At 58.2% G+C, this 57,671-nt stretch carries 50 protein-coding genes and 2 pseudogenes (1 of these 52 running past the window's edge); 29 read left to right on the forward strand and 23 right to left on the reverse strand.

Going from position 1 to position 57,671, the window contains the following annotated elements:
- Positions 1-377 precede the first annotated feature (377 nt).
- Positions 378-965, reverse strand: a complete 588-nt coding sequence (locus VK574_RS08940) for a hypothetical protein (RefSeq protein ID WP_472799495.1) — start codon at positions 963-965, stop codon at positions 378-380.
- Positions 966-1,599: 634 nt separating this feature from the next.
- Here VK574_RS08940 and VK574_RS08945 point away from each other — a divergent pair.
- From VK574_RS08945 to VK574_RS08955, 3 genes are all read left to right on the forward strand, one after another.
- Entirely contained in the window at positions 1,600-1,944 is a 345-nt protein-coding gene (locus VK574_RS08945; RefSeq protein WP_472799496.1) for a PadR family transcriptional regulator, read from the forward strand.
- Positions 1,945-1,952: 8 nt separating this feature from the next.
- Complete coding sequence (locus tag VK574_RS08950; RefSeq protein ID WP_472799497.1) at positions 1,953-4,601, forward strand: ADOP family duplicated permease; 2,649 nt, start codon at positions 1,953-1,955, stop codon at positions 4,599-4,601.
- 136 nt (positions 4,602-4,737) lie between these two features.
- On the forward strand, positions 4,738-5,079 hold the full coding sequence (locus VK574_RS08955) for a hypothetical protein (protein ID WP_472799498.1): 342 nt from the start codon (positions 4,738-4,740) through the stop codon (positions 5,077-5,079).
- Here the strand turns inward: VK574_RS08955 and VK574_RS08960 are convergent.
- The gene (locus VK574_RS08960) at positions 5,070-6,296 is read right to left on the reverse strand and encodes a GGDEF domain-containing protein (protein WP_472799499.1); all 1,227 of its coding nucleotides are present in this window, start codon (positions 6,294-6,296) and stop codon (positions 5,070-5,072) included. The genes VK574_RS08955 and VK574_RS08960 overlap by 10 nt on opposite strands.
- A gap of 690 nt (positions 6,297-6,986) precedes the next feature.
- Between VK574_RS08960 and VK574_RS08965 the strand changes: the two genes are divergently transcribed.
- Complete coding sequence (locus VK574_RS08965; protein ID WP_472799500.1) at positions 6,987-7,436, forward strand: hypothetical protein; 450 nt, start codon at positions 6,987-6,989, stop codon at positions 7,434-7,436.
- Positions 7,437-7,564: 128 nt separating this feature from the next.
- On the opposite strand, the gene VK574_RS08970 is transcribed toward VK574_RS08965, so the two are convergent.
- From VK574_RS08970 to VK574_RS09005, 8 genes and pseudogenes are all read right to left on the reverse strand, one after another.
- The gene (locus tag VK574_RS08970; RefSeq protein ID WP_472799501.1) at positions 7,565-7,930 is read right to left on the reverse strand and encodes a hypothetical protein; all 366 of its coding nucleotides are present in this window, start codon (positions 7,928-7,930) and stop codon (positions 7,565-7,567) included.
- Between the two features lie 164 nt (positions 7,931-8,094).
- Entirely contained in the window at positions 8,095-8,517 is a 423-nt protein-coding gene (locus VK574_RS08975) for a hypothetical protein (RefSeq protein WP_472799502.1), read from the reverse strand.
- A 301-nt stretch (positions 8,518-8,818) separates the two neighbouring features.
- Complete coding sequence (locus tag VK574_RS08980) at positions 8,819-10,390, reverse strand: carboxylesterase/lipase family protein (protein WP_472799503.1); 1,572 nt, start codon at positions 10,388-10,390, stop codon at positions 8,819-8,821.
- Positions 10,391-10,618: 228 nt separating this feature from the next.
- Complete coding sequence (gene lysA, locus VK574_RS08985; protein ID WP_472799504.1) at positions 10,619-11,914, reverse strand: diaminopimelate decarboxylase; 1,296 nt, start codon at positions 11,912-11,914, stop codon at positions 10,619-10,621.
- Positions 11,915-12,030: 116 nt separating this feature from the next.
- Positions 12,031-12,864, reverse strand: coding sequence for an alpha/beta fold hydrolase (locus VK574_RS08990; RefSeq protein WP_472799505.1), 834 nt, complete (start codon positions 12,862-12,864; stop codon positions 12,031-12,033).
- Positions 12,861-13,166, reverse strand: coding sequence for a PspC domain-containing protein (locus VK574_RS08995; RefSeq protein ID WP_472799617.1), 306 nt, complete (start codon positions 13,164-13,166; stop codon positions 12,861-12,863). The genes VK574_RS08990 and VK574_RS08995 overlap by 4 nt, the downstream gene beginning before the upstream one ends.
- A 6-nt stretch (positions 13,167-13,172) precedes the next feature.
- Positions 13,173-13,241 (reverse strand): annotated as a pseudogene (locus VK574_RS09000) (zinc-ribbon domain-containing protein); the annotation flags it as partial.
- A gap of 113 nt (positions 13,242-13,354) precedes the next feature.
- Positions 13,355-14,581, reverse strand: coding sequence for a tetratricopeptide repeat protein (locus VK574_RS09005; RefSeq protein WP_472799506.1), 1,227 nt, complete (start codon positions 14,579-14,581; stop codon positions 13,355-13,357).
- 67 nt (positions 14,582-14,648) lie between these two features.
- On the opposite strand from VK574_RS09005, the gene VK574_RS09010 reads away from it, so the two are divergent.
- Together VK574_RS09010 and VK574_RS09015 are read left to right on the forward strand one after the other, a co-directional pair.
- The gene (locus VK574_RS09010) at positions 14,649-15,194 is read left to right on the forward strand and encodes a hypothetical protein (protein ID WP_472799621.1); all 546 of its coding nucleotides are present in this window, start codon (positions 14,649-14,651) and stop codon (positions 15,192-15,194) included.
- 63 nt (positions 15,195-15,257) lie between these two features.
- The gene (locus tag VK574_RS09015) at positions 15,258-15,548 is read left to right on the forward strand and encodes a hypothetical protein (RefSeq protein ID WP_472799622.1); all 291 of its coding nucleotides are present in this window, start codon (positions 15,258-15,260) and stop codon (positions 15,546-15,548) included.
- A 90-nt stretch (positions 15,549-15,638) separates the two neighbouring features.
- Here the strand turns inward: VK574_RS09015 and VK574_RS09020 are convergent, their stop codons facing one another.
- Together VK574_RS09020 and VK574_RS09025 are read right to left on the reverse strand one after the other, a co-directional pair.
- A complete protein-coding gene (locus tag VK574_RS09020) occupies positions 15,639-15,866 on the reverse strand; it encodes a hypothetical protein (protein WP_472799623.1) in 228 nt (75 codons plus the stop codon).
- 1 nt (position 15,867) lies between these two features.
- Positions 15,868-16,182, reverse strand: a pseudogene (locus tag VK574_RS09025) (hypothetical protein); the annotation flags it as partial.
- A 274-nt stretch (positions 16,183-16,456) separates the two neighbouring features.
- Here VK574_RS09025 and VK574_RS09030 point away from each other — a divergent pair.
- From VK574_RS09030 to VK574_RS09045, 4 genes are all read left to right on the forward strand, one after another.
- On the forward strand, positions 16,457-17,899 hold the full coding sequence (locus VK574_RS09030; protein WP_472799507.1) for a RapZ C-terminal domain-containing protein: 1,443 nt from the start codon (positions 16,457-16,459) through the stop codon (positions 17,897-17,899).
- A gap of 5 nt (positions 17,900-17,904) precedes the next feature.
- Positions 17,905-18,633 (forward strand): nucleotidyltransferase family protein, encoded by a 729-nt coding sequence (locus VK574_RS09035; RefSeq protein ID WP_472799618.1) that lies wholly within the window; start codon positions 17,905-17,907, stop codon positions 18,631-18,633.
- 249 nt (positions 18,634-18,882) lie between these two features.
- Positions 18,883-19,077, forward strand: coding sequence for a Flp family type IVb pilin (locus VK574_RS09040; protein ID WP_472799508.1), 195 nt, complete (start codon positions 18,883-18,885; stop codon positions 19,075-19,077).
- 332 nt (positions 19,078-19,409) lie between these two features.
- Positions 19,410-20,381 (forward strand): deoxyhypusine synthase family protein, encoded by a 972-nt coding sequence (locus VK574_RS09045; protein WP_472799509.1) that lies wholly within the window; start codon positions 19,410-19,412, stop codon positions 20,379-20,381.
- 487 nt (positions 20,382-20,868) lie between these two features.
- Here the strand turns inward: VK574_RS09045 and VK574_RS09050 are convergent, their stop codons facing one another.
- Positions 20,869-21,369 (reverse strand): GAF domain-containing protein, encoded by a 501-nt coding sequence (locus tag VK574_RS09050; protein ID WP_472799510.1) that lies wholly within the window; start codon positions 21,367-21,369, stop codon positions 20,869-20,871.
- A 235-nt stretch (positions 21,370-21,604) separates the two neighbouring features.
- Between VK574_RS09050 and VK574_RS09055 the strand changes: the two genes are divergently transcribed.
- From VK574_RS09055 to VK574_RS09075, 5 genes are all read left to right on the forward strand, one after another.
- Complete coding sequence (locus tag VK574_RS09055; protein ID WP_472799511.1) at positions 21,605-22,405, forward strand: SDR family NAD(P)-dependent oxidoreductase; 801 nt, start codon at positions 21,605-21,607, stop codon at positions 22,403-22,405.
- Positions 22,406-22,433: 28 nt separating this feature from the next.
- The gene (locus tag VK574_RS09060) at positions 22,434-23,030 is read left to right on the forward strand and encodes a TetR/AcrR family transcriptional regulator (protein ID WP_472799512.1); all 597 of its coding nucleotides are present in this window, start codon (positions 22,434-22,436) and stop codon (positions 23,028-23,030) included.
- A gap of 216 nt (positions 23,031-23,246) precedes the next feature.
- Positions 23,247-23,654 (forward strand): hypothetical protein, encoded by a 408-nt coding sequence (locus VK574_RS09065; protein WP_472799513.1) that lies wholly within the window; start codon positions 23,247-23,249, stop codon positions 23,652-23,654.
- Between the two features lie 386 nt (positions 23,655-24,040).
- Positions 24,041-26,473 carry an ABC transporter permease gene (locus tag VK574_RS09070; RefSeq protein ID WP_472799514.1) on the forward strand — a complete coding sequence of 811 codons (2,433 nt, stop codon included), beginning with the start codon at positions 24,041-24,043 and terminating at the stop codon, positions 26,471-26,473.
- A 226-nt stretch (positions 26,474-26,699) separates the two neighbouring features.
- Entirely contained in the window at positions 26,700-27,164 is a 465-nt protein-coding gene (locus VK574_RS09075) for a hypothetical protein (protein ID WP_472799515.1), read from the forward strand.
- A 282-nt stretch (positions 27,165-27,446) separates the two neighbouring features.
- On the opposite strand, the gene ribB is transcribed toward VK574_RS09075, so the two are convergent.
- Positions 27,447-28,748 (reverse strand): 3,4-dihydroxy-2-butanone-4-phosphate synthase, encoded by a 1,302-nt coding sequence (gene ribB, locus VK574_RS09080; protein ID WP_472799516.1) that lies wholly within the window; start codon positions 28,746-28,748, stop codon positions 27,447-27,449.
- Between the two features lie 116 nt (positions 28,749-28,864).
- Positions 28,865-29,092, reverse strand: a complete 228-nt coding sequence (locus tag VK574_RS09085) for a hypothetical protein (RefSeq protein WP_026447189.1) — start codon at positions 29,090-29,092, stop codon at positions 28,865-28,867.
- A gap of 306 nt (positions 29,093-29,398) precedes the next feature.
- On the opposite strand from VK574_RS09085, the gene VK574_RS09090 reads away from it, so the two are divergent.
- From VK574_RS09090 to VK574_RS09110, 5 genes are all read left to right on the forward strand, one after another.
- Positions 29,399-29,911 carry a hypothetical protein gene (locus tag VK574_RS09090; RefSeq protein WP_472799517.1) on the forward strand — a complete coding sequence of 171 codons (513 nt, stop codon included), beginning with the start codon at positions 29,399-29,401 and terminating at the stop codon, positions 29,909-29,911.
- A gap of 475 nt (positions 29,912-30,386) precedes the next feature.
- Positions 30,387-33,473: a hypothetical protein gene (locus tag VK574_RS09095; protein WP_472799518.1), complete on the forward strand. Its 3,087-nt coding sequence runs from the start codon at positions 30,387-30,389 to the stop codon at positions 33,471-33,473.
- A gap of 123 nt (positions 33,474-33,596) precedes the next feature.
- Positions 33,597-34,538, forward strand: coding sequence for a VWA domain-containing protein (locus VK574_RS09100; RefSeq protein WP_472799519.1), 942 nt, complete (start codon positions 33,597-33,599; stop codon positions 34,536-34,538).
- A 160-nt stretch (positions 34,539-34,698) separates the two neighbouring features.
- Positions 34,699-36,306, forward strand: coding sequence for a phytoene desaturase family protein (locus tag VK574_RS09105; RefSeq protein WP_472799520.1), 1,608 nt, complete (start codon positions 34,699-34,701; stop codon positions 36,304-36,306).
- Between the two features lie 355 nt (positions 36,307-36,661).
- Positions 36,662-38,071 carry an APC family permease gene (locus tag VK574_RS09110; RefSeq protein WP_472799521.1) on the forward strand — a complete coding sequence of 470 codons (1,410 nt, stop codon included), beginning with the start codon at positions 36,662-36,664 and terminating at the stop codon, positions 38,069-38,071.
- 111 nt (positions 38,072-38,182) lie between these two features.
- Here the strand turns inward: VK574_RS09110 and hutI are convergent, their stop codons facing one another.
- From hutI to VK574_RS09125, 3 genes are all read right to left on the reverse strand, one after another.
- Positions 38,183-39,424 (reverse strand): imidazolonepropionase, encoded by a 1,242-nt coding sequence (hutI, locus tag VK574_RS09115; RefSeq protein ID WP_472799522.1) that lies wholly within the window; start codon positions 39,422-39,424, stop codon positions 38,183-38,185.
- Positions 39,425-39,598: 174 nt separating this feature from the next.
- Positions 39,599-41,266, reverse strand: a complete 1,668-nt coding sequence (gene hutU / locus VK574_RS09120; protein WP_472799523.1) for a urocanate hydratase — start codon at positions 41,264-41,266, stop codon at positions 39,599-39,601.
- A gap of 162 nt (positions 41,267-41,428) precedes the next feature.
- On the reverse strand, positions 41,429-41,830 hold the full coding sequence (locus VK574_RS09125; protein ID WP_472799524.1) for an ester cyclase: 402 nt from the start codon (positions 41,828-41,830) through the stop codon (positions 41,429-41,431).
- Positions 41,831-42,033: 203 nt separating this feature from the next.
- Here VK574_RS09125 and ftcD point away from each other — a divergent pair, with 203 nt between their 5' ends.
- From ftcD to VK574_RS09150, 5 genes are all read left to right on the forward strand, one after another.
- Entirely contained in the window at positions 42,034-43,524 is a 1,491-nt protein-coding gene (gene ftcD, locus VK574_RS09130; protein ID WP_472799525.1) for a glutamate formimidoyltransferase, read from the forward strand.
- A gap of 263 nt (positions 43,525-43,787) precedes the next feature.
- Complete coding sequence (locus tag VK574_RS09135; protein WP_472799526.1) at positions 43,788-46,304, forward strand: glycoside hydrolase family 31 protein; 2,517 nt, start codon at positions 43,788-43,790, stop codon at positions 46,302-46,304.
- 4 nt (positions 46,305-46,308) lie between these two features.
- Positions 46,309-46,926 carry a DUF1990 domain-containing protein gene (locus VK574_RS09140; protein WP_472799527.1) on the forward strand — a complete coding sequence of 206 codons (618 nt, stop codon included), beginning with the start codon at positions 46,309-46,311 and terminating at the stop codon, positions 46,924-46,926.
- 155 nt (positions 46,927-47,081) lie between these two features.
- The gene (gene purQ / locus VK574_RS09145) at positions 47,082-47,777 is read left to right on the forward strand and encodes a phosphoribosylformylglycinamidine synthase subunit PurQ (protein WP_472799528.1); all 696 of its coding nucleotides are present in this window, start codon (positions 47,082-47,084) and stop codon (positions 47,775-47,777) included.
- 31 nt (positions 47,778-47,808) lie between these two features.
- Entirely contained in the window at positions 47,809-48,666 is an 858-nt protein-coding gene (locus VK574_RS09150) for a tyrosine-protein phosphatase (protein WP_472799529.1), read from the forward strand.
- 27 nt (positions 48,667-48,693) lie between these two features.
- On the opposite strand, the gene VK574_RS09155 is transcribed toward VK574_RS09150, so the two are convergent.
- Both VK574_RS09155 and VK574_RS09160 read right to left on the reverse strand, forming a co-directional pair.
- Complete coding sequence (locus VK574_RS09155) at positions 48,694-49,431, reverse strand: SDR family NAD(P)-dependent oxidoreductase (protein ID WP_472799530.1); 738 nt, start codon at positions 49,429-49,431, stop codon at positions 48,694-48,696.
- 46 nt (positions 49,432-49,477) lie between these two features.
- A complete protein-coding gene (locus tag VK574_RS09160; protein ID WP_472799531.1) occupies positions 49,478-49,948 on the reverse strand; it encodes a carboxypeptidase-like regulatory domain-containing protein in 471 nt (156 codons plus the stop codon).
- Between the two features lie 271 nt (positions 49,949-50,219).
- Between VK574_RS09160 and ispG the strand changes: the two genes are divergently transcribed.
- Entirely contained in the window at positions 50,220-51,470 is a 1,251-nt protein-coding gene (gene ispG / locus VK574_RS09165; RefSeq protein ID WP_472799532.1) for a flavodoxin-dependent (E)-4-hydroxy-3-methylbut-2-enyl-diphosphate synthase, read from the forward strand.
- A 91-nt stretch (positions 51,471-51,561) separates the two neighbouring features.
- Complete coding sequence (locus VK574_RS09170; protein WP_472799533.1) at positions 51,562-52,068, forward strand: hypothetical protein; 507 nt, start codon at positions 51,562-51,564, stop codon at positions 52,066-52,068.
- Between the two features lie 9 nt (positions 52,069-52,077).
- On the opposite strand, the gene VK574_RS09175 is transcribed toward VK574_RS09170, so the two are convergent.
- The 3 genes from VK574_RS09175 to queF form a co-directional block, all read right to left on the reverse strand.
- Positions 52,078-53,292 (reverse strand): glycosyltransferase family 2 protein, encoded by a 1,215-nt coding sequence (locus VK574_RS09175; RefSeq protein ID WP_472799534.1) that lies wholly within the window; start codon positions 53,290-53,292, stop codon positions 52,078-52,080.
- Positions 53,293-53,323: 31 nt separating this feature from the next.
- A complete protein-coding gene (locus tag VK574_RS09180; RefSeq protein ID WP_472799535.1) occupies positions 53,324-54,565 on the reverse strand; it encodes a spinster family MFS transporter in 1,242 nt (413 codons plus the stop codon).
- A 642-nt stretch (positions 54,566-55,207) separates the two neighbouring features.
- Positions 55,208-55,606 (reverse strand): preQ(1) synthase, encoded by a 399-nt coding sequence (queF, locus tag VK574_RS09185; protein WP_472799536.1) that lies wholly within the window; start codon positions 55,604-55,606, stop codon positions 55,208-55,210.
- Between the two features lie 145 nt (positions 55,607-55,751).
- On the opposite strand from queF, the gene VK574_RS09190 reads away from it, so the two are divergent.
- A complete protein-coding gene (locus VK574_RS09190) occupies positions 55,752-56,969 on the forward strand; it encodes an efflux RND transporter periplasmic adaptor subunit (RefSeq protein ID WP_472799537.1) in 1,218 nt (405 codons plus the stop codon).
- Positions 56,966-57,671 carry the 5' portion of a tetratricopeptide repeat protein gene (locus VK574_RS09195; protein ID WP_472799538.1) on the forward strand. 254 nt of this gene lie beyond the right edge of the window, so only the first 706 of its 960 coding nucleotides appear in the window; its start codon is at positions 56,966-56,968; its stop codon lies off the right edge, out of view. Before VK574_RS09190 ends, VK574_RS09195 begins: the two co-directional genes overlap by 4 nt.

The following is a 57,671-nucleotide window of genomic DNA, read 5'->3' on the forward strand; positions in this document are numbered from 1 at the left end:
GATGTGTGGTTCTGCTTGATGCAGGAATCATCGGCCGAGAGGCACCGTTGCGCTGAGGCAGATCCTGATCAGACAAATTGCGCGCCCTCCGGTGCGCGCCCAGGAATTCTGTGCTTTTCTCTTGACTTGGACTTACATAGATGTGGTTCTGCTTGATGCAGGAATCATCGGCCGAGAGGCACCGTTGCGCTGAGGCAGATCCTGATCAGACAAATTGCGCGCCCACCGGTGCGCACCCAGGAATTCTGTGCTTTTCTCTTGACTTGGACTTACATAGATGTGACCTACTCGGCAATTACCTTGAGGACAACAGTCGGCGTGAAACCCCAGCCCCTCCACCAAGGCATCTTAGGCCAACGAACAATTGCAACGGCGAGTCACTTCGCACCCTTGCGCATCCACGCAGGTGCCCTGCATAACGGATCGCCAATTACGACATCTTCCCAGCCCACAAATCGCCAAGCCGCATACAGGCTTTCCGCCAGCGTGAACCCCGACGTGTATCGCTCCATCGCCACCGAGGGTGACGCAACCGCCTGCAGAAGCGGTTCATCGGTATATCCCTTCACGCCAGTAATTCCATGCGCAATCAGATCCGCGATAAGGGACTGTCCTCCTGTCGTCGGTAGAAACGTCCGCGCACTCGTGGACACCGCAGTATCTCCGATAGATCCCGGCGCAAATCGCAGCGATTCATATGCTTTCTCGTTGGTTCGACTTTTTAGTTCATGCGTCAGTTCGTCCAACCATCGCTCTGCGCCGTACGCTTCGATGTCCTCGAACGTCTGATTGTCTACTCCTGCTGCGCCGCCATTGGCCTTGCAACACTTGTAGGCAAAACTCAGAACGTCTCTGCGGTACACCTTGTCGTAGAGAGCATAGAAGCGAAAGTCAGGCGATCTCTTCGCTTTGTCGTGCAACGCTGTCTGTAACTTCTGAACGCTTTCCGGAGTTGCTAGGCTCATCGCCAATCCCTCTGTCTTCGTCACTTCTTGCGTTTTGCTTCCAACTGAGGTCCCTTCCCTCCCCCGGCATTACCCGGCTTCATCGGTACTACGAACCTCCCCGCCACCCCAAACGGCCCGGCCTGGCTCTCGCGAGTTGCCAGTTGATCCCGTACTGCGGATCACCGCTGGGGCTTCCCGTGTTGCGTCTGGTCCACGTTTTCATGCATGCCGTCACCACTACCCCGGCAGGACTGATGTGATTGATTCGCTCGTGTTCTCCCATCAGCTTCGGCCTTCCCTCGATTACTGGCAGGTCGGCTCCTGCATCCCCGGTTTCGGGGCCTGCTCAGCGTTTACTCAAATTACGGCCTGCATGATCGCCAAGTCGCCTTCGCGACCCTCTACACCGAAGGCTCCAGCAGATTCGTTGCCTCCTCTGCCGCTTCGATTGCTACCGGGTGGAGCGATCCAGTTCCCGGGTGGAACTCGCACCCACTATGGTCCAGCGCCTTTCACGGCGCACAGTAAGGTCCGGTTAGACGGTCTAAAGCAAGGGCGGCCGTACTTCGACTGCGCCCACGCCAAGCGATAGGCAAGAGGCTAATTTTTAAATACTATTGTAAGAATAGTATATGAGAGCTACTATAGATTCATGGTTAAGAAGCCTGAATTTCGCGACCTCTTTCCCGGCGCACTGGAATTGATGATTCTCAAAACTCTGAGCCGGAAGCCGATGCACGGATACGCTCTCGCGCAGCGAATCAAGGAGACCTCAGACGATCTTCTTCAGATTGAAGAGGGGTCTCTATATCCGGCTTTACAGCGCATGTTGAAAACTGGCTGGCTGATTTCGGAGATGGGCTTATCAGCGAAGAACCGTCCTGTGCGCATCTTCAAGCTGACCCAGGCAGGTAGAAAGCACCTAGAGCAGGAAATCTCGAGTGTCGAGCAGATGTTCGCCGGAATCAGTCGCGTGCTTGCACTTGCAAGACAGTAGGAGGCTTTGTGAACTGGCTCCAACAGTTGTTCTCTCGCCGCCGTCACTACAACGAACTTTCAGAATCAATCCGCGAACACCTCGACGAAAAAATCACGGATTTGCAGGATCGGGGCATGTCGCGCGAGCAAGCAGAGCGATCAGCGCGCCGTGAGTTCGGTAATGTCACACTGATCGAGCAGCGCGGCCGTGAGATCTGGCAGTGGCCCAGCCTCGAGAGCATCATTGCCGATGTACGTTTTGCGCTGCGGCAATTGCTCAAGTCTCCCATGTTCACCGCAGCTGCAGTCACCACTCTGGCGCTCGGCATCGCCATCAATGCCACAATGTTCAGCCTGGTCAGCGCGTTCCTGATTCCGCATCTGCCTGGCGAAGACACGGAGCATATCGTTGCTGTCTCGTCCGTCAACCCCGACTCCCAATTCCAGCCGGAGGCTTACCCTTCATCCGCTCCCAATTACCTGGCGTGGAGCAGCAATACGCATGTCTTTGCCCTGATGGCAGCGGACAACGAGTTCCTTACCGGCAGTCTCTCCGAGCCTGGCCAGCAGGCCGAAGCGGTCTCGTATGCTGCCGTCTCACCCAACTTCTTCTCTGTCTTTGGCGTCTCTCCCTCGATTGGCCGCAGCTTCCGTTCCGGTGAAGATCGACCCGGGCAAGACCACCTGATAATCCTCAGTCACGGCCTATGGGAACGCCGCTATGGCTCCGATCCGTCGATCATCGGCCGCAGCGTGCGCCTCAACCGTGAAGACTACCTTGTCGTCGGCATCATGCCCGCCACCTTCCGCATGCTGGGCTTTATGCCAAAGCTGTGGACGCCCCTTACACTCTCTGCGGCCGATCGCATGGCCGGCGCCCGAACAAACCGCAATCTCTTTCTCTTCGCGAGGCTCGCGCCCGGAGTTACGCTCCAGCAGGCGCGCACGCAAATGAGCACGCTCGCCCAACTGGCGCAGAAAGACTTCCCTGCCGTCGAACAGCGATGGGGCGCCTCGGTCCGCACTCTCGGCGACTTTCTCATCTACAACTTCAGCATTCGTTCGGGCATATCGGTCATGATGACCGTCGTTGTCTTCATCCTTTTCATCGCCTGCGCCAACGTTGCCGCCCTCATGCTCACGCGAGCCGTGGGCCGCCAGAAAGAGCTTGCCATCCGCCAGTCTCTTGGGGCATCGCGAGCGCGCGTCGTTCGCCAACTCCTTACCGAAGGGATTGTCATTGCCATCTTCGGCGGCGCTTTAGGGCTGGGACTTTCCTACTTCGGCATTCAAGCATTGCGCGCCGGTCTCACTTTCAACGAATACATTGCCGACGTTCCCGTTCGGCTCGACTCAAACGTCCTGTTCTTTGCCCTTGCCATATCGCTTTTGGCCGCTGTGCTGTCAAGCGTGATTCCCGCTCTGAAAGCTTCGCGTTCCGATATCAACGTCAGTCTCAAGAGCGAGACGCGCGGCGCTAGCTCGGACCGATCGCACAACCGTATGCGTGCGGTCCTTGTCGGCGGAGAGACGGCTCTGGCGCTGTTTCTTCTGATCGGCACCTGCCTTCTTATTCGCAGCGTCTACCTGCTTGATCATCAAGAGCTCGGCTTCGCCCACGATCATCTGCTCACAGCGGGATTGGTTCTCGATCAAGCCCGCTACGCTGATTCCGTCAAGAAAGCTCAAGTCGTTCATCAGGCGGTGACGCAGCTCGAGCAGATCTCTGGCGTTCAGACTGTTGCCGTCGCCTCCGATTTGCCCGCCTCCGGCGCAAACAGCATTCCCATTCACATCAAGGGGCAGCCTGAAGCGCGGCCCAACGAAGAGAATAGAGCGATCGACGTTCTGATCACTCCGAACTACTTCAGCGCCATTGGGCTGCCCTTTCGGCGAGGCCGCAATTTCACTGCCAGCGATGACGCTTCCGGACCTCGCGTTGTCATCGTCAACCAGCAGTTTGTACACCAATACCTCCAGGACAGCGACCCGATCGGTAAACAGATCAAGCTCGACACAGATGGCGCCGCGCCATCCTGGAGCCAGATCGTCGGAGTGGTTGGAGACATCAAGACTTACTCGGAATTGCCGACGGTCGATCCCGAGGTCTACGAGTCTTTTTCGCAACGGCCTGTAGCCTCGTTCTCGATACTTCTCCGATCGAGCGTCGAACCGAACACCATCACACCCTCCGTTCGCCAGGTTCTCGCCGAGATCGATTCTGAGCTCCCCCTCCTGCGCATCATGAATATGGATCAGATGATCGAAGTCCAAAGAAACGGAAACCCGCTCTTCAGCAGGATTCTTGCCATCTTTGCCATTCTGGCCCTGGTGCTTGCCGCGATCGGCATCTACGGTCTGGTCGCCTACTCCGTCGGCCAACGCACGCAGGAGATCGGCATCCGCATTGCACTTGGGGCCAGAACCTCTGACATCTCAAACATGATCCTTCGCGAGGGCCTCAAAGTTGCCGCAATCGGTTCCTGCATTGGCTTGTTGATAGCCCTGCCCTTACCCAAAGTCTTTGGCTCGATCTTTCAAGGCTTGATCGTCAGCGCACCGCTGATCTATCCCATCGTTCTTGTGGCGATGCTCCTGGTGGCTTTCATCGCGATACAGGGTCCGGCGCGACGCGCTGCACGCGTTGACCCAAACGTCGCGCTTCGCAATGAGTAGTTCATGAACATTCAGCAATTGGCCTGACCCTGATCTCAACAATTAAATCAGTGAGGAAACTCATCCAACTCCGTCGACGCCAAATTCTGCGGTTCCAGTCGAATTGTTTGAATGCTAAGTCAGAGAGGAGCACGAGGTGTTGCAAAAGGCTGAACTCAGCTGTGAGGCTGATTCAGAGAACTACCTCGGAGGCTCCTCAGAGACTATGTATTACATCGGACTGGATGTTCACAAGAGGACGATCAGCTATTGTGTGAAGGATGCGGCTGGTCGTGTGCACATGGAGGGCAAGATCGGATCAACTCGCGCCCGTCAACCATTGCGTGGCCGACGAACTGGATCGACACAGGATGCATATTGTCCCGGAAGAATTCTGGCTTTGCTGGCGGAGACGCCTTGCGGCAATCCCTTGACCTCGATGTCGGTGTTCATGACATGCGGCAAGCACCAAATCTTCGACCAGGAGATTTACGGGTAAATATGCACGCAATTGCGCCCATTCTGCTTTGCCCGATAACAGGCGCGGTCGGCAGCGCTGAGCGCCTCCGCAACCTGAGTTACTTTCCGGTTCAAAGTCAACACACCAATGCTTACGCCGAGAGTAAAGGTGCGTTGTTGGCACACGAATCGATAGTGAAAGATCCCTTCGCGGATCTCTTCGGCCAGATGCACGCCGCCGTCGGCTTCGCAGTGCATAATCAGTACACCAAATTCGTCCCCGCCCAGTCGGGCAAGAGTATCGGTCTGGCGCAGTTTGGACCGCATGAGCGCGGCTATTTGGCGAATCAATTCGTCCCCGCCGGCGTGGCCGCAGGTGTCGTTGACCACTTTGAATTCATCCAGATCGAGGAACATTAGCGCATGTGTGCAGCCGTCCCGGTGCACCTCGTCGAGGGCGTTGGAAAGACGGTGCTCGAATTCGACGCGATTGCAAAGTCCAGTCAGCGCGTCGTGGCTTGCCAGGTGGGTGAGATGCAGCGTATGTCTCCGTTCCCTCCTTACGTCGCCGAGAGCAATCGCAACTCCGGGGAACAACAGAAAGGCCGCCACGGTAGCAATGCCAGGTATCAAGATTTCGCGCAACTGCCGCGAGATTTCGCCCAGTGTAAAAGAAAAGTCTTCCTCCAGCGGCGTTACCCGCGCATCTGTTTCTTGTATGCGCTGCAGCAAAAGCGCGACATCACCGGCGCCGCTTTTGCCATCCCGTACAGCAGCGTGTAGTTGCTCTGCGACTTTGTTCAGAGTTTCCACTTCATTATCCCCGCGTGCCCAGATTCCGACCGCGCGATCGATGGCTGGCAAGCGCCCGAAATAGCGAACAAGCCGGATCATGGCTGGAATATCGTCAGGATGATTGCCGCCTGCGAGCAGGCCAGCCGCCGCCTTGGCGTAATCAGCGTGTGCCCTTGTCAACGCGAGCCTCGCTTCGCGGTCGCCTAATGGCACCGCGATGGCACGCTCGTAAGCGCTAAACTCTTCCTCATCGTGGCCGTTGGCATAGCGCATCAGGTGGATCACGGCATCTTTCTGCCCTTTGCTCCAAAGGCTCTCGCCACCCACATATGCGCGCGCGGCGGAGAGAATATCTATGCTGAAGTCGCTGAGTAGCACGAGTGCCAAAAGAATCGCTACAAAGGGCAATATCAGGCGCAGCTCACGGTTGCCTCGGATTGAAAACCTGAGCTTGTGCTTCATGTTCGACCTGCTCTTTTCTATATAGGGGCGATTCCGCGCTGTACCGCCTACGTACCTTTATATACAGGTGGCATGGGTGGTATTGCTGATTTGGTGCGCCTACCAGGACTTGAACCTGGAACCAAACATTATGAGTACTCTCCTCTAACCGATTGAACTATAGGCCTTTACCGCCGTCAGATATCAAACGAGCGAAGTTTGGGGTAGGACCGTACCAAACGTAGTTGAGCGTAATTCAGAGATTATGAGTTTCCGGACATCTCTGTAAGTCTATGATAATGCAAGAAATACGAGCGCGATAAAGCGTAAGCCTAAGTAACTGAGCGACCATAACTTAGAGCAGTGCTGACGGGTGGACCGTTACCGTACCTTCAGTTGCATTTTTGCCGCGCCTCTCAGTGGAAGTATCGAGAATTCCCCAGTTGTTCTCTGGCGGCTATCTCCTCTTGACGAGGAATGCCTTCTTAAGAGTTTGCTCACGGCCGCGCCAACTCCGAAAACCGCAAGTCATCTACAAGTGGACGTAAAACCTGCTGTTCGAACACTTGCTTGCTGCCGACACATGGCAACATGCAACCGGAGTTCAAATATGGCTTGCAACTCCAGCATTTGGGTTTCTGCCAATTTCTCTGTGCTTGAGAGGGAATCCTCCCCCGACGAATCGAATCTAAAGAGGGGGAGGTTTAACCCGTGCGAACCGCATTCATAAAACCAATCATCGTGATCCTCGCACTCGCATTTGCTATCTGCGGCCAGAACGCTCGCGGGCAGGACAGCCAGGCCCAACCTCCGACGCAACATACCGACAAATCGCAACCGTCCACCAAGCAGCCCCATCAAGGCAGCCCCGGTGGCGACGTCGGCAGAGGCGCCGGAGACGTCGGCAAAGGAACCGCCAAGGGCGCTGGAGCGGCGGCCAAGGGTGTTGGGAAAGGTGCGGGCGACCTTGTCACACTTCACCCACTCGACGCCGCGGGCAATGTCGGCAAAGGCGGAGCCGCGGCTGGCAAGGACGTCGGCGTCGGCGCCGCCAAAGGCACAGGCAAAATCGCCAAGGGCACAGGTCGGGGAATTGGCAAAATATTCCACCATCGCCATGAGCCGCAGACGGCCCCGGTTCCTTCCGAACCACAAAACTAGAGCTAGGCCGAGAGGCGACGGACAGCTGCTGAGATCGCGTGACGAGAGTCCAAGTCGACCTCGGTTCGGCGTCGAAAGCGCCGCTCTCAGCCCACCTATTGATGGTCACTTAACAGACAGCAAACGCATCAAACAAGGGCGCAGACACCGGCCTTCGACGGCATCAAATCCTGTCGGCATCGCGTAGGCGTACGTGCCGCCCGCCGTGGGAACCCATGCGCCGTAGCGGCCTTCGCCCAGCCCTGAGACTGTGTTGATGTCCGCATGAACGGGCCGCCAAAGCCGTTGAAGATTACGAAGACCGGCAATGGCTTTTCGTATGCAGAGCCTGTAGGAAGATAGATGTCCAGGGACAACCCTGTCTGCCCGGTTTGCTTATAGGTGAAACTGCGCTGAGTGAAGCCCGTCGTTGCGGGGACTGGATAAACGAAACGCATCTCCTGGGCGCGGCAGGTCAAGGATGCGAAGAGGACAACGAGGATGCAAGTTCTCATACCAGTCTCGACCTTCTTCAAACGAGAATGATGGCTAGTACGATACTAAGAAAATCTACGCAAATCGCGGGCTGGCCAGACAATCGTCACAAACTTGGTCACAAATGCGGACAAACCCGTGCCCACAATGGCAAGTTCTCGACTTGAGAGCCCGACCATGCGAGTCACCGCCGATAGATCCAGGCACCGAGAAGCACGGCCAGAATGCTGTCCAGCAAGCCAACCGCAATCGTGGCAAACAGCAGAAAATTAGGGAAGATGTCCAGCGGCTGTAAAGCCATCATGGGGATCGCCCAGAAGACCATCCAGATTGTCAGGGCGCTGCGGAGGGCCGTCTTATAACCGGGACCGTAGTTCGGGAGGAATTTTGCGTAGATCCAGATGCCAATAATGCCTACCACAAAATTCGATGGGATGATGCTTGTCCACCCCTTAGGAGTCTTCCCGAGTGCCGCGAATGCGGCTGTCCATTGTGGATCGAGAAGCACGCGGTGGACGAGGTATTCAATCGCGTTGATCAGCAGGCCGGCGGCCAATCCACCAAGAATCAATTTTTGAATATTCCGCGTTGCAGGTTTTACCTTCATTTTCATTTCTCGCGGACATCGGATGGTGCCGAAAGTATATGCGATGAACGTGAGCCGAAACCATCAGGAGGGTGCTTGCTCGGTACCTGACAAGCAGCAACCGATGACGCACGGATGACCGCCAATACGGAAGTGATATGGTGTGACCCTGTCAATAACTTCATTCGGGGTGCTTTTGCTTTAGTAGTTCGATTGAGGCAAAGGGCTCTATATCCAGAGACCGCAAAACAAACGCGCGCGGATCAATCGAGCTCCCATCCCGGAAATCCAGTTCGCAAAGACGGGAGCCCGAAGCCTCGCTCTAAAAACGCATCGAAGGAATGCCCTGCAACAGGAATAGATACCGATCCCGCGTCGTGTCCGGCCCCGCCGTGATCGGGCTGTTCAGGTGAATCAGCGAATTGCCCGTCGCGTCGTACTTCGGCCATGCCGGCACTCCCGTTCCATTGGGATCGCCGTTCTTCGCGAAGTTGGTCCAGTACGTCATCATCGCTTCGCTCAGCTGCGTATCCTCTGGCCGCACCGTTTCACCCGGACGCGTCGCCAGTGTTCCGAACACATACTCGATGTCGTCGGAATGGAATGCAAACGTCCCCGGATGATACTTGCTCGGTAGCGCTGCCAATTCGAAGTGATACCGGTACACGGGCGCGTCGCCCGTCTTGCGCTGCGCCTCCAGCCACTTCCACGTTCCGAATGCGATGAACTGATCGCTGCCAAAATCAATCGATGACCGCAACGCCTGCGCATCCGTGTCGCCCGGATACAACTTCAAAAACTCATCCGCCCGATCTGCAAACAACTTCGTCGCGTTCGCTTTCCACTGCGCCACTGTCATTCCCCGCATGGCCGCAAAGCTGCCTTCATCCGCATTCCATCCAGCCAGCAGCGGCACATGTGCCTGCTTGCCCGCCGCATAGGTATCAGGAACAGGCTCGGTCAGAAATTTTCCATCCACGACCGGAGCAAAGCCCGTCGTGCCCTTTGTTTTCGCGGCATCCAGCACTTTGTCCGTCGGCATCGCCCGCAGCTCGGCAAGATTCTTCACGTCCAGCGTCGCAACCCACTTGCCGTCAATCGCGGCCCGCTCCGTCACGCTCTGTCCGCCAAGATTCAGCGCGCTCGGAAACGCCGCGCCGCTCTCGCCAATCACTTTCGCGAACAAACCCTGCGCCATCGGCGAAGCCATCAGCGTGCTCACAGCAAACGATCCTGCGCTCTCGCCGAAGATCGTCACGTTGCTCGGGTCGCCGCCGAACTCACCGATATTGCCTTTCACCCATTGGAGAGCAGACACCATATCCAACAGCCCGTAGTTGCCCGCGACGCCGTTGTTCTCCTTTGCCAGCTCGTCAGTAACAAGGAACCCGAACACGCCGAGCCGGTAGTTGATCGTGACCAGCACCACGCCCTTCAACGGCAGAAAGTCGCCGTTATGCCGCGGCTCCGAACTCGCACCGCCCGAGTAGCCGCCGCCATGAATCCAGAACATCACCGGCAGCTTGGCGTCCTTCTTCGCGTCGGCCGGTGTGTAGACATTCAGAAAGAGGCAGTCTTCGCTCGGAGCCGCATCCTGAAACACCATGTCCTCGAACACCCGCCCCTGCGCGCAATGCGCACCGAACTTGGTAGCATCCCGCTCGCCCTTCCATTTCGCCGGCGGCTGCGGAGCCTTCCAGCGCAGATCGCCCACCGGCGGCGCAGCATACGGCAGCCCCAGAAACGCGCGCACCTTTCCGTCATTGATCGTCTTCCCGGCAACCTTGCCCTGCTCGGTCTTCACCTTCAACGAATCTGCATCCAAATTAGCCGACAGTCCCATCAACAGCCCCGCTACCGCCAAGGCACACAACGCCTGCGTACGAAAAAACATTGCAAATTCCTCCGCGAGTTACCTTATCAGGACAGGCTCAGCCCCGCAGCAGTTTCCGCTACAGGGAACCACCAACCAGCAATCGGGCCAAGCGACGCAGAGCGTGTCATCCTGAGCGGAGCAGCTTGGGGCCCCAACGAAGTTGGGATAAGCAGAGCGAAGGATCTGCTTTTGCTCTTCCTGCAAATCAGCATGAAATCGGGTAATGGGATACCCGTGAAACAAGCTCTACGCGATCTCCGTTGCCAGCAAATCCTTAATCTCCTCGCGCCTGCGAATGAGCCGCTGCTGCTTCCCTTCCACCAACACCTCTGCTGGCCTGAAGCGCGAATTGTAATTCGAACTCTGCGCCATGCCGTAAGCCCCTGCATCGAGCAGCGCCACCAGGTCGCCCGCCTCGACAGGCTTCAACATCCGGTCGCGTGCAAAGAAATCTCCCGTCTCGCAGACGGGTCCCACCACATCAACGGCCCGTGCGCGCCCCGACCGCGGTCGCACCGGCACAATCTCGTGATACGCCTGGTACAGCGCCGGCCGAATCAGGTCGTTCATCGCCGCATCGGTGATGACGAATGTCTTCTTCCCGTTCTTCTTCACGTTCAGTACGCGCGTCACCAGCGCCCCGGCCTGCGCCACGATAAAACGACCCGGTTCAATCAGCAGCTTGCAGTCAAAACCTTCCAGTGCCTTTTCGATCGCGGCTGCGTATTCCTGCACCTTCGCCGCGGGACTCACAGCCTTGGCGTCGGCGCGCTCGTGATAATCGATACCCAACCCGCCACCCGCATCTACGACCTTCAGTCTGATTCCCTCGCGTTTCAGCTGCATCGCCAGCTTGCAAACACGCTCCATCGCCGCGCCAAACGGATCTGCCGAGCGAATTTGCGATCCAATGTGCACGCTGATGCCGTACGGCTCCAGCCACTTGTTTCGCGCCGCCGCGCGATAGATCTCCACCGCCTTGCGAATATCGATTCCGAACTTGTGCTCCCGCAGTCCCGTCGAAATGTACGGATGCGTCTCCGCAAACACATCAGGATTCACGCGCAACGCAAAGCGCGCTTTCACTTTCAACTTCCGCGCGCGCATCGCCAGCAACTCGAGTTCCGCTTCGCTCTCTACATTGAACTCAAGAATCCCTGCCTCAAGGGCGCGATCAATCTCCGCTGCCGTCTTGCCGACACCTGAGAACACGACACGCCCCACAGCTTGCGGAGCTGCCTTCATCACACGTTCCAGTTCCCCGCCGGAAACAATGTCGAACCCCGCACCGCGATCCGCCTGCAGCTTCAAAATCGCCAGCGATGAATTCGCCTTCACCGCATAGCAGACAAGATGATCGCGCCCAGCAAACGCCTGCTGAAACATTCCCAGCCGTTCCAGAATCTGCGTGGCCGAATACACGTACAGGGGCGTTCCATACTGCTTCGCCAGCGTCTCCAGCGAAACTCCGTCGCAATGCAATGCACTGCCCGCACCACTATGCTGGAAAGGACGAAATGAATTTTGCAAATCAGGACTCAAGATAGGCTTCCATTGAAAGAACGAGATGCTCTGAGCCTATCGCATTTCGATCGGCACTCCTTTGCAATTCGAATCCAGCAAATCCGCCTCGGAGCTTCTCCTCCGACGCAGCTTGCTCAGAACTCAAACTGCTGAAGCCACGGCGCAAGCAGCGCCGCCACTTTGTCCGGCTGTTCATATGCCGCAAAATGCCCGGCGTCCGCCAGCAGATGGAATTCGCATCCACCTTCCGCCGCCTCAAACTCCCGCATCTCTTCCTCGGAGATCCCCGGATCTTCCCCACCGCAAATCGCCAGTATCGGTGCGTCAATCGCGCGGATATCCGGCACAGAATCCGGCCGTGTCGCCAGCCCGGCCTGCATTGCGATCAAGGCTGAAGCGGTCAGTGTCATCCGCGCTCTCAATTCCGGCACGATCTCCGGTCGTCTCTTCCGCGCACTCTCACCGATCAGTGTCTGCGCATTCCCATCAAACACACCCGCCGTTCCCTCGCGGCGCACCTTCGCAATCGTCTCTGCCCGTTTAGCCAGGTTGGCTTCTGCGTCGGGCTGCGGCTTCGAGCAGACCAGGGCCAAACCACGCATCCGCAGCGGAGCCCTTCGCCACAGTTCAAGCATCATGTAACCGCCAACGGAGCAGCCCGCGAATACCGCCTCAGACAAGGCGAGGTGATCCATCAGTGCCAGCACATCCATGGCCAGTTGTCCCATGCTCAGCACCGGAGCATCGGGCACCCTCGTGAATCCGCCGACCGGCAAATCGGCTCCGAGTTCCGAGGCACCGTGGCCGCGGAAGTCCGGCACAATCGCGCGCACCTCGCCTAAGTCCGCAATCATCGGACGCCAGTAATCATGGTCCAGCGGTGTGGGATGGAGAAAGATGACGGGCAAACCCGCGCCCGTTTCCCAATAGTTGAGTTTGGCCCCGTGTGAATCGTACGTCTTGCTCATACGCTGGGAGGATAACCGCCCGGCGTCCTCGGCGGATACCCTCCTGGCGGATAAGTTCCCGAGCCGCCCGGTGGAAATGCCCCAGGCATCGCAATATGCTCCTCAGGAATGCCGATCCAGCCAGCAAGGTAAGCGACGCCAACCAACCCGCTGGTAAACACGAAACCGACTACCGTGAGAATGCGGACCAGCGTCACATCCCACCCATTGGCCTGCGCCACGCCGATGCACACTCCGGCAATTGCCCGGCCCGCGATCGGTCGTACAAGCGGCCTGCCCGGTGGAGGAGGAACGGCCGTCACCACATTTCCGCAATTCGAGCAAAATCTTGCACTCGGCGGTAACGAGGCTCCACAACGTTGACAGTAGAAGGGCATGACCAACCTCCGGGGAATCGGGCTTTCGATTCCACAATATCACTACGCAAATGCACCATGTTCAGTTCCGGTCTGCCGCTATCGGCCAACGGACCCAACCCGGCTAACCACGCCTAATTGCCGTGATATGGAGACTTCAGGCGCTTGCGCGCGGTGTCGGCCCGCGACGTATTCGGCACTGCGGCTATGGCTGCCTGGTAGTCCTTTACGGCTGTCTGCCGGTCGCCCAGCACGTCATGACACTCCCCCGCCGCCAGCAGGGTTCGCACCTTCAGCTCCGGCCCCACACCATTTGAGGATGCAGCCTCCTCGTAGGCATGCGCCGCCTCAGCATAGTGTCGCTGGCCACGCAGAGCATCGCCCAGTCCAAAATAGGTTAGCTCGAGCTTCGCATCGGCAAAGTACCCAGGCTTTTCGCTGTCGGCCACGATCTCCTCATAAGCGCGCACTGCCCCCATCCCTTCACCGGCATCCTTGCGCAGGTTCGCCTCCTCCAGGCAGAACAGATAGTCCCGTGGGTACTGCTGTTTCAGGCTGCGCACCACATCAATGGCATCTTTGTATTTCCCCTCACGCCGGAGAAACAGAGCGATTACTGTTCGCGCCTCTACGTTATTCGCGAGACCGCGATGCGCGTCATCCCGCAACATCTCCATGCCCTTCGACTTCGACCCTGTGATGCCAACAAAGCCGACCAAGAACTTGAAAGGTAGTGGCAATGCGCCCACAACATATTGGTACACGCCCACAACCAGCTTGGCATCCAGGTAGTCCTGATCGAGTTCGAGTACGCGCGCGCAGTCGTCCTTGGCCTTTGAAGCCAACCGAAATGCAGCTCCAAATCCGCGTTCGACCATCGCTACGTACGTGCAACGCAAGCTCCGCGCCCAGCCCCTCGCGTACAACGCATCCACATCGTTGGGATTCTTGCTCACACGCAAGTCCGCTTCGTGGACTGCTTCATCAGCGAGTGCAAAAATGCGGTCCCGTGTTTTCGGATCCTCTTCGGTGGCATGCTTCCCCGTCAGGAATCCGTCATTTGCGTAGAACGTCGTATCCAGCAGATCTTCGCGATACAGATCCTGAAACACCACTGCATTCAGCAAGAGGGCTGTTGCTTGGGGATCGCCGGGATTCTCCTGGTGGATACGCTCGAAGCGGTCAACCGCGGCCCGATAATCCAATAGGTAAAAGTAGCGGTAGGCCCCGCGCACCTGCGGGTCGAGATTCAGCGGATTCGTGTGAACCTTGTCATCCGCCCGGCTCCCGGATGCCAGACACAGCAACAATCCGAACCAGGAGATCGTCCGCAAAAGCCACTTCCATCTTTTCGATCCCATTGGTCTCCGTGCATTCCGCAAGACATTGCTCACTGCAGAACCTACACGATCAAGTCTATCGAAGAGCATGCGGGCACCCCAGGTCTCGTCCATTGCCAATGGGCGAGGCCTGGGGGTGATGTTCGGCTGGCGGGGTGTTATTTCGGTTCCGGCTTCGGCTTTTCCTGCTTCGGCGGAGCCGCAGGGCGTGCCTCATGCTGTGGAGCAGGGTGCGCCGCCGGTGCCGGACGAGATTCGTGTTGCGGCGCCGGCCGCGATTCGGTTCGCGGCGAAGGTGCCGTGTGCGATTCCGCTCGAGGCGCAGGCCGCGACTCGGTACGCGGCGAAGGTGCCGGGTGCGATTCCGCTCGAGGTGAAGGCCGCGATTCTGCATGAGTCTCGGGAGCGCGGCGAGATTCGGCGCGAGGCGCAGTTGCGGCCCGCGACTCTGGCCTCGGTTTTTCCGCAGGAGCCTTACGAGTCTCAGTTCGCGCCTCCGCTTTTGACGTGGATGAGTGCGATTCTGTGCGAGAAGGTGACGTTCTGGACTCGGGTGCTGTCCGAGACTCGCTTCGTGCAGATGAAGTTCGCGATTCAGCTCGAGAAGGAGTTGTTCGCGACTCGGTCCCTCTAGAGGGTGTCGTGTGGTTTTCCGAACTTGCCCTATTCGATGCGCCGCGAGTCTCAGAGCGCGGCGATGTCTTTTCTGCCGGAGAAGTTCGTGCCGTCACTCCCGGCCGAGTTGTCTCGCGTGCAGGGGTTCGTTCAGGAGTTGCTTTGGCTCCGGCCGCGCGACCTTCATTCGCTGATCGCTCCACTGCCAGCGTGTGCGGATGCCCGCCATTCGCCTTTGCGTACGATGTTCGATCAGCCCGAGCCGACTGCACATGCTGCAATTGGGCTGCCGTCGCAGGCGTGTGACGCCCGCCCATCGCTTCTCGCTCCACCGGTGTGGGATCGTGGCGGATTCCGTTCGGCCCTCCGCTAAATGCCACGTGCCTCGAGTTCGTAATGGTATTGCTTCGAACGATCGTCTCATTCACGTAGGTGTTGCGAATGACGCTCCTGTTCACGCGCATCACCGCCGTGTTATATGCGAAGTTTCCGCCGCGCCACTCGCCGCCCACAAAACCCACGCCCATGTATCCATGTCCGTAATCAATTCCGCCGTAGTACCCGACGCGATCGCCCCAGTAGCCATCATGGAACCTGTAATGCCCGCCGTCCCATCCCCACCACGCAGGAGTCCAAAGCGCGCCTTGGTACGGCGCAGGCACCCACTCGCCGGGAACCCAGTAGTAGCCATCGTCGCCGTAGGCCCAGTATCCCGGAACCCACATCCAGCCCTCTTGCGGACATACCGGCTGCTCGTATACCGGCAAAACTGGCGGAGCAATGGTGACGCTGATCGATACACCCGCAAACGATGCTGCGGGAACGACCAACAGCATCAGCACTGGCAGGAGCCAGCGCACACATCGAAACAAACGCATCGAGAATCCTCCTTGAATTCCCGGCTTGTCGTGAATAAATATGCTTTCTCTATGACAAGCCAGGGTTGGCCGAAAGCGATCGCCGAATCCATGGGCCTTGATTGTGCCGGCATGAACAAACGTCGGCATCGGATTAGTCCGCCCGGTTCAGCGCATTTGCAGCCCGTTCGGCATTTCTGTCCAAGACACGCAAAGCGAATTTCGCGCGGCCAGACTGGTAGGTTGGAGCCGCTTCTGCCCCGATCAGTTGTCCGTAGAAAGGAAATCAGCCAACCAGAGCAGCGAATATCCAGGTTCGCTATCAATCAGCATTGATTTTCGCGGCGTTGGCTTCACTCCTCGTTGCACTCCAACTCGCTGCGTTATCTTTAGAAAGCAGCCGCAATGCGGCGGATTGACACGCATGGACGTTCTCAAGCAACTCTACGAGCAGCACTTCCACTCACCGGTCGAACGTGTGATGCCCCTTCAGGGCCAGCTGGGAGGTTCGGGCCGGACGATCGTTCGTCTCGTCGGAACGCCCGGAAATGCCATCGGCATTGTCTATCCGGTTCGCGAAGAAAACATTGCATTCCTTGAGTTCTCCCGCCACTTCCACAAACATGGATTGCCCGTTCCGGAAATCTACGCCGAGGACCTGGCCCGCAACGCCTACATTGAGGAAGATCTCGGAGACATCACGCTGTTTGATTTCCTCCATAAACATCGCGATGGAGATCTCATTGCTCCTCCCGCGCTCGACGCGTATCGAAAGGTTGTTGCTGCGTTGCCGCGCTTTCAGGTTGAAGCCGGACGCGATCTGAACTACAAGGTTTGCTACCCGCGTTCCAGCTTTGACCGCCAGTCGATTGCCTGGGACCTGAACTACTTCAAGTACTATTTCCTGCGTCTCGCCGGCATCCCTTTCAGCGAGCAAGCGCTCGAAAACGACTTCAACCGCCTCACTAAGCTTCTGCTCGCCGCTCCGCACGATTATTTTCTCTATCGCGATTTTCAATCGCGCAACGTAATGCTCCTCGACAAACAGCCGTATTTCCTGGACTACCAGGGGGGCCGCAAAGGCGCCCTCCAATACGACATCGCTTCTCTTCTCTACGACGGAAAGGCAGACCTGCCTCCCGCGTTGCGACAGGAACTTCTGGATCATTATCTCGACAACTTGTCAGGATTCATCCCGGTCGATCGCGGCGCGTTCATGGAGCACTACTACGCGTACGTTTACGTCCGTATCATGCAGGCCCTCGGAGCATACGGCTTTCGCGGCTTCTACGAGCGCAAGCCGCATTTTCTGCAAAGTGTTCCGTACGCTCTCAAGAACCTTCGCTGGCTCGCCCACAATGTAAAACTTCCTGTAGCACTGCCTGCGCTTATGGACGCGTTCCAGGGAATGCTCTCGTCTGAGAAGCTTCAACAACTTGTGCCCAACACCCATACCCTGACGGTACGTGTCTTCAGTTTTTCATTTCATCACCAGATGCCCACCGATGATTCAGGGAATGGCGGAGGATTTGTTTTTGATGCACGCAGTCTCCCCAATCCCGGGCGTGAAGAACGCTTCAAGCAACTTACCGGCAAAGATACTCCTGTTATCGACTACCTCAACCAGCAGGAAAGCGTGCATCAGTACCTCACGCACGCACAGACGCTCGTCGATGCGAGCGTGTCTGCATATCAGCTTCGAGGTTTTGCAAACCTGATGGTGTCGTTTGGATGCACGGGAGGACAGCACCGGTCGGTGTTTCTTGCGGAGCAGCTTGCACGGCACCTTCGTTCAACCAGTGGAGTTGAAGTGGTTTTACGCCACATCGAACTCGAAAAGAATTTCCCGGATAAGGTAACGCCGTGAAGGCAATGGTGCTCGCTGCAGGCATGGGCACGCGACTGCGCCCGTTGACTAACGATCGTCCCAAGGCCCTGGTTGAAGTCGGCGGCCGCACGCTTCTCGAACTTACGCTGGCAAGGCTTCGAGCCTTCGGCATTCAGGACGTGATCATCAATACGCATCACTGCGCAGATATGATCGCCACTTACCTCAATAACCATGAGAACTTCGGGATGCACATCGAGATATCGCACGAGCAGGTCCTTCTCGATACTGGCGGCGGACTCAAAAAGGCTGCATCCTTCTTTCTCGCTTCCGACGAACCATTTCTCGTACACAACGTCGACGTTCTCAGTACCATCGACTTCAATCAAATGATCCAGTTCCACAAAGGGCGCAATGCCCTTGCAACGCTTGCGGTTCAGAACCGTCCGACGTCGCGCTATCTTCTTTTTGACGAGAACGGCCAGCTTTGTGGCCGTCGCGCAGGCGTCTCCGGTGAACCCGAGCTGGTACGGCCAGCAATCACGACACAGGCCCTTGCCTTCTGCGGGATTCATGTCCTTTCTCCGCGCATTTTCTCGGTCATGCAGGAAGACCTTACCTTCTCCGTCATCCCTCTGTACCTGCGGCTTGCCGAACGAAACGAAGCTGTACTGGGGTACCGTGCGGACCAGTACTATTGGCGCGATTTGGGGCGCACGGAAGACATCGCGCGAGCGGCGCATGATATCGAAAAAGGTGACTATCAGAATTGAGCTATCTGCGAATCCATTGGATTTTAGGCGATTTAGTCGAAAAAAACCGACTGAGATTGAGCCGCAGAAAGAAATTGCAGTAGGTTGAAGTAACTGCAAAAAGCGCGTCTGGCGTGCCGTTAAGTGGTTCGGTTAGTCATGGACCTTTGTGTTACCTGGAGTTACCGAGGTGTGAGACACCTTTGTCGCATTTCAATTGCAACTAGATAGTGGAGTGTGCAGAATACATTCATTCCCTCAGGAGGATCCATGAATTCAATGTTCACCAATCTGTATCTCCGTGTCCGTAGCCTGATTGAACGCGAAGAGGGCCAGGACCTTGTCGAGTATGCCTTGGTTGTGGCTTTGATCGCATTCGGAGCCATCGCCGGCATGAACATTCTTGCCTCTGGCTTGAACAACGCATTCTCGCAAGTCTCGGTTACCCTCAACAACAACATGTAGTCTGGGCTCTCAAAAAGTTTCCCTATTTCCGCTCTCGATGCAGTTTGTGAGGCGGGTTTCGCACGGGGATGGGTGGGGTGGTAGCGCGAAGTTCGGGACCAGTTCCAGAACTTCGCGCTAATAAATCAGAGTTACCCTGCCCGATCATCCGCCTCTCTTCGAGTCATGTCCTTTCTCGATTCGTCAATTTCCTTCCGCGATCCACTTCATTCACATGACGGCGAAGCGCAGCTTTCGCTTGCCGGAATTACTGCGTCTGCCATGGATGTTTGCATTCGTCGAGCGCTGATTTTGCTGTGTTAGCGTAGGAAGCGGGAGTAACGAAAAGCAAAATGTCAGCAATTTCCACGTTTATCAAGCACCACTATCGTCATTTCAATTCCGCGGCCCTCGTTGATGCTGCGGAGGCCTACAAGGCCCACCTGGCGTCGGGTGGAAAGATGTTTATGACCATCGCGGGGGCGATGAGTACCGCCGAGCTGGGGTTGTCACTGGCTGAGATGATCCGGCAGGACAAGGTACACGGGATCTGCTGTACCGGGGCCAATCTCGAAGAGGATGTCTTCAACCTGGTAGCGCATGACTTCTACGAGCGCGTTCCGCACTATCGTGATCTGACACCGGCCGACGAGGCGAAACTACTGAGCCGGCATATGAACCGCGTGACCGATACCTGCATTCCAGAGATGGAGGCGATGCGGCGAATCGAGAACGAAGTGCTCAAGGAGTGGGTGCGCGCGGATAAAGCGAGCGAGCGCTTCTTTCCGCATCAATTCATGTACAAGATCCTGCTCTCCGGCGATCTGAAGGCTTCGTACCAGATCGATCCAAAGAACAGCTGGCTGCTTGCGGCGGCAGAGAAGAATTTGCCCATGTTTGTGCCGGGGTGGGAGGATGCGACGCTGGGGAATATGTATGCCGGGCATTGCATCACCGGGGATGTGAAGAAAGTGCATACGGTGCGGACGGGCATCGAGTACATGATGGAGTTGGCGGAGTGGTACACGGAAACGACGAAGACGGCGCCGCTGGGATTCTTCCAGATTGGCGGCGGCATCGCGGGCGATTTCCCGATCTGCGTGGTACCGATGCTGCACCAGGATCTGCAGCGCGAGCATGTGCCTCTCTGGGCCTACTTCTGCCAGATTTCGGACTCGACGACGAGCTACGGGTCGTATTCGGGAGCCGTTCCCAACGAGAAAATCACCTGGGGCAAGCTGGGCGAGAACACTCCGAAGTTCATCGTGGAGAGCGATGCGTCGATCGTGGCGCCGCTGATGTTCGCTTATGTCCTTGGGTGGTAAGGAACAGTGGTCAGGGGTCACTGATCAGTGGTCAGTCAAGCCCTCTCATCCGATCAGTGCCCCTAACCCGCTCAAAACAAACGCCAAAAAGTTTTCAAGCTTTTGCAGATTATTTCGCTGGATTGCTTATGCTTGATCTATTGAGCCAGACCTCGAACAGACCTCCATCGATAGTCTGCCCGGCTGAATCGGTGCATCACCGTGTAGGACACATGACCGCCCCCTCGAGTACGTAAGCCTTTATCAGAGAAGTCTCTACAGCTAAGTCCCATCGAGAGAAGCCTTTGGCCGTAGTCCCCGCTATAGTCTGATGAAAGCAGGACATTTACCTGGAGAGACCGGATAAATAGGGTAACCGTCAAAACCATGGTTGATCGCGGGCCGCTCCTGGGCAACCGTGTTCCGATTGCAAAGGCCGCCACCGGGACCCGTGCGATCCACTGACCTCTGAACCCTGACAAAGTTTGGGCATGCAGCGTGCGGCGACTCAGTTGGCTCTGGATGGTTCCGGAAGAGCGAGTTCCTGTTCTGCGAGGGCCGCAAGATCCTTGAGCAGCTGGCGGTCTTCCGCCGTGAAGGACCTGGGCTTTTTATCGAAGACGCAGAACGTGCCCATCTTGAATCCGTTCACATTCAGGGAGCAGCCCGCGTAGAAGCGGATCTTGGGATCGCCAACGACAACGGGATTGTCGTGAAATCGTTCGTCCTTGAGCGCATTTTCAACGTAGAGAATTTCATCAAAGAGGATGGCGTGGGCGCAAAACGAGATGTCGCGCGAGGTCTGACAAAGGCTGAGGCCCTGGATCGATTTGAACCACTGCCGCTGGTCGTCGATCATGCTGATGGTGGAATACGGAACGTCGAACACACGCTTAGCGAGTCGCGTGAGCCGGTCGTACCGCTCTTCGGGCGCTGTGTCGAGAATGTTGAGAGCGTGGAGGGCTTCGATTCTGCTGGACTCGTTGGCTGGAATGGCCGGTGTCTGCATGTCGGGTCTCCAAAAGTGCGTTCAAAGAGATGCGGCAAAGTCTGTTCACGCAGCATAACGCATCAGAGCAGCGGATCCCCTATGAAAACGTAATTACATATTCCGCCGGAGATCGAATTGCTCATCGATGAGCCAACCTGAGAGCCGGGGAGAATTTTCTGAATCTATAGACTGACCGGTCTACTCTACTCAAGTGCGAGGCAAGATGCCTCGAAGGTTCAGGAGGTAACACACCATGTCAGCATCCGCATCCAAAGGCACCGCTCTTATCACTGGCGCTTCCACGGGCATCGGCGCAGTCTATGCCGATCGCCTTGCAAAACGCGGCTACGATCTTATTCTTGTTGCGCGCAGCCAGCAGAAACTCTCTGAAGTGGCCGCACGATTGAAGCCCCTCGGCCGCAAGATCGAGACGATCGCTGCCGATTTGACCAGGAAGGAAGATGTGCAACGTGTGGCCGAGCGGCTAAGCACCGATGCAAGCATCACCGCGCTCGTAAACAACGCGGGCACGGCCAGCGTTGCGAAGCTTCTCGACGCGAAGATTGAGGATCTCGAGTCCATGATCAATCTGAATGTCACGGCCTTGACGCGGCTGGCACTTGCCGCTCTGCCTGGTTTTGTGGCGCGCAAGAATGGCCTCCTCATAAACATTGCCTCTGTGGTTGCCCTCGCCCCGGAGTTGTTGAACGGCACATACAGCGGCTCAAAAGCTTACGTCTTGAATTTTACGCAGGCACTGAAGAACGAAGTGGAAGGCAAAGGCGTGACGGTGCAGGCGGTGTTGCCCGGCGCGACGGCAACGCCCTTGTGGGAGAAGGCCGGCAGGCCGGTGGAACATTTGCCCGCTGAGATTGTTATGACGGCGGAGGATATGGTGGACGCTTCCCTCGCCGGACTCGACCAGCATGAGTTGATTACCATTCCATCTCTACCGGATATCGCTGACTGGGAGAAGTTTGAAGCCGCGCGCAAAGCTCTGGGCCCAAATCTTTCCCATCAGAAACCCGCGGCTCGTTATGGGATTCTGGGCTGATCTCGAATAGGCTGCGAGGAGTTGTCTTATGCCAACGAAATCGACGCGTGATCACCTGATCGATACAGGCCTGAAGCTGATGCACCAGCACGGCTACAATGCCACCGGGCTCACTGAGATTCTGAAAGCCGCGGATGTACCGAAGGGATCGTTCTACCACCATTTCGGCAGCAAGGAAGATTATGCCGCGGCTGCGCTTGAAAGGTATACCACACGAGAGGCAGATCATTCCGCCGCTGTCCTGGGCGATTCGAAGGTTCCGCCGCTCAGGCGGTTGAAGCGGTACTTCATGGACCTGGTGAAGTTCTATGGCCGGAAGGGCGAGATTCCCGGGTGCATGATGGGCCGCTTCTGCTTGGAGATCGCGGCAACAAATCCGCAGTTGAGGAAGCAGATAAGCGGCTCCTTCGCACACTGGCAGCACACGGTCGCCACGGTCATCCAACAAGCGGTCGCGCAGAAAGAACTCCCTGCGGAAACTGATTCCGAATCGCTGGCAGGCTTTCTGCTCAACAGTTGGGAGGGAGCGCTGTTGCGTTCGCAGGCTGAAGAGAACGATGCTCCCCTCGAAGTCTTCATGCACCTCGTATTTGATCGATTGCTGAAGAAACATTCAAAACTGTGACCTCGCTGCCATGACCTCCATGTCGTACGAGGCCGCGATTGCCGGCTTCGCATCCGGCACGTGATTGCCCGGCTGTAAGGCCGGAGGTGAAGTCTCGCGGCCTGGGAGCAACCGGCGTTCTATTCTGAAGAGCTTCGTTCAACTCTTTGCGTAACGAGGCCTGAAGACAGCCATGCGCTGTTACGTAATCAACAATTGAACCGAAGGAGAAACAACATGTCCACGATCTATCTTCACCAGACAACCACTCTCACGCCCGAGCAATACATCGCCGGGCTTACCGACTTCGGGCCTGGGCGCTCGAAGCTGTTTGGCAACAGCGCCGACGAATACCTCAAGGTGCATCAGCTTGGCCGTACACAGGCCGACGTCACAGAAGGCTCAGGCGGCATTTGGGAGCGCCTGCACTACGACTGGTCTGATCGCAACCACGTCGTCCTCACAACCACCGACTCCAATCTGTGGGGAGGCCCGTCCGGACACACCTACACCTTCAGCCGCCAGCCCAATGGCACGACCGACGTTGATGTTGCCGTCGTCCGCGAAGGCAAGAACCTTCAAGGGATGGGTACTCGGCTTCGTCCTCCGGACGATCGGCAGGAGCGTCTTGGAAAAGGCGTTTGAAAACAGCGTCAAGGCCATTGAAGCCCGGAACATCATACCGGCGACGGAAGTGGTCGCAGCCTGAGTACGACACCCCAGGAACGAGTAGGACCGACTCACCGCAAAGATCGCTCGTGAGTCATTCTGCTCCTCCGTGTCTTTCGAGTACGTCAGGTAGTGGAGGCACGCGTGGGTGCTTCGACTGTTCATTTTCGTACACGGTACCCAAAAGCGGACGGATCAGAGGGAAACCGTTGCTGAGGAAGTCGTAGGATCAAGGGATTGACCGTCGATTCTCTGGCTGGAGAATTGCTTGCCCTTTTGTTGGATCCGCCAGATTTTGGTGCATCTGGTCATCGACTCGGATGGCTGTTCCCATCCCCCAGGGTTTCCCGGAGGCAAAGGCAATGGGCATTCTCTTGCAGGACTTGCGATTCGCGGTTCGACAGATGGCAAAGAAGCCAGGTTTCGCGGCTGTGGTCATACTGACCATGGCGCTGGGCATTGGGGCCAACGCTGCAATCTTCAGCGTGCTCGATGCAGTGCTCCTGAGACCGCTGCCCTATACAAATCCAGATCGCCTGATCAAGGTCTGGACACGTTTTACCGGGATCGGCGCGCCTAATGATCAAAACTGGGTCTCGGCTCCGGAGTTTCGGGACTTCCAGCAGTTGAATAGCAGCTTCAGCGATCTGGCGGCCATCGGCTCGGGCTCGTTCAATCTCGGCGTCAAGGGAAGCCCTCAGCGGGTGGTGGGCGCTTCGGTTTCACCCAGCCTTTTTCCGATGCTGGGAGCGCAGACGCTGCTGGGTCGCACGTTTTTGCCCGAAGAGGCACAACCGGGGCGCGATCACGAGGTGGTGCTGAGTTACGGGCTATGGCGGCGCGTCTTCGGCGGGAATCGAAACGTGATTGGAAGCACGATCGACATCGACGGGGTTCCCATGTCGGTGGTGGGTGTGATGCCGGAGGGATTCGCCTATCCGGACGAGGCTGAAATATGGGGGCCGCTCGCCTTCTCGCCAGACGATCTGAGCGAGAACAGCCGTGGGGGGCATGGCCTGGAAGTTTTGGGCCGCATGAAGCCAGGGCTTTCGCTGGCGCAGGTGCAGTCGGATATGGACCGTGTGGGCCGGACGATGATCGAACAGCACGCATCTTATCCTTATCAAAAATTCAACTTTGGAATCATCCTCCATCCGCTGCTGGAGGAGACCGTGGGCGATGTGAAGCCTTCGCTGATGGTGCTGATGGCCGCAGTGGGACTGGTGCTGCTGATTGCATGCGCGAATATCGCCAATCTGCTGCTGGTGCGGTCGACGGAGCGGCAACAGGAGATGGAAACCCGCATGGCGCTGGGAGCGAGCGGCGCTCGTTTGATGCGGCAACTGTTGACGGAAAGTGTTGTGCTGGCATTTGCCGGTGGTGTTGTTGGCGTGGCCATCACCCCGTGGATATTGCATGAATTGGTTCGAATTGCGTCGAAATCGTTGCCGCGCGCCATTCACACATCGATTGACGGCAGGGCGCTGCTACTGACTGCGGTCATCTCTCTCGCTACCGGAATTCTGTTTGGGCTCGCGCCCGCACTGCAGGCGGGGCGCAAGCGTGAATTCGAAGGACTGAAAGGCGGAAGAAGCACGGAGGGTAAGCGGCCGAAGCGGCTGCGCAGCGCACTGGTGATTTGCGAAACGGCATTATCGCTGCTGCTCATCGCCGCAGCTGGATTGCTGATACGAAGCTTTGCCGAGATTCTGAAGGTGGATCCGGGATTCCGCCCGGATGGAGTGCTGACGATGCGAATCGCGTTGCCGGATGCTGTCTACAGCAGGCCGGAACAGGTGCGCGGATTCTATTCGGAATTGGTGGATCGTGTGCAGAGATTGCCAGGGGTACAGGCGGCAGGTGCAGTCTCCGGTTTGCCGTTGAGTGGCCAGGGAGGCTCGGGCACGACAACGATCGACACTCAATCCGTTCCACTGGAAAAAACGACTCCAGAAGCAGATCAGCGGGTGGTCACTCCCGACTACTTCAAAGCGATGGGAATTTCGTTGGTCCGCGGCCGTGTTTTCGAGGCGCGCGATTCTGATACCGCCGCTCCCGTGGCCATCGTGGACGAGAGCCTGGCACAAACGTATTGGCCCAATCAGGATCCGATTGGAAAGCGGCTGCATCCCGGTGGTCAGCGGACAACGGCGCCATGGGCAACCGTCGTCGGGGTGGTGAGGCATGTGCGCAACCGGACGCTCGAAGCGCGTTCGCGCGTGGAGGTTTATTGGCCGGAGAGCCAGCGACCGAATGGAGCGATGGCGCTGGCGGTGCTGACGTCGGGGAATCCGATGAACCTGGTGCCGACAATTCAGAGAGAACTCTCGGCGATCGACCCGGACCTGCCTGTTTACAAGGTGAGTTCCATGACCGAGGTGATGGGCGATTCGCTTGAGCGGCGACGGCTCGCACTGATCCTGCTGGCGGGATTTGCCGGGCTGGCTCTGCTGCTGGCTGCAGTAGGGATTTATGGCGTGACTTCGTACGGCGTTGCGCAGAGACACAAGGAGATTGGCTTGCGCATGGCTCTTGGTGCGGACCGCGGCAACGTGCTGGGGATGCTCATCCGTAGCGGCATGGCCACCATTGCTATCGGATTGGGTTTCGGCGTGGTTATGGCGCTGTTTCTCACGCGATTGATGAGCGGATTGCTGTTTTCAGTACGGCCATGGGATCCTGTGGCACTCATCGGCGCGGCGGCCCTCCTGATGTTGGCGGCGCTGCTGGCGATCTTTATTCCGGCGCGGCGAGCGACGAAGGTCAATCCGATGGTGGCGCTGCGATACGAGTAAGGTTGCATTTCCCGTCGGGGCTGATGCTCCTCCATTCCAGCGTTGGTTGATGTGCGGCTGAAGCCTGTACCTCCAGTGTGACCCCGCTTTTTTTCCGCAAGCTGCGAACTTGTGCCCGTTCAAGGAATAGATGTCGGCCGGGCTTGTGGCCTTGTGCCCATGCCACAGCAAAGCCTTGTGCAGTGTCGGAGGAGGAGTCCTGAAAAAAGCGTCGAAGCTCTATTGCGTGTTTCTGTTTCTCCTGGCAATTGCGGGAACAGCGCAAACTCGACCCCCTGGTGAAAGCAAACTCGCGATCTATCACCACGCGTATTACCTGTTTCTTGCCGGCACGCCAAATGGCTGCGAAGAATGCTACGTTCCCCTCCTCGTCACGACGGAGACGCTGGAAGAGGCAGCGAAAAGTACACAGACGGAAGCCTGCGTCCTCATCGTCACCTACGAAAGGGATTCGATCTGGCACAACGACGGGATGGTGTCGATCGCGGCGCGCGACATTCAGGTGGCGCCGCGGGTCGTACAACTTCGGGGCAGGAAGTATCGATACCAGGAGATCACTTCGGCAGAAGTGCTTAGGCTCTTCGAGAATCAGATGGGAACCATCCCGATTTCGCGACCGATGTTGCCGAAGGCTGACTCGCCAGGGCCACCGCTGGAAGATTTGATTTCAGATTTTCGGAATCTGAAATGATCCGGCAAAGATTCTCCTCGTCGTGGCGATATGAGCGACTAATGGCGTCTCCGCTTTGACGAATCGGCCGGTAGATCTCAGTTGAGCTGATGCAGTCTTTGGTTGCGGACCCGTAGCTGATCGCGAAGGTTGCGGTAGCAGGGCCAGCGGGAAACCGGGAGGCTTATGGATGGCCGCTACCGCTTTAGAAGCAACTGCAGGTTCCTCGACTTCGCTCGGAATGACAGCATTATGGGAGTGCTCGGAATGACACTTCGGAGGCGCGTGCCTTGAGAGGCCCGGTTAAACGCGGGTGCAGTCTTCTACGGGGATGGGGACCTGTTCGACGATTTCGAGGCCGAAGCCTTCTAACGCGGGGATGTGCATGGGCGTGTTGGAGAGCAAGCGAATGCGCTTGATGCCGAGGTCGGAGAGAATCTGGCCGCCAAGGCCAATGGCACGGAGGATGCGGCCGGAGCGGGCCTGCGAGCCCTCGCGGGTGCGAAGCTGGTGATGCAGGACGAGGTTGTTGGCGGTTACAGCCGAATTGTCAGACACAGCGGTGCCGGTTCGATCGAATTGTGATGCGATGGCAGGGATCTTGTCGACCTCGAATCCGCGGGAGGTGTTGTGCAGGTAGAGGATAGCGCCACAGCCTTCTTCGGCGATCATCCGCATGGAGTTGTCGAGAACTTCGCGACAGTGGCAGTCGGCGGCGAAGACGTCGCCGGCGGTGCACCGCGTGTGCACGCGGACGAGAACGGCGTGGGAGCACGGAGGGCGACTGGTGCGCGCGTCGCCGGGGACGTTGGCGGGTCCGGCGTTGCAGGCGGGACACGTGGGGCACAGGTCGCCGCGAACGAGCGCGATGTGGCTTTCGCCGCCGTTGACCTCGCTCTCGTAAGCGATCATGCGGAACTCGCCGTACTTTGTCTGGATGCGGGTTTCTCCCGCACGCACGATGTAACGCTCGTGGCGCAGGCGGTAGCGGATAAGTTCGGCGACGGTGAGAATGCGGAGGTTGTGCTCGGCGCAGAACGGGATGAGGTCTGGGATGCGGGCCATCTCGCCGTCATCGCGCATGATTTCGCAGATGACGCCGGCGGGCTGGAGTCCGGCAAGGCGTGCGAGGTCGACAGAGGCTTCAGTCTGGCCGGCGCGGACGAGGACTCCGCCCTGGCGGGCGCGGAGAGGAAAGATGTGGCCGGGGCGTACAAGATCGCTGGAGGTGGAGCGGGGATCGATGGCGGTGCGGATGGTTTGGGCACGGTCGGCGGCGGAGATGCCGGTGGTGACGCCTTCGCGGGCTTCGATGGTCTCAGTGAAGGCCGTGCCGAAGCGGGAGGAGTTCTGCTGCGTCATCGGAAACAGGCGGAGGTAGTCGGCGTGCTCTTCAGTGAGGGTTAGACACACGAGACCGCGACCGTAGCGGGCCATGAAGTTGATGGCCTCGGGTGTGACGTGTTCCGCGGCGAGAGTGAGGTCACCTTCGTTTTCACGGTCCTCGTCATCGACCACGACGACCATTCGGCCGGCGCGGATATCGGCAATGGCGCCGGGGACGTCGGTGAAGGGAGCTTCGTTGGTGCGTGCGCTTTCGGGCATTGGAAGCAGCTTTCATTCTCGCCGATTGGGAGGCTATCGGCAAAGAACGTTACTAAAGGACAACAAAAACGCCACCCGAGGGCGGCGTTTTTGTTGACAGCCAGAGAGGCTGAATACTACAAAGTAGACTCAATCTCAAAGCCCCAGGCTTCAAGGAGCGCCTCAGGAATGTACTTGGAATTTTTGTTCCGACGGGCCCACTCGCGCAGACGGGTAGACCGGATGTACTGATCCGGGGTGAGCTTGAACTCCTTGACGATCTGTTCAAAGGAGGTCACGGTGGGGACAACAGGGCCGATGGGCTCCGGCTTGCCCCAATTCGGATTTCCTCTACGTTTTGCCATTTGGTTTTGTTTTCCTTAAACAGGAGTGGAGTTTTGTTCCTAAATGCCTCGGGCGACGGGCTGGGGGTCCTTACGGCCTAAGGCGACTCGATATGTTCTATTTTAGGGATATTTTGTTCAAAAATCAATAGCAAAGCTGGTCATTTTAAGCGTTTTCTCGTCAGAGACTGTCCAGAAATCGATCAGTACAGATATCTCACTCATAAAGACTTACATGCCGCCTTGCTAGCCCCGCCACGCGGAGGCCCTCTCTCGCTTCGATATGCCCAAGTGGCGCCGGACGCATTTCGATGCCACCATAGCGTTATGAACAAATGCAAGTGGGTGCTTGCCGCGGCACTTTTGCTGCTGGCAGCCGCCACGCTGCCCTGCGGAGCGGTGGAGCTGCGCGTCAGTCGGGAAGCCCTGGAAAGAACACTGAAACAACAACTATTTAGCGGTCCTGACGGTCGTTTCTACCTGAAGGGATCTGAACAAACGGCGTGCTGGGTGTATGCGGACGATGCGAAGGTGAGCTTTGTTCAGGACCGGATCGTGGTGAAGGTGAAGACGCGGGCGCGCATGGGCAAATCGATCGGTGGGGCCTGCATCGGGATCTCGCTTGCGCCAACGGCCGAGGTCTCCGTAGCGCCTTTCGGCGAGGGCGAATCCATCGGGTTTCACGACGCGCAACTGATCAAGGTGAGCGACCAGCGAGAGCTGAATTTCCTGCTCAGTCCATTTCTGAGCCGACAGGTGCCGTCGAGCATGAAGGTGGATGCAGCAGATCTATTACGCAGGGCGTTGGAGGGGTCGACCGCTGCCTCGGGTACAAAGTGACGCTGGAGAAGCTGAAGGTGCACTCGATGCAGATCGTGGGCGACACGCTGGTGGTGGATGTGGATGGAGATATCAGCGTGAAGTGATTCGAACATGATTTGGCCGTGACGTTCACGACGCTCGAAGCCCGGACCGAATCTATCGAAGCGATGACAATTCAATTACATTGCGCTTCTCCAATAGCTCTATACTCCATGTGCTGAACCCGGAAGGCTCCTTGAACAATGCTTCTCAATTAAACTTGCCGGACGAAGAGTGATTTGCGATGATGGTTGCCCGGTTGCGCAGCTTCCCTCATGTCGCTTGAGATTTCCAAGGGACGTGGAGCCGATCGGATTCGAAGTTTTGTTCTAGTGAAATGCGCAGTTTGATGGAAATGTTGCGATAGTGCGTTCGAGTTCCAAGGGTATTTCCGGCAAACGGAGCCTGGCTAACGCTCCAGTCAATGCCTCTCGTGGTTTGAAGGGGTGTTTCGATGAGTTTCTCTCTTCCCCAGTCGATTTACGTATCTGGCTTGTTCTGTCTGGCAATCTCCTTCCCGTCGTATTTGAATTCGCAGGCGGGATCTGAGACCTCCTCCAATGAACTGCAATCGGTTCCAACGGATTCGATCGTAATCCCTGGCCCATTGCGATCGTTTCTCCGCATGGCGGGAATCAGCCAGGAGGTAACTCCTGAAGATGTACTGCCGATGCTTGCACGCAATGTGGTGCTATATGGGTTCGACACAGACGGAGAAAAGGAGTTTCTGATCCTGGTAGACAGGTATGTCCACCAGGCTCGCGATCTCGAGCGACTTTCGGCGGATGGCAAAATTCACATCAGCGGTTGCGGTGATTCTGCCGAGCTATTGGGCGTGCTGGGATATAAGTTTCAGCGACCGTGCGGCCAAAAAAATACCGCACTGGTGACGGCGAATGCAGAACGCGCATTTCTGACCATCGACTCAGGTTTCCCGCTCACCGCGCTGGAGCAAGCCTTGCAGAAGGATGGACCATTCACATATTCGTTTCCAGCAACCAGAGTGCCGATCATTTTCACTGAGAAAGAGTGGCTTGCAGCCGCTGGTTCAAAACGCAAAGCGGACAACGCGTTACTGGACCTGCTGTTGCACAATCCGGAAACTGATCGCCTTTATGCGGCAATGGCGAGATACGATCGCCCAACGCGGCTCTCCCTGAGCCAGTCTCCGGGGCTCAAAAGATTGATGTTGGTTGCGACAGTCACTGATTTGTATGGGAGCCAGATTCGTATCAAATCGGGGCGAGTGATCGTACCCGGTGATAACGACAAAGCGTGGGAGGACCTGCTGGGAGAGAGTCCAGGCAATCCTGGACAGTTTGTGACCAAACTCCTGACCAGAGATAGCGGCTGGATGGCCGCGTATTTCGATGTTCTGGCCCGTCTCGATCATGCTCAACAGGAACACCTGATCGAAGGAAATCGCCTCAAACGTTTCTACGATGTTTATCGGGCACCCGTTGCCAACGTCGATGCAACAAAGGGAATATTTCCGAGAAACGGCGAGCTCTTCATTTTATTGGCCTCTTTGAAGTGGAAGGCGGACGGAGACTTTGCCATTCCTGGAGATGTTTTGGTATGGGAGGCAATCCTCTCGCAGATGGCCAAATCGAGGCAAATGCGGGCCTGGTTAGGGAGGGGTCGCGATTGGAATACCTCGGGTCGACTGCTGGAAACGTTGATCGCATCGTCGAACCTTCAGACTGAAACGGGCCCAGTCCAGGTTTTTCTTTTGCTGAACGCATTGAATTCCTTGAGACCGCCGGAACATCAGCTGTCAGATGAGACGGACAAATTGGTGGCGAGCCGGTTTGCGCAGTTCCACCATTGGTTCGCTATCTTTGCCGAGTTTCCCGGTCTTGATGATGGCGCGATCGCGAAGTTTGTAAACGCGGCAGACCGAATCGACAGCATTCCGAATCCGGCTCTGCGTTCGAATGCGCTGGGAGCGTTTCAGGCCGATATTGGAATTTGGCATATCTTTGCGCGACAGGGCCAGATACCCGGCAACAAGCTGAATTCGTCGTGGCAGGAAGCGATGCAGCCGTTCCTGGAGAGTCACTCCTCGGTTCAGTTCTTCGAAGCGGGCAGAAGTTCGTTGCAGGCGTCACTGCAGGCGGCGGGCGGCAACGGAAAACTCTCCCAGGACGAGATCATCGAGCTTCTTGCGGGACCGGTTCACGATGACCGTGACAGCCAACGCGTGCATCATGACCTGGCCGAGAGGATTCGTTCCGTTCTGGATGATCAGCGCCTGGTCTCCCTCGATACCTTATTTGGCCTCTACGACGGAATGACCGAGATGGCGCACGGATCCGCGACCGGGAATGCATTGCTGCCTCTTGCTGAGAATCTTCGAGAGTTCGAAATGCCGCGGCCTATCTTCACCGGCAATGAGAGGAGCACCTGGGCACCCATTGTGTACACGAGCAGGCACGCGGAACTGCAGGTGAGAACGGATCTGACGAAGATCCTCAAGACTTCGGCAACGCCGTCGCAGATTGAGGCCGGCCGAGGTCAGCTCACTCCGTTCTTGAGAGACACACTGGTTGGATTGAACTACGCGTATTACGAGCCACCCGGTGCAGAGGTTCTCCATAACAATCCGCTGTTTGTCCGGTCCCATGATTTTTCTTCCATCTCAGTTCAGGGGACCGTCGAGATATGGGGAGTTCCCCGGATGGTGGGAATTGGCGCAACGGCCGGAGGGGGAGCTTACCTGCTAGGTTCTCTGGCAGATTTACCTTATGCGCTCGCGTCGGCGGAAGAAGATTTCATCGTCCCAAAGAACATACAGGCTTTGATCTGGAAAGATATCGTTCCCGACCTCCTGGTAAGCGCAACGCTGCCGCGCTGGTGGAATGTGAGCCAAAACGAATTGCATTGTGCGGCTCTGTATCAGCGAGCGGGCGAAGAACTGTTGAGTGCAGCCGCGAGCAATGCGGATCTTCGGCAGAAAGTGGTCGGCATCCTCGCGGATCGTATGACACCCGGCCGGGTGGAAAGGACCGCAAAAGAGCTTCTGGTTGCGGGAGGCAGCGCGACCGTGATCGGGCAAACGCCGCCTGCGGATGTCTTCTATCTTGCGATGGAATTCCGGAAGAGATATCCCGATCAGGCATCGATGGCGGGACGAGCAGGGCAGGAACTAGATGAGCTTGCTCAGAAAACCCCTTCAGACGCCAGCATGGAGCGATTGTCGGCCGATTTCGGGGTGCCCCATCCGGGTCTAATGATCACGGATTCTTCCGCCTTGCTTAACATGAAGTCGATTTCGACGTTTGGCGGAGACGCAGGCAGGCTGTTTGCAGAATCATGGGATTCCAACAATCTTTATTGGGCAAGACTTGCGGATGAGATGGGCTACTCCCCAGCCGAACTCAACCTTCTGGCGCCCGAGCTAACTCGCAATATGGTGGCTAACATTTTCGCGAGCAACATTGACGACTGGTCCGCATTGCTTCGAGCGATGGAGCAAACGGGCGACGAATTTCGAAAGGGCAAGATCACACTCCAGGCAGTTTCGGCGTTCCAGCAATAAGCTCATGCGAACTCCGCATGAAGGGATCGAACATCGATGAGAATGAAAACTCTAGGGTGCTGCATCATATTTTCGTGCCTCTTTTTACAGAGGACCGGGTCGCAATCCCCTGCTCAAGATCCAATGAAGCTGCGTGTAAACGTTGTACTGGTGCAGCTAAACATCGCAGTAACAGATAGTAAGGGGAACTACGTGACGGGCCTGCGTCCGGAAGACTTCGTGATCACCGAGGACAAGATACAGCAGAAGTTCTCCACCTTCGAAGAAAGCCGGGAATCGGCGCCCGGTTCCAAGGAAGTTAGCCGGCCAGGTCAGGTTTCTGGACCGGAAACTGCGCACGAGGTTTCAGCTCCCGATCCGCCGCCGCAGATTGATCCACCGGCAGGAGTCCCGCATTTGAATGAAGCCAGCGTGTTTGTTCTGTTCGACACCAGCAACTATATGTACAGAAGCTTTGTGTTCGCGCAAGACGCTATCACAGATTTTGTCCGCTCGATGGATGATGCGAGCAGGGTCGCTTTTTATTCGTATTGCCGGGATCTCTCGCGCGCGATTCAACTGACTTCCGATCGCTACCGCTTGATCAACGGTGTACGAAGTACGGTCGCAGGCGATGATGCCGCCCTCTATAACAGTCTGTTGCTGACCGTAAAGGATGCTGCGCCGCTGAAGGGACGCAAAGCGATCGTGGTGTTTTCAAACGGTCCGGACAATGCCAGTTCGATTCCCCCGGAGGATGTAGCCGAGCTGGCGCAATCGACGGGGACGATCATTTACATCATCAGCACCCGGCAGGCCCAGGAAGATCCTGCTTCAGCTGCCGCATTTGAGCGGATGAGCAAGGTTTCGGGCGGCAAGGCTTACTTTGCGAAGAACTGGCGAGAGGAAAAGCAGGCGTTCGCCTCGATCCGCGAAGACCTGGTCCATCTCTATACGCTAAGTTATTACCCGCAGGCGAATCCCAATCGCGGCTGGCGCTCGATCAAGGTGACGCTGGCAGGTAAGGACCTGCAGAAATATCGCGTTCGCACCCGGGATGGTTATCGGCTCACGGTGCAGAGATAGAAGATATCTTTGCTCGAAGTTCGTGATGCTACTTGAACTAGCCGCGGAGCTATCGCTCGAGCAGCACAGGCCTTTGGACAGGGCTGTCCTATGAGGGCGTCGTGGCATGCGCCTGAGGCGACCACACCTGGCCAGATCGAGCATGTTACCGTAATTTTCTATGAGCTCACCTACAGCGGCAGTACTGGGCGAGATCGGGCTGCCGGCGCCGATTCGCGAACTTGCGGCAAAGACCTGGGATGTGATTGTCGTCGGCGCCGGCCATAACGGCCTGGCTTGCGCTGCCTATCTGGCGAAGGCGGGAAAACGAGTGCTGGTGATCGAGAGCCGCACACGTGTGGGCGGGGCTTGCACGATTGCGGAGCCATTTCCCGGAGTGAGGATGTCGCCGTGCGCGTACCTGGCGGGACTGCTGCATCCGCTGGTGGTGGAGGAGCTGGAGTTGCCTCGGCGAGGTTTTGAGTGGACACCGGCGGTGAATGGGCTGTTTGTTCCCTTCCTCGATGGATCGAGCATTCAGCTTTGGGATGACGATGCGCGGTGCGAGGCGGAGGTGCTGAAGCTGTCGCCGCGCGATGTGAATGGCTTCAACGCGATGTGCGACGTGATTCGCCGCCTGCGTGATGCGCTGAGACCTGCGGGCGAGGACGATTTGTGGATTGGCGAGGCGCCGACCCGGGAACAGATTGAATTGCTGCTGGGCGATGACGTTGAGGCGCGGGCGGTGCTGTTCGAGTGGTCGATGGCGGAGTATGCGGAGCATTATCTTCGCGACGAGCGGCTGCAGGTGGCCTATCTCGGCCAGGGAGTGATCGGGACGAATGCGAGTCCGTTCGATGCAGGGACGGCGTCGATCCGGTTTCATCATTCATCGGGACGGCTGGGTGGAATGCCGGGGATGTGGGGCTATGTGAAGGGCGGCATGGGGATGGTGTCGTTCTACTTCTGCGATGCCGCGCGCGAGGCTGGCGCGACGGTGGTGTCGGGTGTGCCGGTGGCAAAGATTCTGCCGGGCGAAGGCGTGCTGCTGGAAGGCGGCGAGCGGATTGCGGCGCGGGTGGTGGTGTCAAATGCTGATCCGCGGCGGACCCTTGGGCTCCTGGGCGCGGCAGCAGACGCAACCTGGCGCAAGCGCGTGGAGGAGGTGCCGATCGAAGGGTGCACGGTTAAGTTGAATGTGCACCTGAATGAGCTGCCGAACTTCAAGGCGCGGCCGGGAACGAACGAAGCGCATCATTACGGACAGATCAACGCTCCGCTGACTAAAGCGGAGTGGAAGGCGGGATTCGCGGCGGCAAAACGGGGAGAGTTGCCGGAGCACTTGTGGTGCGAACTCTATTTCCAGAGCGTGCACGACGCGACGGTGGTTCCGCGTGGCACGCACACGATGAGCGTCTTCGCGCAATACGTACCCTACACGCTTGCTCACGGCAGCTGGGATGAGCGGCGTGATGAGGTACGAGCGCTGGCGATGAAGTCTTTGGCACGATTCTGCAGCAACATCGGCGACGGCGGGATAGATTCCGCGGTGATTGATGCGCAGGTGCTGGGGCCGCCGGATATCGAGCAGAAGGTGGGACTGACCGGCGGACATATTTTCCAGGGTGAGTGCCTGCCGCAATACATGTGGGCGAATCGGCTAAGCACGCGAACGCCGATGAAGGGGATGTACCTGTGCGGGGCGTGTACGCATCCGGGGGGAAGCGTGATCGGGATTAACGGGCGGAATGCGGCGATGGCAGTGCTGAGGGATCTGGGCGCGAATTAGGCTGCAGGTCTGTGCCGAAGGTTTTTGCGCGTGACGGAGAAAGGGACAACCGCAGTCGTCGACGTCGCTGCGCGACACCCGGAAAGAATGAAAATCGCTGCTGGTCAGATCGTGCTTTCCCACCCAAGCGGAGCTTGGATGGGGCACCATCATTCGTGCCGATGTCTGGATTTTCACGGCAGGTCCTTCGACTTCGCCGCGCTTCGCTCAGGATGACAGGGGTCCGGTGAGGTTCGGCAGCAGTTGAGGTTGAAGTGATTGAAGACTCTGGACGGCCTAAGGTCTAGCGCACCGCTCAGCGCGTTTGCCGATTTAGATTTCTTGGCACGCGCGGCTCTGCTATCTTCATTCGCACATGGCTTCGGCTACAGCACTGAAGAGAGGTATCCGGTTTCGCGACCTGGCTCTGTTCTATGTCGTTGTGGCGCTGAATGTGCGCTGGACTTCATCGGCGGCAGCGGCGGGGCCGAGCATCTTGGTCGTCTGGATTGCGGCGCTGAGTTGCTTCTTCATTCCGCTGGCCGCAAGCGTGATGGAGTTGTCATCGCGGCATCCGGAAGAGGGTGGCATCTACGTGTGGACGCGCACAGCGTTCGGCGACTTTACAGGCTTCATCGCGGCGTGGATGTACTGGATGAGCAATCTGCCCTTCTTCGCAGGAGTGCTTTACTTCGGAGCGGCGTCAGTGTTGATTGCGTTCGGGCCGCGCGCTGAGCATTTGAACAGCAGTCCACTGTACTTCATGGGATTCGGGGCGTTCTGGCTGGGCGTGATCATCGTATTGAACATTCGCGGCGTGGATGCGGGCAAGTGGCTGAATAACATTTGTTCCATCGGAAGCCTGGTGCCGCTCGCCCTGCTGATGATGATGGCGGCTGTGTCGTGGATGCGGTTTGGGCCGGCGACGTCGTTCACTGTGGCAAGCATGACCCCGCACTGGTCGCTGGATAACGCGGTTTTCTGGTCGGGGGTGTTCTTCGCGTTTGGCGGAGTGGAGGCGGCGAGCGCAATGGGCGACGAGATTCAGAACCCGCGCAAGACGATGCCGTGGGCAATCCTGGTGGGCGGCACGATTGTGACCCTGGGGTATATCGGCGGAACGATGGCGCTGCTGGTGGCGCTGCCGAGCGGTGCGGTGAGCGGGTTGCAGGGATTTGTGAGCGGCGTGGAGACGCTGAGCGCAAAGCTGGGACTGGGGTGGATGCTGGTGCCCATTGCACTGTTGGTTGGCGTAAACAGCGTGGGCTCGACGGCGGCGAATTTGTCGTCGACTTCGCGACTGCCCTTCGTGGCGGGGATCGATCATTATCTGCCACCGGTGTTCGGCTCGATTCATCGGCGGTACCGCACGCCCTGGGTGGCGATCGGTGTGTACGGATTTGCAAGCGTGGTGGTAGCGATTCTGGGCCAGGCCGGCACGACAGTGCGCGGCGCATACGGTGCGCTGGTAAGCATGGCCACGATTTCCTACTTCATTCCCTACCTGCTGCTGTTTGCGACGATGATCCGGTTGCAATGGGAGCCGGCGGGGCCGAATGTGCGGCGGGTGCCTGGGGGAAAGCCGGTGGCGATTGCGCTGGGTGTCGTGGGATTTGCGGCAACGGGGACGACGATTGTGCTGTCGCTGTTTCCGGGAGCAGATCAGCCGGACAAAGTGCTGGCGGTGGTGAAGGTGGTTGGAGCGACGCTCTTGCTGCTGGGGCTCGGCGTGGGGATTTTTGTGGCGGGGAGGCGACGGGCGCGTGCGCGGGCGGTAGCGGCGTGAACACGCAATGGAGCTATGCACAGCTTCGCAGCCTGAACCAATGCTAAAAGCAACTGCAGGTTCCTCCACTCCCCTTCACTTCGTTCAGGGTCGGTCGGAATGACACAGGTTTTAAACGGAAACTTCACGGCCGGCGATGAAGACTCTGGGCCGCATAGGGGCGGCGATGAAGTAGGCGAGTTCGCGGTAGTCGGCGAATTCGTGGATGACGAAGTCGGCTTGCTTCCCTGTTTCCAGCGAGCCAATCTGCCCGCCGAGGCCGAGCGAGTGCGCGGCGTTGATGGTGGCGGCGGTGAGGGCTTCGGCGGGCGAGAGGCGCATTTGCAGACAGGCCAGCGAAAGCATGAACGGCATGGACGGGACCGGTGAGGAACCGGGGTTGAAGTCCGTGGCGAGGACAATGGCGAGGCCGGCTTCGATCATCTTGCGCGCGGGCGGGTACTGCGTGCGGCTGAGGGCGAAGACGGAGCCCGGGAGAAGGACGGGCTGAGTGCCGGCGGCGCGGAGATGCTGGAGAGTTTCTTCGGTGACGGTTTCCAAATGGTCTGCGGTTGCGGCGCCGAGTTCCGCAGCAAGATCGGCACCAGTGCCTGATCGAAATTGTTCGGCGTGAATCCGGAGTTTGAGGCCGTGGCCGCGGGCGGCGGTAAGGACGGTGCGGGTTTCGTCGACGGTGAAGGCATGGTCGTCGCAGAAGGCGTCGCAGTATTGGGCCACGCCGAGCTTGGCGACTTCGGGGATAAGTTCTTCTGCGACGAAGCGGACGTAGTCGGCGCGGCGGTCTTTGTATTCGGGCGGGACGGTGTGGGCGGCTAGCAGCGTGGGTACGATGCGCATCGGTCCTTCTTTGTTAAGGCGGCGAATCACGCGGAGCATCTTGAGTTCGGTATCGCGATCGAGGCCGTAGCCGGACTTTGCTTCAAGCGTGGTGGTGCCGGAGCGGAGCATCCAGTCGCGATGGCGGCGGGCGGCGGTGAGGAGTTCGTCTTCAGTAGCGGCACGGGTGAGGGCTACGGTGCGCAGGATGCCTCCGCCGGCAGCGGCGATCTGTTGGTAGGTGGCTCCGGCGATACGCTGCTCGAATTCGGCGGCGCGGTTGCCGGCGAAGACAAGATGGGTGTGGGCGTCGACGATGCCGGGGGTCACGCAGCGGTGGTTGGCGTCTATGATCGTGGCGTTGTCGGGAATGCGCGGCTTGAGTCCGGAGTAGGGACCCGCTGCGGAAATCCGGCCATCCTCGATGAGGAGAGATGCGTCGTTGATGATGGCGAGATCATTGAGTTCTGCGCCGATGCGCGGGCGTGCGGCACCGAAGAGGGTTACTAGCTGGCCGATATTGACGATGGCGATCATAGCGGGGTTCGCGGTGTTAGCGAGTTAGCGGTTCGTGCTTCGTTGAGTATGGTGGCTTCCCACCCATTCCGCAAAAAAACGCGGAATGGATAGGGCACCCGACGATTGTGCCGCTCGATGATTTGATCCCAGGTCTCAGAAGCGAGACCTGGAGCACCCAGATCAATGGCACGGCTACTTATCGCTCATCGGGATGTGGATGCCCTTTTCTTTGGCGGTTTGCTGGGCTAGTTCGTAGCCAGCGTCGGCGTGGCGGGCCACGCCAATGCCGGGATCATTGTTGAGGACTCGTGCGATTTTGCGGGAGGCCATCTCTGTGCCGTCCGCTACGGTGACCTGCCCCGCGTGGAGCGAGTAGCCCATGCCCACTCCGCCGCCGTGGTGGAAGCTGATCCAGGTAGCGCCGGAAGCAGTGTTGAGCAACGCGTTGAGGATAGGCCAGTCGGCTACGGCGTCACTGCCGTCGAGCATCTTTTCGGTTTCGCGATAGGGGCTGGCGACGGAGCCTGTGTCGAGGTGGTCGCGACCGATGGCGATGGGCGCGGAGATTTTGCCTTTCTTCACTAGGTCATTCATCGCCTCGCCCATTTTGGCGCGGTCGCCGTAGCCGAGCCAGCAGATGCGCGCGGGAAGACCTTGAAATGCGAAACGGCCGCGGACGAGTCTCATCCAGCGGGTGAGGATTTCGTTGTCGGGAAAAAGCTCGAGGGCGAGTTCGTCAGTCACGTCGATGTCTTTTGGATCGCCGGAGAGCGCAACCCAGCGGAAAGGGCCCTGGCCGGTGCAGAAGAGCGGGCGGATGTATTCGGGGACGAAGCCGGGAATGAAGAAGGCCTCGGCACAGCCGGCGTCGAAGGCGAAGCGGCGGATGTTGTTGCCGTAGTCGAAGGTAACGGCGCCGGAGCGCTGGAGGGCGAGCATGGCGTCGACGTGGACGACCATGGATGCGGTTGAGCGCCGTACGTACTCTTCGGGATCGCGTTTGCGGAGCTCCGTTGCTTCACTCATGGACAATCCCTGCGGGACGTAGCCGTTGAGCGGATCGTGGGCAGAGGTCTGGTCGGTCACCACGTCGACCTGCACACCACGGCGCACAATTTCCGGCAGCACGTCGGCGCAGTTGCCCACTAGGCCAACGGAGAGAGCGCGGCCATCGCGGCGGGCCAGTTCGCAAAGCCTCAGCCCTTCATCCAGATTCTCAGTAAGCGTGTCGCAATAGCGTGTTTCGAGGCGCCGCAATATACGGCTGCGATCAACGTCGATAGCGAGGACGACTCCGTCGTTCAGGGTGACGGAAAGTGGCTGCGCGCCTCCCATGCCGCCCATGCCGCCCGTGACAACGAGCTTGCCTTTGAGAGAGCCGCCGAAGTGCCGCTCGGCGAGAGCGGCGAAGGTTTGGAAGGTGCCCTGGAGAATGCCCTGCGTGCCGATATAGATCCACGAGCCGGCGGTCATCTGGCCGTACATCATGAGGCCTCTGCGGTCGAGCTCGTTGAAGTGATCCCAGGTGGCCCATTTGCCGACGAGGTTGGAGTTGGCGATGATGACGCGCGGGGCCATCTCGTGAGTTGGGAAGACCGCGACGGGTTTGCCGGACTGGACGAGGAGCGTGTCCTCGGGGCCGAGTTGCTCGAGTTCGCGAACGATGGCGTGGAAGCATTCCCAGTTGCGCGCAGCCTTGCCGATGCCTCCGTAGACGACCAGGTCCTGTGGGCGCTCGGCGACTTCGGGGTCGAGATTGTTCATGAGGCAGCGGAGGGCAGCTTCCTGCTGCCAGCCTTTGCAGCGAAGCTGGGTGCCGTGGGGCGCGCGAATGATGGGGGATGTCGTCGTGGTGGTCATAGTGGACTCCGGTCAGATGGCCACTTTGAGGATACTACCGGCGGAGATGGAGATGTTTTCGCCTTCGAGACGCCTAACGGATCAGCGAATGCGCCATCCCTCCATCATCTGCGTGCTTCTGATTCTGACAGTCGCATCGTCGGTGTCAGCGTGCGTGGCTGGTTAAGCATGCGCGTCATTGAGTTGACGACTATAGTCCGCCGCGTCGAAGCAGCCTTGTGAGTCGAGGATGAGTTCGTCTGGGCTGAAGCGCCACGATTCGTAGCCGCTGAAGCGGACGGGGTTTCCGGTGCCGTCGGGGCCGGTGTTGGTACCGGTGAGGGTCCAGTAATACTCGGTGCGATCTCCGCGGTCGATGATGCGGTCCATGAGAATGCAGAGATCCGGGAAGGCGGTCATGAAGGATTGAGCAGCTTCGGTGATTGCGGCTCGACCGACCGAGGGAGAGCCGTTGTTGATGGTCAGCGAACCATCGGGGGAAAAGAAGGCGGCAACGCTGGTCGCGTTCTGACTGCACCAGGCGGCGGTGTAGCGGGTGGCGAAGTCGTGCAGGTTGGGTTGCATGAGGTCATATGGTAGCAATTGCTGGGAAAACGAGGGCAGGAAATCCTCGATTTGGGAGAATGAAACAGCAGATCCTTCGCGACGCTCACCCCATCTCGCACCAGTGCACGACGGGGCTCCAAGCACGCGTCGCTTCAGGATGACAGCGCTTACGTCGGGGAAGCGTAGAGGATCGGGCTGGCTTCTGATTTATCCTTCTCTTCGTGCCAAACACATTAGTGGAGTGCGTACCTAATTTCTCTGAGGGGCGCGACAAGGCGAAGGTTGACGCCATTGTCGAAGCCATGAAGGTTCCTGGCGTTTATCTGCTCGATCGCGAAATGGATGCGGATCACAACCGGTGCGTAATCACGCTTGTGGGTGAGCGCGAGGCGATCCAGGAGGCGGCGATTCGCGGGGTGGGCAAGGCTGCGGAGCTGATCGATCTCACGCAGCACCAGGGTGCGCATCCGCGGATGGGCGCGGCGGATGTGGTGCCGTTTATCCCTATCGATGGCGTGACGCTGGAAGACTGCGTGGCGATGGCGAAGCACGTGGGCGCGGAAATCGCGAACCGGTTTGCGATTCCGGTGTACCTGTACGAAGCGGCCGCGGTAACACCGGAGCGGCAGAATCTCGAGAACATTCGGCGAGGACAGTTTGAGGGGATTCGCGCGGAGATTGAAACGAATCCTGCGCGGAAGCCGGACTTCGGAGAGGCGAAGGTGCATCCCACGGCGGGCGCGACGGTGGTGGGTGCGCGGAAATTTCTGATCGCCTACAACGTGTTTCTGAATACGGCCGATGTGGATGTTGCGAAGAAGATTGCGAAGGCGATGCGGGCTTCGTCAGGCGGATTCCGGTTTGTGAAGGGCGCGGGGTTCCTGGTGCGGGGAATGGCGCAGGTCTCGATGAATCTGACGGATTTTGAGCAGACGCCGATTGCGCGCGTGTTTGAGATGGTGAAGCGCGAGGCAGCGCGGTACGGCGTAATGCCGGTATCCAGCGAAATTGTGGGACTGATTCCGAAGGCTGCGCTGGAACAGGCGGCGGAATGGTTTTTGCAGGTGGAGCATTTCGATTCTTCGTTGATTCTGGAAAACCGTCTGGCGGCGGTGATGGGCGGCAAAACGGCAGTGGGTGGATTGCGTGCGGGAGTTGAGCCCTTTATCGAGCAACTGGCTGCGCCGACGGCGACGCCAGGTGGCGGCAGCGCTGCGGCGGCAAGCGGGGCGATGGCGGCGGGATTGGCGCACATGGTGGCCTCGATGTCGCGGGGCAAGAAAGCTTACGTGCAATATGAGGCGCAATTGAGCGAGGCGATTGGGCGGCTGGCGACGCTGCGCGAAGAGTTGAAGGCCGCAATTGATGCCGATGCCGAGTCGTACAACGTGGTGATGAAGGCGTATCGCGCGGCGCGGGAGACGGATGACGGCGGCGTGGGTGTGAATGCAGCACTCAAGCAGGCGACGAGCGTGCCTCTTGGCGTGGCGGAACGTTCGGCGGAGGTTTCGCGGATTGCAGAAACGCTGAAGCCGATTACGAATCCTAACATGGCTTCGGATCTGACGACTGGGATTGCTCTGGCGGGCGCCGCGCTAACGGGAGCGCTGTCGAACGTCGAGATCAATGTAGGGTCGATGACGACGGGGATTACTGAGGATGACGCGTTTGTGAAGGAAACGCGGGAGCGGGTGGCGGAGTTGAAAGCGTAGGGGTTGGTTGGAGTCTGGTTAGCTGCGCTTTGCGCGATAGTAAGTCAGCGGGTTAGCGGGTGTTTGTGGCACCTGAATCGAAACTGATTCGAGGCGTGGCTTGGCAGAGACTAAAGCCCATCACATTTTGGCGATTTACGGCACGACTGAAGTCATGCCCTTTTACAAAACATGATCGCACCAGAAGTTTGTTCTTCGTTCTGCTGAGGTGAAGAGTGTATCGAGCAAGACGTTTCTTTTTTGTTGTTTTTGCAGTTCTGTTTTTGGCCGCAACATCGCAATTTACCAATACCGCGATAGCACAGACGAAGGCTGCGTTTGTGCGGCTGGATCGCGTCACGGGCTCGCGGGCGTTACCGAATGGGATCGAGATTCGCTCGGGCTCGGCGGTCATGCAGATCACAGCACTTCGCGACGACGTGGTGCGGGTGCGCGTGGGGTCGGCGGGGCAGTTGCCGGAGGACGCTTCGTGGGCGGTGCTTCCCTCTTCGCGTACGGCGAGCTTGAATGTGACTCCGGAGTCGAACGGATCGGCTGTCGGATTCAAGACGGCGAAGCTGCATGTCGCGGTGCACAAGGATCCGTTTGGACTGAGTGTGACGGACAATGCGAAGCATGTGATTGCGCAAGATCTGCCCGGAAGGCCGATTGAGTATCACGGCACATCGTTTCGCGTGTACATGAAGTCGCCTGCGGAGGAGCATTATTTCGGGCTCGGGGATAAGCCGGGGCCACTGGATCGGCGCAACGAGGCGTTTACCGATTGGAATACAGATGCGTTCGGTTGGCAGCAGTCGACCGATCCGATTTACAAGGCAATTCCATGGTTCATCACGTTCTACAATGGCGTGTGCGCGGGGATTTACCTCGACAACACATGGCGGGCGAGTTTTGACTTCAACAAGGAATATCGCGACGGATATTCGTTCGGGTCAGAGGGCGGGCCGCTGGATTTTTACATTCTCTACGGTCCGGAGCCGAAGTATGTGGTGGGGCGGTGGGCCTGGCTCGTGGGCACGGCGCCGATGCCGCCGATGTGGGCTCTGGGCTATCAGCAGTCGCGGTACAGCTACTATCCGGAGACCGAGGTGAGGCGGATCGGGGATCGGCTGCGAAGCGAGCGCATTCCGGCCGATGTGATCTGGCTTGATATCGATTACCAGTACAAAAACTGGCCGTTCACGGTGGACCCGGTGCGTTTTCCCACATTCGAGCAGATGGTCAAGGACCTGCGCGCCGAGCATCTACGGACGGTTGTGATTACGGATCTGCATATCGCCGATCAGCCGCTGGCAAAGTACAAACCGTTTGAGGAAGGGATTGCCGGGGATCATTTCGTCAAGAATCCCGACGGGACGATTTACGAAGGAACGGTGTGGCCGGGAAAGGCTGTGTTTCCGGATTTCACGCGGAAGGTTTCTCGCGACTGGTGGGGAACTCTGTACGCGGATTTTGTGAAGCAGGGCGTGGCCGGCTTCTGGAACGATATGAATGAACCGTCCATTTTTCTGGTTCCCTCGAAGACCATGCCGGATGACACACAGCATCGGATCGAGGAGCCTGGATTCGCCACGCGCGTGACGAATCATCTGGAAGTTCACAACGTTTACGGCATGGAGAATTCGCGCGGCACGTTCGAGGGCTTGCTGAAGCTGGATCCGAACGTGCGGCCGTTTGTGATGACGCGTGCGAGTTTTGCGGGCGGGCATCGCTATGCTGTGACATGGACCGGGGACAACTCGGCGACGTGGGATCATCTGCGGCAGACGACACCGCAGCTGCTGAATCTGGGGTTGAGCGGATTTGGAATGACGGGCGCGGATGTTGGCGGGTTTGCAGGATCTCCGCAGCCGGAGTTGCTGACACGTTGGCTGGAGGTAGCTGCGTTTCATCCCATCGATCGCGACCATTCGGCGGTGGGGACCCTTCCGCAGGAGCCGTGGGAAAACGGGACGGCGGAGGATGTGAGTCTGCGGCGTCGCTACATCGAGGAGCGGTACCGGCTGATGCCGTATCTCTACACCACGGCCGAGGAGATGAGCCGGACGGGGATGCCGATCATGCGGCCTCTCTTTCTGGAGTTTCCCCATGGCGAGGCGGACGGCGGGCCGCTGGACCTTAGTACCGGCAACGCCTTCATGGTGGGACCGAATCTGCTAGTGGCGCAAAGTCCGTATCCGGATGAGCTGGATGACTACCAGGTCGCGCTGCCGCCTTCGAGCTGGTACGACTACTGGACGGGTTCAAGAATCGATCCAACTTCAGGGCGCAAAGGCATTGATAATGCAGCGATTGTACAGCCTGAGGTTCACATCCACAGGACTGTGGAGACGCTGCCGGTATTCGTGCGGGCGGGATCGATTGTGCCGGAACAGCCGCTCGTGCAGAGCACGGATGAGAAGCCGGTGGGACCGCTGACGTTGCGGGTTTATCCGCCCACAACGCTGGGGGCCGACTGCGAGGGATCGCTCTATCTGGATGATGGAGTGAGCTACGATTTCAAGCAGGGCGAATACCTGCGGGAGCAGTTTGCGTGCCGGCTGAGCGCACAGGGATTGATTGTGACGGTGGCGCCACGCTCGGGGACGTTTCAGCCCTGGTGGAAGCTTTTGTCGATTGAGGTTTATGGCGTGACGAAGCCCTATTCGGGGGCAACGGTGACGGCGCTGGACCGTCCGGGAGCATCGCCGATCTCGACCAGCTTTGATGCTGAGCATCATCGGGTGACTGCGCTGGCGCCGGATAATCCTAAGGGGCTGCAGTTGCAACTGACATACTGAGCTTATGTTTAGACTGACGAAGCCGACGGGGAGAGAAGTCGAGCGTCTAGTCGTTGCCGCTTCGCAGCCCAGCGTGATGAACCTGGAGCACCTGGATGTGTCCGTGGGAGTCTGCGATGGCGGTCTGCGAAGAGGGTTTAAACGTGACCATCTCCGGACAAAGATTGGCGAAGGTAGACGGGCGTTTGAGGCTGGAATTCGGGCGTTCCATGCCTGGAAACAATTCGATCTTGGCTGGGTACGCGTTGCGAATCCACTGGCCAAGATCGAAGCCGGTCAGATGGTTGCCGTCGAGGTTCACAGTCTCGGACTATGGTCAGTAAATCTCAGCCAGATCGTCGCGAAGATTCAGACAGAAAGGCGATTCGGGTTTATATACAAAACCACACGGACGCATGTGGAAGAGGGGGAGGAACGGTTTGAAATAACACTTGATCCGGAATCTGACGCTTCCTGGTATGTGACGGAGGCCGTGTCGCACCCCCGGGATTGGCTCGCAGCGGTTGCGTATCCGATTACACGGGCGTTTCAGCACCGGTTCGCGCGCGATTCGCATCGGAAAATGCGCGATGCGGTGGGCGGAGAGGATGCGATTCGAGGGGGTGAAAGTCATCAGACCTAGGCGTTCGAAGGGGCAGAAAAGCAACTGCAGGTTCCTCCACTCCCTCCGGTCAGTCGGAATGACAAGCCTTATTGGTTTGCTAGTGGGTTTCGGTGCGGATTCTTTTTGAACAAAGCGATTACAACTGGATATTCGTAGACTGTTAACCTAGATGTATGAAATTCGGCGTTCTGGTCTTTCCCGGCTCCAATTGTGATCACGACACTTACAACGTGATTGCGGAGATTGCGCATCAGCCTGTGACGATGCTCTGGCATGACTCGGAGGATTTGCAAGGTGTGGATGCGGTGCTGGTCCCGGGCGGCTTCGCGTACGGGGATTATCTGCGCACAGGGGCGATTGCGCGCTTTTCGCCGGTGATGCAGTCGGTGCAGAAGTTTGCCGCCGGTGGCGGGCTGGTGCTGGGCATCTGCAACGGATTTCAGATTCTGACTGAATCGGGGCTGCTTCCCGGGGCGCTGATGCGCAATGCGGGGCTGAAATATATCTGCAAACAGGTGCATCTGCGCGTGGAGACGGCGAACAGCCCGTTTACCAATCAGCTCACCAAGGGCGAAGTGCTCGAGATTCCGATCGGCCACATGGAGGGCAATTACTTTTGCACTCCGGAAGATCTGGCACGATTGGAAGCGGAGGACCGAATTGCGTTTAGATATGCGACGCCAAGAGGCGAGATCACTGGGGAAGCGAATCCGAATGGATCTCTGAGCAATATTGCGGGAATCCTGAATGAGGGCAGGAACGTGCTGGGAATGATGCCGCATCCGGACCGTTCGAGCGAGAAGCTGCTGGGCTCGGCAGACGGCTGGAAGATCTTCGCATCGATGTTGGAAGTACTGGCAACACGTTGAGCCGTGCGAGGGAAGCAGAAAGCCGGGACGTATGATCGACATCCACACCCACTTGATTTACGGCGTCGACGACGGTTCGCCTGATCTGGAGACTTCTGTCGAAATGATCGGCACGGCGATCAGCGAGGGTGTGACGCACATCGTATGCAGTCCACATGCCAGCGAGCGCTATCCCTATCAGCTGGCGGTGAACGAGCAGCGGCTGACGGAGTTGCGAGAGCGAGTTGGGAATGCAATCAAGCTGAGCCTTGGCTGCGACTTTCACATGAACGCGGAAAACATTGCCGAGGCCCTTGAGAATCCTTTTCGCTACTCCATCAATGGCAAGGGCTACCTCCTGGTTGAATTTCCGGACATGTTGATTCCGCATCAGCTGACGACGGCATTGGGCCGGCTGCGGAACGCAGGCTACACGCTGATCATTACGCATCCCGAGAGAAACCCGGTGTTGCAGCATGACCCGGAGGTGCTGGCCGAGTGGATGCGCGACGGGTGCCTGATCCAGGTGACGTCGGCATCGTTGTACGGCCGATTCGGCCGCAATGCAAAGGCCTTTGCGGATGCACTGCTGGAACGCAACTGGATCCATTTTCTGGCCAGCGATGCGCATCATCCGGAGTGGCGGCCGACCCACCTGAAGAAGGGCTATAACTACGTGGCCGCGAAGATGGGCGAGGAGACGGCACGACGGCTCTATGTCACCAACCCGTGCGCGGCGGTGGACGGTGCGAAGTGGCCGGCGCAGCCGGAACCTATCGGGCTTTGGAAGGGCGTGCCACTGGATTTCGAACCGAAAGCGGAAGGCAAGGGCCGACAGCGGAACGGGAGTGGATCCCAATCAGCGAAGACAGATGGCAAAGGATTCTGGAAGCGATTATTTTCGCGGTGAAGAGTTCTTCGCGGACGCAAGACAAAGCTATAGCCCGAGGCCGCCATCGACGGCGAGTACCTGTCCTGTGATAAAGCTGCTGGTGGACGCAAAGAAGACCACGGCTTCGGCCACATCCTTTGCGTCGCCGTTACGCTGCATGGGAGTTTTGGCGGCAAAGCGCAGAGTGACCGGCTGCCCCTTGTCTTCGTCGAATTCGATCCACCCCGGGGCAACACAGTTGACGGCAACCTCAGGCGCAAACGATTTGGCCATGGCCTCGGTAAGCATATGGAGCGCGGCCTTCGATGCGCAGTAATGGGCGTGGCCGGGCCATGCGCGCAGGCCGCCAAGCGAGCCTATGTTGATGATGCGGCCATGAGAGGCGCGCAGATGCGGCAGGGCCTCGCGGGAAACGAGAAATGGGCCGCGCGCGTTGGTTTCAAAGACGGCGTCCCACTGCTCGAGGCTTATCCGATCGAGCAGGACAGATTCGTAGATCGCCGCGTTGTTCACCAGCACATCGAGATGGCTGTGAAAGTTGATGGAATTGGCGACGGCGGAGCGGACGGATGGTTCGGAACGCACGTCGCATTCGAGCGCGATGGCGCGCCTGCCCAGTTGCTCGATGAGTTGCAGAGTTTCTTCGGCTTCGGTTTTCGAAGTCCGGTAGGTAAGGGTGATGTCGGCTCCGGCGGACGCCAGTTCAAGCGCGATGGCGCGACCGATGCGCCGTGCGCCGCCTGTGACCAGCGCCGCTTTTCCGAGGAGGGTTTGGCTGGTCATGGCAGAGCTCGCACGCAGGATTTGTCGCCACTCGGGGCAGGGTTAACTACTGCGGTTTGGATTGAGGATTCGTGGATTGGGCGGCAGAGTCGTTGGGTTTTTCCGCTGGCGGAGGCGGCGTGGATTTTGGCGAGTCTCCGCTCTTATCGTCCTTCTGCGTGTCCTGATCGTGGTTTTTGTAGATGGAGTATTGCTCGCCGGGCCGCTTCAAGCGAATGCCAAACGTAAGGTCCGACTTGTCGATCATGTATTCCTGGCCATAGGTCTGGTAGCCCTTGGCAATGATCTGCAGGCGCATCTTTGAGCCGGTAGGAAGGACATCAATCACCGACTTTCCATCCTCGTTGGTCTTGAGTTCCATGTTGCCTTTTTCACCAACAAGCTGAAAAATGACCGCGGCGTTCTCGATGGGCTTGGAATCGGTGTCGCGAACCACTGAGACCTCGATGTGCGAGGTCGCGGGTGGGGGTTTGTACTTGCGGCCACGACGGGGCGGGTCCTGCGCTGAGAGGCTCATACAGGAGATTGCCACGAGGGCGACAGAGACCGTTAGGAGACGAAAAGAAGTGCGAGAGAACATGACAGCATTGTATCCGCTGTCGTGCATTCTAAGCGAGAGATGGACCGGGGCCGGGATATCGGGATGTGAGCGAGACTGGCGGGAAGATTCTGATTTGAAAATGTTTGCGGGCTGGGGTGCGGGAAGGGGTTCTCAGGGATGGTCCCCACCTGGGTTGAGCGAGTTTAGAAAGCCGGCAAGCAGGTAAACTGGAGAGGAAGAGGTCGCCATGCCAGAGATTCAGCGCAGGAAGACTCCCACAGTCAAGATCGGCCACGTCCGCGTAGGGTGGGAGGTCCCGGTTGTCGTGCAATCGATGACCAACACCGATACCGCTGACGCCGACGGCACCATTGAGCAGGTGGCTGCGCTGGCTATGGCCGGTTCGGAGATTGTGCGCGTTACGGTGAACAACGAGGAGGCTGCTGCGGCGGTTCCGGCGATTGTGGAGGGACTGGACAAGCGCGGGATCCGGGTGCCGATCGTGGGCGACTTTCACTACAACGGGCATTTGCTGCTGAAAAAGTTTCCAGCGACGGCGAGGGCGCTGGCGAAGTACAGGATCAATCCAGGCAACGCGTCGATCGGCAAGAAGGATAACGACAACTTCCAGGTGATGGTGGAGTGCGCAGTCGAGAACCAGAAGCCGGTGCGGATCGGGGTGAACTGGGGTTCGCTTGACCAGGCGCTGCTGACGCGGATGATGGACGAGAACAACAAGAAGACCGATCCCCTTCCCGCGCGCGACGTGATGATGGAAGCGATGGTGGTGAGCGCGCTGGAGTCGGCCAAGGCAGCCGAGCACTTCGGGCTGCGGCCTGACCAGATTATTTTGTCGGCGAAGGTATCCGGCGTTCGAGATTTGATCGATGTTTATACAAATCTCGCGGCGCGGTGCAATTATGCGCTGCACCTTGGGCTGACCGAGGCCGGTATGGGCGCGAAGGGCCTGATCGCTTCGACGGCGGGTCTGGCTCCGCTGTTGCTGGCGGGGATTGGCGACACCATTCGCGTAAGCCTTACGCCAAAGCCGAATGGCGATCGCACCGAAGAGGTGCAGGCGGCGCAGCAGATTCTGCAGTCGCTTTCGATTCGCAGCTTTATGCCGCAGGTGACGAGTTGCCCGGGATGCGGGCGCACGACGAGTACGTACTTCCAGGAATTGGCGGAGCAGATTCAGAACTACCTGCGCACGTCGATGCCAGAGTGGCGGAAGAAGTATCCCGGTGTGGAAGAGCTGAAGTTGGCCGTGATGGGGTGCGTGGTGAACGGGCCCGGCGAGTCGAAGCACGCGAATCTAGGCATCAGCCTGCCGGGAACGTTTGAAGAGCCGAAAGCGCCGGTTTATGTGGACGGGAAGCTGTATACGACGCTGCGCGGCGATACGATTGTGGCCGAGTTCAAGACGATTCTTGATAACTACGTGCAGAACCACTATGGACAAGGGGCGAAGAGCGAGGAACTGGTGGGGACGCGGTGAAGATAGTTCAGAGTTCTTAGTAGGTAGTTCTTAGTTGTCCTTGATTCTCATCTGAGGACACAGCGGGTACTTCCCCGGAATGTGAGTTGCGATGGGGCGCTTGGCGCTGTTCGTATTGTTGTGTCCGCTTGCGGCATTCGCCGCGCACCCAAAACCCTGCGTGAATCCCGACGACGCCGCGAAGCTAGTCAACAAGGATGTGTGCATCGATGCGCATGTCTATGACGTGGTGGAACTGCCGGATGGGATGCGGTTTCTGGATGTGTGCCCGCCGGATACTCCGGATGAGAATTGCCGGTTCACGATTGTGAGTCTGCGCGAGGATCGCGACGAGGTTGGCGAGCTGCGCAAGTTCCGCGATACCGATGTGCATATTCGCGGCATGGTGCAGCCAATGCATGGGCGCAACGGGATGATGCTTAGCCATGCGCGGCAATTTTATGGCGGTCCGCCGAAGTTCAAGCCGAATCCGAAGCTTCTGCGGGGATTCTCGGGCGATCAGGCGAAACCGCCGGTTGCCGATCCGAATCTAAGGCCGCATGGTGGGCATCGCGCGTTCATGAATTCGCGAGACCAGGAAACATTGCCCGGCAAGTAGACTTCAACGTTATCGGATACGCCACGGGATCATGGCTCGCTTGAGTTCTGCCAGGGGATAAAGCGTGCCGCGCCAGGCTACGCCACCGCGCTTGATGGTCAGAAACATCGAGCGCAGAAATGACCAGACCAAAATCAAGACAGTTGGCGCGTACAAGATCGCAAGGATCGGCGAAATGCCATTCAGTTTGCGGTTCGCGTGAAAACTCATTGCGACGCTGCCATAGAGCGTTAGACACGCGCCCACTCCCCATGGGCCTGCGGCGAGCGCCAACAACGGCACCACTGCCTGCGAGAAGAGGAATACGGAAGCTCCGACTGTTATCCCGATACTGTAGCGATTTCCGGCGAAGGCGTTTTTTTCAAGCAGGCTCACGATTCCGAATGGTCCCTGCATCCACGCGATCTTGACGAGCCCGGGCCCCAGCACCATCATCGATCGGCGGCCCAATTCCCTCTTCACAAGCCAGCCCAGAGAAACGTCTTCCACAATCTCCATCCGCAAGCGCTCCATCCCGCCGAAAGCTTCGAGAGTGTCCACACGCAGCAGGTTGAAACCGCCTACTCCGAAGAAGTCTTTTGCATCGGGATCCTGGACCTTCCACATGCGAGCGGCCCACTGACCAAGCACCTGGAGCGACCCTTGCACGCCTGCCGCCAGCACGCCTTCGTGCGTCAATGTCGGCACGACGACAAAATGATCGGAGCCTGTTTTCGTAGCAGCACGCAGCGCCAGTTCCAGCGCTTCAGGCGCAAAGGTGACGTCTCCATCGGTGAAGAGCAGCCACTGTGCGCGAGCCCGCGCTACGCCGAGAGCCAGAGCGTGCGGCTTTCCAAGCCAGCCCTGGGGCAAGACTCGATTGTGGATGACTTCGAGGGTGTTCGCGCCGTGGTGCGACCTTGATGCCACTGCATCCATGAGCTCGCCGGTACGATCCTCTGAACGGTCGTCTATGGCAATGATCTGTGCACGAATTCCTTCAGAGCTGAGGAGCGATTCGAGGGTCGCTTGAATCGAATCCTGCTCGTCGCGTGCCGGAACAACAACTGTTACATCGGGGCCTTCGCTTTCGGGCAATGCCGGCAGCAGGCTTTCCTCAATTGCAGTGAGGTCCAGGACGGAAGCCATTCCACGGAGCGCCATGACCGAACGATGCAGCCAACTCAAAGCCATCAGCCAGGCCAGAATGATCAATGCGGGCCCCAGCACCTCGGTGGGAGTCATGCTGTCAGTATTACGCACGACGGGAGGCAGGTTAGAGAGGGATGTCTTCCAGTTGCGGTGCGAATCGGGAGCCGACAAGCAGGAAGATGCAGGAGAGGACGAGAAAGATGAGAGTGGCGCCGAGGCCAGTGCGCAGAGTCGAGCGGTCGGCGATCTTGCCGATGATCTGCGGCGAGAACGTGTCTCCGAAGAAATGGATGCAAAAGAGATTGACGGAGACGGCGGTGGCGCGGACGGGAGCGGAAACGGAATTCACGATAGCGGTGTTGAGCGGGCCGGTGTTGAGGAAGAGGAAAAACTCTGCCGCGAAGAGCGCGGGAACGGTCCAGCGGGCCGGGCCGAAGAAGAGCAGGACGCCGAATGGAAGCGTCAGCGCGACGCTCCAGAAGCTGAGCAGGTAGAGAGCCCGATGATTAGTGCGAAGCCACCGCTGGGCGATCCACCCGCCAATGGCGGTGCCGATGATGCCATCGATTACCGTACTGGCGCCGGCAACCTGGCTGGCCTTGGCGACGGAGAGGCCGATGGGGTTGTGGAGAAATTCGGGCACCCAGTTGGAGATGCCGCCCATCGCAAACGTCAGCATAGCCAGGCCAAAAGTGGCGCAGAGGAATGCGGGATTGCGAAAAAGACCGGCAAAGGTGGCGCGGTCGGTTGTAGGTTTGATGTGATCCTGGGCGCCGCGTACCGGCTCGCGGCCAAAGAGTCCGTAGAGTACGGCGACGATGAGGCCAGGGATAGCGCAGATGAAGAAGGGCTGGCGCCAGCCCCACGCCGAGCCCATCTGGCCGCCCGCCATGTAGCCGAGAGCGGCGCCGACCGGAATCGCAGTGTAAAAGATGGAGAGGATGCGGTTGCGATCACGTTCGGGATAGAAGTCGGCGATAACGGCAGGGGCGAAGATGCCGAAGGAGGCTTCGCCGATACCGACAATGGCATGGCGGAAGTAGAGGGTCCAGTAGCTGTGGACCCAGGCGGTGCTGAGTGTGGCGAGGCTCCACAGCACGGCACCGGCAATGATGAGCGGCTTGCGGCGGTAACGGTCGCCCATCCAGCCGGTGAGCGGTGCGGCCAGCATGTAGACGATGAACATGGCCGTGGTGAGCGCGCCCATCTGTTCGCGCGTAGCCTGGAATTCATTTTGAACGAGGGAGAGTTCGCCGGGGAGGATGTAGCGGTCGATGTAATTGAGGAGGTTGAGTGCGATGAGGAGGATCAGCGTGGCGAGGGCGGGGCTGATGCGCGCGGGTGCGGATGAAGTCGCTGTCGCCAAGCTGGTTGGTCCTCGGTTTTGAGTATCCCATGGCGGATTGCGAGGGATATTCGCTGGCGACAACCTTCTCGCTGAATTCCAGAAATTTTAAGGAAGACTGGCGGACAACAATGATCTGTTCCGTTGGCCAACGGACCACTCCGCCATTGGCATTCCTTCTTTCAATGCCGCGGCATGCGAAGTTTTGCCGGTATCATCGTCTTCGCGAGGTAGCGGCCAACACTAGGTTTGCGGGGAGTGTAGGTGACTGAAGGCCAATGTCTCTCCGGAATCCAATCGCCATTTGCCGCCATGACGCCAACGCTCTGACCACAAATTTCACAGGGGTACACGCCCCAATCAGCCCTGTCCTGGCTGGTGCGGAGCAATCTCTCCGTTTCATCGCTGAGTTTTCCCTTACACGGCTTCGTCAATATCGGCATAGTCCTCGTCTCGTGGCCTGCAAATTGTGAACCTTAGGTGGATTTTGCTTAGTCGATGAGTGGCCCGCTCGTTGCAAGCCGAGTGAAAAGACTCTTCGTCAAAGCCTTAGACCAGTTTGGATGCAGCAAGAGGTTGCCGAGGTTCTGCTGATTGCGTGTGAACTTTCCCTCCGCTCTATCTGCCTGCAGCTTCGCCAACAATCTCGCCCGGTGATTCCCTTCACTTTTCGGGTCTTGGCCAGCGGGCTTCTACGGTTGTTCCAATGCCGCCGCGGGGGCGGAACTCGCCGCGAACGACAGCCCAGACCGGGTCGCAGGCTTTTACCACGTCTTCGAGTACCTGGTTGACGATGTTTTCCTGAAAGATGCCGAGGTTGCGGTAGCTGAAGAGATATTCCTTGAGCGATTTGAGTTCGAGGCAGCGGCCGCGGGGCATGTAGCGGATGGAAAGCGAGCCGAAATCGGGCAGGCCTGTCTTGGGGCAGACGGAAGTCAATTCGGGATCGTCGATGACGATTTCGTAGCCGGGAAACTGGTTCTGCCAGGTCTCGATCTCCGGGAACTTGAAGTCGAGCCCGGCCTTGGCGTGATCGTCGGTGTAGCGAGGCTGCTGAGACATATGTCCATTGTAAGGGGGATCAACATGAACACTCCGTCATGCAAGTTTCTACTTCGTATTCATGCAAATTTCTGCTTCTTAAGGGCTTTGCGATGAGTCTTATATACTGGCCTAGGTCGCCTGCATGGTAGCGGAAAGAAAGCAATTGGACCGCAAATGGCTTTGGTTTGGTGCGGTCCTCCTCTTGGTTCTGGTGTATTTTGGCGCGCGGTCTCTTACACGGGACCGGTTGCCTGTGCGCGCCGCCGAGGTTTCGCAGGAGCCGCTTGCGACGACTCACAGCACCAATGGCAGGGTTGAACCTGATCACAATATCGAAATTCATGCTCCCATTGCCGCCGTCGTGAAGGCGGTGTACGTCCAGGCAGGCGACACGGTTCCGGCGGGCAGACTGCTGATGCAACTGGACGACATTGACGCCCGGGCAAAGGTTGCCAGCGCAGACAGCGCGGTGAAGGCGGCCCAGGCATCGCTTGAAGCAGCTACGCAGAACGGCACTTTGGAACAGCGGCAGGGCGTGGCCGCGGAGATTGCGCGCGACAAACTGGACAGGAACCAGGCGCAGCACGATCTGGATGCACTGACCAAGTTGAGCACGACCGGGGCCGCAGCACCCAGCGAGGTGGCAGCGGCGCGACAGAGACTCGCGACAGCCGAAGGGAATCTGCACGCGGCGGAGCAAAGCGCGCAGAGCCGCTACTCCCCCGCCGAGGTCGCGCGCGCACAGGCTGCACTGCAGGATGCGGAGGCCGGTAGGCAGGCAGCGCAGCAGGTGCTGGCCCAGACTTCGGAACACGCTCCTTCAGCGGGCACGATCTACAGCCTCAATGTGAACGCGACGGAGTTTGCGGAGCAAGGCAAGTTGCTGCTGCAGATGGCGGACCTTCACCAGGAACGGGTTCGCGCTTATTTTGACGAACCCGAGATCGGTGTGTTGGCAGTGGGTCAGCCAATCCTGATCAAGTGGGACGCCAAGCCTGGAAGGGTGTGGCATGGGCACATCGAACGTACGCCCATCACCGTGACCACGTATGGAACGCGCAATGTTGGCGAAGTTCTGATTCACATCGACGACGCCGACAACCAGCTTCTACCGGATACCAACGTCACCGTGACGGTGACGACTTCGAGCGAGGCGAATGCGCTGAGTATTCCCAGAGAGGCGCTGCGCTCAGAGAATGGCAAGACCTATGTGTACAAAATCAATGGCGACGAGCTAAAAAAGACATTTGTTGTTACGGGCGCGATTAACCTTACCCAGGTTGCCATTGTTTCTGGACTAAAGGATGGTGACCTGGTTGCGATCGGAACCACGACAGGACAGCCCCTGCAAGAGGGCGTTTCGATCAAGAGAGTCCGGTGAAGAAGGTACTTCAGGTCGCCTTGGTGTGCGCTCTTGTGGCATGCGCATGGGCCGAGGTACCGAAGGAGGGGCTGGGACAGGCCGCCGCAGCTCTGCAGGCGGGCGAGGCGGACCGGGCACTTACAATTTTGAATGCTCTGCCCTCTTCAGCCGAGGTTCACAATCTGCGCTGCCGTGTCTACTTCACGCTGGAACACTGGGAGGACGCAGCGAACGAATGCGACCAGGCGGTGAGGCTGGATGGCCAGAGCGCAAAGGAGCATTTGTGGCTGGGTAGGGCGCTTGGGGAGAAGGCGGACAACTCTTCGTTTCTCTCGGCGTACAACCTGGCGAAACGGGCGCGCTCGGAGTTTGAGCAGGCGGTGAATCTGGATTCGCGCGACGGTGAAGCGCTGAGCGACCTCGGCGAGTTCTACTCTTCCGCGCCGGGAGTGGTGGGCGGAGGCACCGACAAGGCGCAGGCTCTGCTGCCCGCGCTGGAAAGAGTGGACAAGGCTCGCGCGCACATTCTGCTGGGGCGCATCGCCGAGAGCCGCAAAGATTACGACACGGCGGAGCGGGAGTTCAAGCAAGCGGCTGCAACCAGTGAGCATCCGGCATTTGCGTGGATGACGCTGGCGAGTTTCTATCGCAAGCACGAACACTGGGACGAGATGGAAGAGACGGTCGAAGTCGGATACCGGGCAGCGCAGCGCGACCGCC

It is taken from the genome of Occallatibacter sp., assembly GCF_035317045.1.
GTDB lineage: Bacteria > Acidobacteriota > Terriglobia > Terriglobales > Acidobacteriaceae > Telmatobacter.

What these genes read in the sequence shown, in the direction of transcription:
- VK574_RS08940 (WP_472799495.1), bottom strand. Translation starts at nt 965, where the DNA reads ATGAGCCTAGCAACTCCGGAAAGCGTTCAGAAGTTACAGACAGCGTTG.
- VK574_RS08945 (WP_472799496.1), top strand. Translation starts at nt 1,600, where the DNA reads ATGGTTAAGAAGCCTGAATTTCGCGACCTCTTTCCCGGCGCACTGGAA.
- VK574_RS08960 (WP_472799499.1), bottom strand. Translation starts at nt 6,296, where the DNA reads ATGAAGCACAAGCTCAGGTTTTCAATCCGAGGCAACCGTGAGCTGCGC.
- VK574_RS08970 (WP_472799501.1), bottom strand. Translation starts at nt 7,930, where the DNA reads ATGAGAACTTGCATCCTCGTTGTCCTCTTCGCATCCTTGACCTGCCGC.
- VK574_RS08975 (WP_472799502.1), bottom strand. Translation starts at nt 8,517, where the DNA reads ATGAAGGTAAAACCTGCAACGCGGAATATTCAAAAATTGATTCTTGGT.
- VK574_RS08980 (WP_472799503.1), bottom strand. Translation starts at nt 10,390, where the DNA reads ATGTTTTTTCGTACGCAGGCGTTGTGTGCCTTGGCGGTAGCGGGGCTG.
- VK574_RS08990 (WP_472799505.1), bottom strand. Translation starts at nt 12,864, where the DNA reads ATGAGCAAGACGTACGATTCACACGGGGCCAAACTCAACTATTGGGAA.
- VK574_RS09005 (WP_472799506.1), bottom strand. Translation starts at nt 14,581, where the DNA reads ATGGGATCGAAAAGATGGAAGTGGCTTTTGCGGACGATCTCCTGGTTC.
- VK574_RS09010 (WP_472799621.1), top strand. Translation starts at nt 14,649, where the DNA reads ATGCGGGCACCCCAGGTCTCGTCCATTGCCAATGGGCGAGGCCTGGGG.
- VK574_RS09015 (WP_472799622.1), top strand. Translation starts at nt 15,258, where the DNA reads ATGTCTTTTCTGCCGGAGAAGTTCGTGCCGTCACTCCCGGCCGAGTTG.
- VK574_RS09020 (WP_472799623.1), bottom strand. Translation starts at nt 15,866, where the DNA reads ATGGCTACTACTGGGTTCCCGGCGAGTGGGTGCCTGCGCCGTACCAAG.
- VK574_RS09030 (WP_472799507.1), top strand. Translation starts at nt 16,457, where the DNA reads ATGGACGTTCTCAAGCAACTCTACGAGCAGCACTTCCACTCACCGGTC.
- VK574_RS09035 (WP_472799618.1), top strand. Translation starts at nt 17,905, where the DNA reads ATGGTGCTCGCTGCAGGCATGGGCACGCGACTGCGCCCGTTGACTAAC.
- VK574_RS09040 (WP_472799508.1), top strand. Translation starts at nt 18,883, where the DNA reads ATGAATTCAATGTTCACCAATCTGTATCTCCGTGTCCGTAGCCTGATT.
- VK574_RS09045 (WP_472799509.1), top strand. Translation starts at nt 19,410, where the DNA reads ATGTCAGCAATTTCCACGTTTATCAAGCACCACTATCGTCATTTCAAT.
- VK574_RS09050 (WP_472799510.1), bottom strand. Translation starts at nt 21,369, where the DNA reads ATGCAGACACCGGCCATTCCAGCCAACGAGTCCAGCAGAATCGAAGCC.
- VK574_RS09055 (WP_472799511.1), top strand. Translation starts at nt 21,605, where the DNA reads ATGTCAGCATCCGCATCCAAAGGCACCGCTCTTATCACTGGCGCTTCC.
- VK574_RS09060 (WP_472799512.1), top strand. Translation starts at nt 22,434, where the DNA reads ATGCCAACGAAATCGACGCGTGATCACCTGATCGATACAGGCCTGAAG.
- VK574_RS09065 (WP_472799513.1), top strand. Translation starts at nt 23,247, where the DNA reads ATGTCCACGATCTATCTTCACCAGACAACCACTCTCACGCCCGAGCAA.
- VK574_RS09070 (WP_472799514.1), top strand. Translation starts at nt 24,041, where the DNA reads ATGGGCATTCTCTTGCAGGACTTGCGATTCGCGGTTCGACAGATGGCA.
- ribB (WP_472799516.1), bottom strand. Translation starts at nt 28,748, where the DNA reads ATGCCCGAAAGCGCACGCACCAACGAAGCTCCCTTCACCGACGTCCCC.
- VK574_RS09085 (WP_026447189.1), bottom strand. Translation starts at nt 29,092, where the DNA reads ATGGCAAAACGTAGAGGAAATCCGAATTGGGGCAAGCCGGAGCCCATC.
- VK574_RS09090 (WP_472799517.1), top strand. Translation starts at nt 29,399, where the DNA reads ATGAACAAATGCAAGTGGGTGCTTGCCGCGGCACTTTTGCTGCTGGCA.
- VK574_RS09095 (WP_472799518.1), top strand. Translation starts at nt 30,387, where the DNA reads ATGAGTTTCTCTCTTCCCCAGTCGATTTACGTATCTGGCTTGTTCTGT.
- VK574_RS09100 (WP_472799519.1), top strand. Translation starts at nt 33,597, where the DNA reads ATGAAGCTGCGTGTAAACGTTGTACTGGTGCAGCTAAACATCGCAGTA.
- VK574_RS09105 (WP_472799520.1), top strand. Translation starts at nt 34,699, where the DNA reads ATGAGCTCACCTACAGCGGCAGTACTGGGCGAGATCGGGCTGCCGGCG.
- VK574_RS09110 (WP_472799521.1), top strand. Translation starts at nt 36,662, where the DNA reads ATGGCTTCGGCTACAGCACTGAAGAGAGGTATCCGGTTTCGCGACCTG.
- hutI (WP_472799522.1), bottom strand. Translation starts at nt 39,424, where the DNA reads ATGATCGCCATCGTCAATATCGGCCAGCTAGTAACCCTCTTCGGTGCC.
- hutU (WP_472799523.1), bottom strand. Translation starts at nt 41,266, where the DNA reads ATGACCACCACGACGACATCCCCCATCATTCGCGCGCCCCACGGCACC.
- VK574_RS09125 (WP_472799524.1), bottom strand. Translation starts at nt 41,830, where the DNA reads ATGCAACCCAACCTGCACGACTTCGCCACCCGCTACACCGCCGCCTGG.
- VK574_RS09140 (WP_472799527.1), top strand. Translation starts at nt 46,309, where the DNA reads ATGTTTAGACTGACGAAGCCGACGGGGAGAGAAGTCGAGCGTCTAGTC.
- purQ (WP_472799528.1), top strand. Translation starts at nt 47,082, where the DNA reads ATGAAATTCGGCGTTCTGGTCTTTCCCGGCTCCAATTGTGATCACGAC.
- VK574_RS09150 (WP_472799529.1), top strand. Translation starts at nt 47,809, where the DNA reads ATGATCGACATCCACACCCACTTGATTTACGGCGTCGACGACGGTTCG.
- VK574_RS09155 (WP_472799530.1), bottom strand. Translation starts at nt 49,431, where the DNA reads ATGACCAGCCAAACCCTCCTCGGAAAAGCGGCGCTGGTCACAGGCGGC.
- VK574_RS09160 (WP_472799531.1), bottom strand. Translation starts at nt 49,948, where the DNA reads ATGAGCCTCTCAGCGCAGGACCCGCCCCGTCGTGGCCGCAAGTACAAA.
- ispG (WP_472799532.1), top strand. Translation starts at nt 50,220, where the DNA reads ATGCCAGAGATTCAGCGCAGGAAGACTCCCACAGTCAAGATCGGCCAC.
- VK574_RS09170 (WP_472799533.1), top strand. Translation starts at nt 51,562, where the DNA reads ATGGGGCGCTTGGCGCTGTTCGTATTGTTGTGTCCGCTTGCGGCATTC.
- VK574_RS09175 (WP_472799534.1), bottom strand. Translation starts at nt 53,292, where the DNA reads ATGACTCCCACCGAGGTGCTGGGGCCCGCATTGATCATTCTGGCCTGG.
- queF (WP_472799536.1), bottom strand. Translation starts at nt 55,606, where the DNA reads ATGTCTCAGCAGCCTCGCTACACCGACGATCACGCCAAGGCCGGGCTC.